Raw genomic sequence first — 50,649 nt, 5'->3', positions numbered from 1 at the left:
CTCGATCCGCAGCCAGCCTGACAGCTTCTCCGCATACGGGTCCAGCTTGCTCGGCCGCTCGGGAACCTTGAACTGCGGCTCTACCGTGTCCGCCCGCAGGTACTTGCGGATCGTGTTGCGCGACAAACCAGTGCGCCGCTCGATCTCCCGGATCGGAACCTGCTGCCGGAAATGCCAGCGCCGGATTACACTCAATAACGCCATGTCGATCACTCCTGAATCCTCCGACCAATCAGCCAGAGGGAAGTCAAAACATGGGTCACTTCTCAGTGGAAACTTATGCCCCTCCCGGGTCAACTCTCAGTGGAAATCAACATGCTGGCAACAGCACCTAATTGCATCATTCCCCTGCCGGATACCCTGAATGACAAAGTCCAGGGCGATCCGGACACACGATATTTTAGCGGTTATTTCGATTTGCAGCCCGGCGAGGCGCTGCGTGTCGACGTCGCCATACCACCCTGCACCTACTGGATGATCCAGACGTTGACGCATTGGCTCGAGATCATACCCGGCGCCAATTATAATGGTGCCACGGCCCTTCTGTCAGGAGATGGAGCAACTTTCTGGATCTCAGCATCTGACCCCGGCCATCCCAATTGGCTGGACACGCGCGGCCGAGCGCGTGGCGCAATTTTCTTCAGAACTCTGGGCGCTACCGCGACCATCCGGCCGACAGCGCAGGTGGTAATGCTCGATCGCGCTGCCTGATCGCGAACGCGGTCGGTCGATAGCGGGGGATGGCGAAAAAAGAGCGGAGAGGAGACTGCAGATGAAACGTCCGACCGAGCACGTGCCGCCCGAACTGATATTTGACTGCCCGGTGGCCGACCGCGCCATTCATTATGACAATATCTTCGAGACGCGAATTCCAGAGGAGCATGGCAAACCTCCTATTTACTGGTGCGCGAATATCTGGGTCGATGGAAGCGGTGGATGGGTCATTCGTAAGGCTGAATATCTGAAAGAAGCGTTCAATGCCGACGACCTGTTCAGTAGCAACGACCTGACAGGTTTTGCATCGCTGATGGGCGAGAGCTGGCAGTTGGTGCCATCTGAGTTGGACGGGGCGATCCATGACGAGGCGCGCCGTTCGCTCAACGCCGAGTTTACGCCCCAGAAGATGTTTGCGCTCAATGAGCGAGTCCGGGAACGCGCACGCACCTTGATACAGCGATTTGCCGACAATGGACGGTGCGACTTCGTCGCTGAATTCGCCGTCCCTTTTCCTGTCACGATTTTTCTCGAGCTTTTCGGACTGCCTGCGGATGATTTTGATTTGTTCACCGGCTGGGGCGCATCCTTGCAGAGCCCCGAGATGGCCGTACGGAACGACGCGACCAGTGCGGTGAAGGACTATCTGATGCAGAAGCTGGCGGAGCGCCGCCGAGCCCCGCGCGATGATCTCATCAGCCATGTCTTTGCTTATCGGTTCAACGGCGCTCCGTGGACCGACGACATGATTTTCGGATATTATTTCAATATGTTCCTCGGGGGCCTCGATACTGTGGCGACCAATTTAGGGCTGCAATATCATCATCTTGCGACGCATGCGAACCATCAGGCGACACTGCGCGCCGATCCGTCCCGGATACCGCTGGCGGTCGAGGAGCTTTTGCGCGCCTATTCGGCGATCACTGTTTATCGCACGGTGACGCGGGACACCGATTTTCACGGCGTCTTTATGCGGGCAGGCGACAAGGTTGCGCTTTCCACAATGCTGGCTGCGCGCGATCCCGAAGCCTGGGATGCACCCAATGAAGTGCGCCTCGACCGAAGGCCGAGCCATCTCGCCTTCGGCAGCGGCATGCACCGTTGCATCGGCATGCATCTCGCCCGCCGCGAACTCGTAATCGCAATGGAAGAGCTGTTGTCTATGCTTCCGCCTTTCACAATCGAGCCAGGCGCCAGCATCCCCATTTTCGCCAGTTCGATCACCTCAATTCGCCAGTTGCCGTTGGTCTGGGGTGCAAGGGCCATTGCTCACCGGGAAGAGCGTCCATGATCGACCATCCCTTCACCTTTCCTATCGAGGCGAAAGCCGTCACGCCTGAGCTTCTGACTGAGGTAATGTCTGGGCGTTATCCAAATGCGGTCATTGATCGCTTCGACGTGGCCAACGCAATGCGCTATGGCGACGGCATGGTATCGACTACCGGCAGGATCGCGGGACGTCTCAATCTGTCGCTCCTGCTTCTTCGAAAACTCGCACCGTACTTGCTGAAACTAAAACGCCGTTCCCTGCGCTGAGCAAGAAACGGCGGTTTTACTTGGTCGGGACGAGAGGATTCGAACCTCCGACCCCCACACCCCCAGTGTGATGCGCTACCAGGCTGCGCTACGTCCCGACCGGAGCCGCGGCACATAGATGCATGTCGTTTAACATGCAAGGGCTTCGATCACCGCTTTTTGCGTTCTGCCCCATTCCCTAATCATATTGCCTCGCCGGTCCCGCTGTGTTAGCCGCCCGCCTTTGATCCGTGGGTGCCGCGCGCCCGCGATTGGACAAGAGAACAAGGCGAAAGTCCCACCCATGCTCATAACTCCAGCCTTTGCCCAGACCGCCGGCGGGCAAGCTTCCGGCGCTTCCATGCTGGTGCAGATGTTGCCGCTGGTCCTGATCTTCGTGGTCTTCTGGTTCCTGCTGATCCGCCCGCAGCAAAAGCGGATGAAGGATCACAAGACCAAGATCGAGGCGGTGAAGAAGGGTGATCAGGTCGTCACCGGCGGCGGCCTTGTCGGCAAGGTCGTCCGGGTCGACGACATCTATGTCGATGTCGAACTCGCGCCGGGCATGAAGGTGAAGGCCGTCAAGGGCACCCTGTCCGATGTCGTCGATCCCATGACCGCCAAGCCCGCGAACGACTGAACCCGCGATGCTGAACTTCTCGCGCTGGGCGGTCGCCGCGATCCTGCTGCCGCTGGTCATCGGCATCCTGTGCGCCGTGCCCAGCTTCCTTCCGGAACAGGCCGTCGAAAAGCTGCCCCGATTCATGCAGACTCGCGTGAATCTGGGCCTCGACCTTTCCGGCGGCAGCCACCTGCTGCTGGAAGCCTCCACCCAGGATGTCGCGAAACAGCGACTCACCAATATGGAGGAGCAGGTCCGCACCGAACTGCGCCGGGGCGATCCGCGCATCGCGGTGGGTGACATCTCCAGCCGCGACGGGAAGCTCAGCTTCATGGTCCGCGACCCCGCGCAGGTCGATGCCGCCGTCGAGCGCATCCGGCCGCTGACGCAGGGCGCGGGTCTCACCGGCCAGCGCGACTTCAATGTCGAGGTGGTGAACAGCTCCACCATCGTCATCACGCCCACCGATGCGGGCATCAACAATGCGGTCAAGAGCGCGATGGAAGTCGCGACCGAGGTCATCCGCAAGCGCATCGATGAAATGGGCACCCGCGAACCCACCATCCAGCAGCAGGGCGACAACCGCATCGTCGTGCAGGTCCCGGGCCTTCAGAACCCCAAGGCGCTGAAAGACCTTCTGGGCCAGACCGCGAAGCTTGAATTCAAGCTGGTCGACGTCACCGCCAATCCCGCCGAAGTGGCGCAGGGCCGCGCGCCCGTAGGCAGCGAAGTCCTGCCCTATCCGGATAATCCATCCCGCATGCCGGTGATCGCGGTCAAGCGGCAGGTGATGGTGTCGGGCGAGGATTTGACCGACGCGACGCAGGGCTATGACCAGAACAATCAGGCGATCGTCAACATCCGCTTCAATGGATCGGGCGGCCGTAAATTCGGGCAGGTGACATCGCAGAACGTCAATCGGCCCTTCGCCATCATCCTCGACGGCAGGGTGCTGTCCGCGCCGAACATCAATGAGCCGATTCTGGGCGGCAGCGCGCAGATCAGCGGTAATTTCACGGTCGAGAGCGCCAACCAGCTCGCCATCGCGCTACGTTCGGGCAAGCTGCCGGTCGCGCTGACGGTGGTCGAGGAACGCACGGTCGGACCGCAGCTTGGCGCCGACTCCATTCGCGCAGGCCTGATCGCCTCGGTCATCGCCGTGGTCGCCGTCGCGGCCTTCATGTTCTTCAGCTACGGACGTTTCGGCGTTTATGCGAATATCGCCGTGACCATCAACGTGCTGGTCATTCTGGGCGTGATGGGCATTCTCGGCGCGACGCTGACCCTGCCGGGCATCGCCGGTTTCGTGCTCACCATCGGCACGGCGGTGGACGCCAACGTCCTTATCTACGAGCGGATTCGCGAAGAGCGGCGACGTGGCCGGGGCGTGGTGCAGGCGATCGAATATGGCTATAAGGAAGCCAGCCGCACCATCTTCGAGGCGAACGTGACTCACGCCATTGCGGGCGGCATCATGTTGGCGCTGGGATCGGGGCCGATCAAGGGTTTTGCCATCGTGCTGCTGATCGGCATTGCTACCAGCGTGTATACGGCCGTGACCTTCACGCGTGTGCTTGCCGCCTGGTGGCTGCGCACCAAGCGCCCGACCGAAATCAACATCTGACGGGGCGGGAGAGACAATATGAAACTGCTTAAGCTCGTCCCCGACAACACCAATATCGGCTTTGTGAAGCTGCGGCACTGGGCGTTCGCGCTCACGGCGCTGCTCACTGTGCTGGCGGTCGGCGCGACGCTTCATCGCGGCCTCAATCTGGGTGTCGATTTCGTCGGCGGCCTGATGATCGAAGCCCGATTCCAGCAACCGCCCCAGCTCGACAAGGTCCGCACGACCGTCGACCGTCTGGGCGTGGGTGACGGATCGCTCCAGCAATTCGGCGATCCCAGGACGGTGCAGATCCGCCTGCCGCTCCCCGAGCAGGGCGGTGCGGGCGCGGCCAACGCCATCGTTGAAAAGGCGCGCAAGGCGATGACGGCGGAGTTCCCCGGCGTCACCTTTTCCCGGTATGACACGGTATCGGGCAAGGTGTCGGGCGAGCTGATCCGGAACGGCGTGCTGGCCGTCATGCTGGCGGTGATCGGCATCGCGATCTTTTCCTGGTTCCGCTATGAATGGCAGTTCGGCATATCGACCTTCGTCGCGATCATGCACGACGTGTTGATGACGCTCGGTTTCTTCGCCATCACCCAGTTGGAATTCGACCTCAATATCGTCGCCGCCGTGCTGACGATCGTGGGCTACTCCATCAACGACAAGATGGTGATCGACGACCGTATCCGCGAGAATATGCGGAAATACCGCAAGATGGACATGAAATCGCTCATCGACCTGTCCGTCAACGAAACGCTGCCCCGCACGGTCATGACGTCGGTCACGATCATGCTGGCGCTGGGTGCGCTGCTGCTGTTCGGCGGCCATGTGTTGCGCGGCTTCACCGCCGCCATGATGCTGGGCATCGTCGTCGGCACTTATTCGTCGGTCTATGTGTCCTCCTCGCTGCTCATCACGCTGGGCCTCACGCCGCAGGCGGGCGAGCGCAAGGAGCGCAAGTCCATCGCTGCCCAGGCTGAACGCGTGGGACCGCGCGACGACGGGGCGCGGCCCTGAACGGCAAGCGCGCCGGGATAGAGCTGCGCCGCGACGATGCGGGGCAGGGGCCGATCGTGACCGGCTTTTCCGGCCGTGGCTTCCGCGTGAAGGACGATGTTTTCCCGACCGGCCTGCTGCTCAGCCCCGTGCGGGCGCTCGCCTGGAACGATGCGCCTGGATCGGAAGCGCTGACGGTCGCGTCACTTGGCGACCTGCTCGATCTCGATCCGCGCCCGGGATTTCTCCTCCTCGGCACCGGCGCCGATCTGCGCCAGCCGCCCCGCAGCTTCGTCCGCGATCTGGAATCCAGCGGTATCGGCGTCGAAGCTATGGACAGCCGCGCCGCTGCCCGGGCATGGGGCGTGCTGCGGGCCGAGGAACGCTGGATTGTCGCGGCGCTGCTGCCTCTCTGATTCCACGCGCCTTGCGCTTTGGCTCGCATCTGCCTAGGTTCGGCATCAAGTACCGGAGCCTCCCGGCCCGGCGTTGATGAAGTGAGATACGGCCATGGTGCAGCACAGCCGCCCATCGCCGCAGAGTTCTGGCCCTGCCGGCCGTTTTTCGGGCAATCGCGCCCGCAGCGGCCCGGACAGTGGGAGCAAGGCTGCGGTCATTCCTCCCCCGTCGAAACGGGGGTCTTCCGCTCATATATCGCAGTACCGCCATGCCTATGCCGCCATTGATCTGGGCACTAACAACTGCCGCCTGCTGATCGCCAAGCCGTCATCGGACGGGTTCATCGTGGTGGACGCCTTTTCGCGGATCGTCCGTCTGGGCGAAGGACTGGCGGCGACCGGCCGCATCAGCGAGGCGGCGATAGACCGCGCCATCGCCGCGCTTTCAGTCTGCGCCGAAAAGCTGCGCCGCCGTCATGTGACGCTTGCCCGGTCGGTGGCGACCGAAGCGTGCCGCCGCGCCGCCAACGGGCAGGAATTCATCCACCGCGTCTATCGTGAAACCGGCATAGCGCTCGACATCATCAGCGCGCAGGAAGAAGCGCGGCTGGCCGTACTGGGTTGCCACGCCCTTCTGGAGCCGGGCAACGGTCCCGCACTGATCTTCGACATTGGCGGCGGATCGACCGAACTGGTGCTGGTGGATGCCAGAGGGCAGGGCGCGCCGCAGATCGTCGATTGGGTCAGCGCTCCCTGGGGCGTCGTCTCGCTGACCGAAAGCGAAGCATTCGATCATGTCGATCCCGGCGAGCGGCTGGCCGCCTATGACCGGATGCGCGCGCGGGTGTCGGAAGCTTTCTCCATCATCGCCCGCCGCCTGCCTCGCGATCAGGAAGGCATCCGGCTGCTCGGCACGTCCGGCACCGTGACCACGCTCGCCAGCCTGCACCTCGACCTGCAACGTTATGACCGGCATGTGATAGACGGCCTCATCGTTCCGTCCACCTCGATGCGCGCCATTTCCGCCCGGCTTTCCGCCATGAACCTGGCGGAGCGGCAGTTGCTGCCCTGTATCGGCACGGAGCGGGCCGATCTGGTGGTGGCGGGCTGCGCGATCCTCGAATCGATCCTCGACATCTGGCCGGCCGAGCGGCTCGGCGTCGCGGACCGGGGCATTCGCGAGGGCATATTACGGAGCCTGATGGAACGCGGCGGAGGCATGATGTGAGGGGCGCGGGCGCAGGCAAGATCCGGGTCAAGTCGGCGAAGGGGCGCACCGCGCAATCGACACGCTGGCTGGAGCGGCATCTGAACGATCCCTATGTTCGCAAGGCCAAGGCCGAAGGATGGCGCAGCCGCGCCGCCTTCAAGCTGATCGAACTGGACGAGAAATTCCATTTCGTGAAGGGATCGCGCGCCGTGGTCGATCTGGGCGTCGCGCCGGGCGGCTGGGCGCAGGTGGTGCGGAAACTCAGCCCCAAGGCGAAGGTGGTGGGCATTGACCTGCTGCCGACCGACCCCATTCCCGGCGTCAGCCTGTTCGAAATGGACTTCATGGACGACAAGGCGCCGGACCTGCTGCGGGAAGCGCTGGGCGAAGCGCCCGACCTTGTGATTTCCGACATGGCGGCGAACACGGTCGGTCATCCGCAGACCGACCATTTGCGGACCATGGCGCTGGTGGAGGCCGCGGCATGGTTCGCGGTCGAAAATCTTCGTAAGGGCGGCACTTTCGTCGCGAAGGTCTTCGCGGGCGGCACCGACGCGGACTTGCTCGCCGTGCTGAAAAAGCATTTCACGACGATCAAACATGCGAAACCCCCTGCGAGCCGCAAGGGCAGCGTCGAATGGTATGTCGTCGCTCAGGGGTTCAAGGGGCGGTCCGAAGAGCAGGGCTGAAACGGCAATCGGAAAAGGGCAGGGGGAGGCTCTTTGGTTTCCACGGTATCGACAGTGGCCTATCTCGGGCTGGAGGCGCGCGGCGTCGAGGTGCAGTGCCAGCTTGTGCCCGGCCTGCCAAATTTCATCGTCGTCGGCCTGCCCGACAAGGCGGTGGCCGAAAGCCGCGAGCGCGTCCGCAACGCCATCGCCGCCATCGGCCTCTCGCTCCCTCCCAAGCGGATCACGGTCAACCTCTCGCCCGCCGACCTGCCGAAGGAAGGATCGCATTTCGACCTGCCCATCGCGCTGGCCCTGCTGGGCGCGATGGGCGTGATCGATGCGGAGACGCTGGCGGGCTATGTGGTGGTCGGTGAACTCAGCCTCGACGGACGGGTTGCGCCGACGCCCGGCGTGCTGCTCGCCGCGCTGCATGCGGGCGAGCGGGACATGGGCCTCGTCTGCCCCGTCGCGCAGGGATCGGAAGCGGCCTGGGCGGGACAGGTCGAAGTCGTCGCCGCACCCGATCTCCTGGGCCTCCTCAATCATTTCAAGGGCACGGCGGCGCTGACGCCGCCGCAACCCGGCGCGGTGGAGCCGCCCGCGCGCGCCGCCGATCTCAAACAGGTGAAGGGACAGGAAACCGCCAAGCGTGCCCTGGAGATCGCAGCGGCGGGCGGACATAACCTGTTGATGACGGGTCCTCCGGGCGCGGGCAAGTCGCTGATGGCCAGTTGCCTGCCCGGCATCCTCCCCGAACTGACGCCGGGCGAAGCGCTCGAAACCTCCATGGTGGCGAGCGTGGCGGGCATGTTGGAGGGCGGCCGGATCAGCCGCGCGCGCCCCTTCCGCGCGCCGCATCACAGCGCTTCCATGGCCGCGCTGGTCGGCGGCGGTCTGCGCGCCCGGCCCGGCGAAGTCAGCATGGCGCATCTGGGCGTATTGTTCCTTGACGAGTTGCCGGAATTTCAGCGCGCGGTGCTCGATTCCCTGCGCCAGCCGCTCGAAACCGGCGAAGTCACCGTGGCGCGTGCCAATGCCCATGTCACCTTTCCGGCGCGGGTACAGCTTATCGCCGCCATGAATCCCTGCCGTTGTGGGCATCTGGGCGATCCCGCGCTTGCCTGCTCGCGGGCGCCGCGCTGCGCGTCGGATTATCAGGCGAAGGTGTCGGGACCGCTGCTCGATCGCATCGACCTGCATGTCGAGGTGCAGGCGGTGACGGCGGCCGATCTGGTCCTCCCGCCCCCCGCCGAAGGCTCCACTGAAGTCGCCGCGCGTGTCGCCGCCGCTCGCGCGGTGCAGACGGGGCGCTATGCCGGAACGCGCACCCGCACCAATGCGGAGGTGGATGGCGAAAAGCTGGAAGAGGTGGCGGGTCCGGATGAGGCGGGGCGGCAATTGCTGGCCCAGGCCGCCGCCGCGATGAAGCTGTCCGCACGCGGCTATACCCGTGTGCTCCGCGTCGCCCGCACCATCGCCGACCTTGCCGGAGCTGATCGGGTAGGCCGCGTGCATGTCGCCGAAGCGCTCAGCTATCGCCGCCGCCCGCCGGTGAACTGAGCGTTGGGAAGCGGAGGAGCGCTGGCGCACACTGTTGGAACTAAGCCTCGCTCCCCTCTCCCGCTTGCAGGGGGTGGAGTGAGTCGGCGCGACATCTGTTCATGGCCGCATTCGGTCAATGACGCGGGTCTATTCCTCAGCTTCGGCCATTGATATCGGCGAAGCGCGCCTTGGCGATCTGCTGGACCTGAAGAACATCCCGCCGCGCCTCCAGGAAACGGCGCGGATTGATGGGCCGATCGTTCAGGCGCACTTCGAAATGCAGATGTGTGCCGGTCGAGCGGCCCGTCGATCCCATCCGCGCGATCGTGTCTCCACGGGCCACGATCTGTCCGACGCGGCTCGAAAAGCCGGAAAGATGGGCATAGCGGGTCATCAGGCCGTTGCCATGTTCGACTTCGACCACATTGCCATAGCCCTGCCGCTGGCCGACATGGACCACCTTGCCTTTCGCCGCCGCCAATATGGGCTGACCATCGCGGCCGGGGAAATCCATTCCCGCATGAAAGGCGGCGTGGCCGTTGAATGGATCCCGGCGATAACCGTAGGAACTGGTTTCCATCGGCGCAGCCGTCGGCTTGCCCGAAGGGATCGCGACGAGGCTGCTTTCCAGAGTCTCCATGCGGGATAGCGCGCTTGCCAGCCGGGCTAGTTCCCTGGGCATGGCCTCGCGTTCGCCGGGCCAGGGTACGAAAGGGCCGCCCTGCGCCCGCGCGGCGCGGCGGTTGAAGGAATCGGGATTGAGGCCGAAGCTGCGGATGGCGTCGGCGGCCTTGTCCGCGCGCCGTTCGACCGCCGTGGCGAGCAGAAGCGCAAACCGCCGTTGCCGCGTATCGATCATTCGCAGCGGAGCCGCTTCCGGGGCCATGCTGATTTTCGCGGTGCTTTCGGAACGCGTATCCTCTTTCGTCGCGGAATCGGAGGTGCCGAGCACGCGATCCGACAGCGATCCTTCTCCGGCGCCGAAATGCGTCCGATAGAGGTCGTCCATGAAATCCTGGCGCGCTTCCAGATCCTGAGCCAGTTCTTCCACGGACTTGCGATAATGGTCTACCTTATTCGCTTCATCGGCCACGGCCTTGCCCTGCCGGGCCAGGAGGGCGCGGTCATGGGCCATGGTGGCCAGCGTGGCGATGAGCGCGCCCAATCCGATCAGCACGGCGAACAATGCCGTCCCAGCGCTCAGTTGCGCGCGCCGGGAAATGCGGACGAACCTGACCTTGCCGCCCGAGCGCAGGAAAATCTCCCGCTCCGGGCAAAAGGCCGCAAGCCGTTCCCGGAGGGAAGTCCTCCCCTTCTTCTTTCGATGCGACAATTGGACCCCACGCGATTCTACTGACGAGGAGGGGTGCGCTAGCAAGAAGAGTCCCGTTTGCGCGAATCCGTCATTGCGGACTCATGACAAGGCGAAAGGCAGGCGGGACGAAAAGAGCAAAGCCGTTCGGTTCCTTCATTGCAGGAAATTCCGTGCTCAGTTCGATGATCGGCTGCGGTCGATTCGCTGCAATTCGGAAATGCGGGACGCGGGAAGCGCTGCGCCGAACAGGAAGCCCTGTCCAAAATGACATCCGCCCGCGCGCAGATAGGCAAGCTGGCTTTCATTTTCGACCCCTTCGGCCACCGTTTGGATACCCAGGCTGTATGCCAGGTTCAGCACGGCGCGCACGATGGCCGCGTCGTCGGGATCGGTTTCGAGATCGCGGATGAAGCAGCGGTCGATTTTGATGATATCGATCGGAAACTGCTTGAGATGGGAGAGGGAGGCATAGCCCGTGCCGAAATCGTCCAGCGCGATGGAAATGCCGGCGGCGCTCAATCGCCGGAGATTATGTTCCACGACTTCGGCGTTGCGGCCCAGGAATACCGATTCCGTCACTTCCAGCTCGATACGCCGGGGTGGTACGCTGTTTTCCGACAATCGGGCCAGAAAGCGGTCCGGAAAGGCCCGGTCATGCAATTCCACGCCGGGAAGGTTGACGGCGACATGACCGAAATCGATGCCTCTTTCTTCCCAGGCGCGACAGTCGGCCAATATGCCTTCCAGCATCTTGTCCGTCAGCAGGCGGCCCAGTTCGGGATGTTCGAATGCCGCCGCGATGTCGCCCGGCATCAGGATGGAGCCGTCGGGCTGCACGCAGCGCAGCAACGCTTCAAAGCCGATCACCTTGCCGTTGGCGAGGTCCACCTTGGGTTGATACCATGGAGTCGGCGGCGTGTGGACCAGCGCATGGCGCGCACGCTCCAGCATCCGCGCTTCCCGTTCCCAGCTTTCCAGCAGACCCGTTTCGAACAGGCAGGCCCGTCCGCGCCCCGCGTTCTTGGCTTCGTAAAGGGCGATGTCGGCATGTTTCATCAGGTCGGCGACATCGTCCGCATGGTCCGGGAACAGGGCGACACCTATGCTCGCGCGACATTCGATCTCTCGTTCTCCATGGCGCAACGGCGCGTGAAGCCGCATGGCCATGCGGGCAAGGATGCTGTCCAGGTCGCGCCGGTCGCCCGTGCGGGTGATGAGCACCGCGAATTCATCGCCTCCCATGCGCGCGACCAGGTCGCCGGGGCGGACCGCGGCGCGCAATCTTCGACCCACGGCGCAAAGCAGCGCATCGCCGGCGTCATGCCCGGAACTGTCGTTGATCCGCTTGAACTCGTCGACGTCGATCAACGCCACCGCCATCCGGCCGCCCGAGCTGCGGGTCGCTTCGCTCGCCTGGGTGAGCGCCGCCATGAAATGAGAGCGATTGGCCAGCCCCGTCAGCGCATCGGTCATCGCCAGTTGCGCCAGATGCCGTTCGGCATTCTTCCGATCGGTGATCTCCACGATGCTGGACAATGTGCAGTCTTCCCCGGCGATCATCACCGGCCGCGAGGAATAGAGGATATCGCGCAAAATGCCTCCGGCGTCCGCTATCCGGCATTCGATGTGATCGGCATGGCCGCCGGCCTGGATATAGTCGAGCAGGCGGATAGAAGGCATATCGTCTTCGATCATCCAGATAGGCCGGAAATCCCCCTCCCTGCCCAATGTGCGCCCAGCGGCCTCATTATGGCGCAGGACAGTGCCGTCGCCGCGCGTGACCAGCAGGGGAACGGGAACCGTCATGAACATGCGCTCCAGCGTTGCGCTGCTGTTCGCCAGCGCGGCGCGGGCGTCCTGCGCCTCCCGCGTGGCGATCCATTGCTGCCGCTGGGCGCGGTTGGAGCGTGCGATTGCGATCCACATGCCGCAATGCAGGATCAGCATTGCCATGATCATCCCCGGCATGGTCGGGGAAAAAGGCGCGGGCGCCAGATATCCGACCAGAAGCGCCGTGCCGCACGCCATCCCCCCGCCCATATTGCCGCGAAAGCTGGTCGGGACCGCGAGGTAGAAAACGGTCGGCAGCATGACCAGAACGAAGATGGCGATGTCGCTGCGGGAAGATACGAGAAACGCGACCCCGATCGCGGTGATCGCCTGCCACAGGAAGCACAAGCGCTCGACCGCCCTGAAACTCGTCATGGAACGCGCCAGGCCCAGGCAAAGCAGGGAACCCAGTATCACGGCGATGCGCGCCGGGACCGCAATTTCGAAATGGGGCGTCCCCGCGAAGCGCCAGTCGCTGGACAGGAACAATGTGTTGAGCAAGACCGAAAAGAGAAAAAGCCGGCGCGCCTGCCGACGCGATTCGGGCAGGCGGCAGGCCTGGAAGGACGCTTCCTGTGCGCGGCTCCTGAATTCGCCGGAAAGGAGGAGAATATCTTTCACATCATGTCCATGACCGGCAGCACCGGCGTTCCGTAACGGCAAGCATGGGCAGGAAAGCTTATCAATTTCCTAAGATGTTGTTCACCATGCCGCTTTTCCTCGGCAGGAAATGGCGGGAACCGCCCGTGGCTTGACCGGCAAGGCGCGCATCGCTATAGGCGCGCCAGCCCAGCGGCCTGCGGCGGGAGGACTCGTCTTTTTTCCACATTCGCCGGGCGAACACAGAGCTGAACATTGCCGGGTGCTCTTGCGGCTCCAGGGGGCGTTGCCCACCGGGGCCTTTGCTGTTTGGAGATTGCTTCTCCCTGCGGCCTGGAACGCGGGAGTGCGCGCGGTAAAGTAACTGAAAAAAGGTGAAGGGCTTCATGCCAACAATCAACCAGCTGGTCCGCAAGGGCCGCGAACCGCAGAAGGCCAAGTCGAAGGTCCCTGCAATGGATGCCAACCCGCAAAAGCGCGGCGTTTGCACCCGCGTCTACACAACGACCCCGAAGAAGCCGAACTCGGCTCTCCGCAAGGTGGCGAAGGTGCGTCTGGTCAATCAGCGCGAAGTCATCACCTACATTCCGGGTGAAGGCCACAACCTTCAGGAGCACAGCGTCGTGCTGATCCGCGGCGGCCGCGTACGCGACCTTCCCGGTGTGCGTTATCACGTGCTGCGCGGCGTTCTGGATACCCAGGGCGTCAAGGACCGTAAGCAGAGCCGTTCGAAGTACGGCGCGAAGCGTCCGAAGTAAGGGAGACCAGAGCATGTCACGTCGTCGTCGCCCCGAAAAGCGCGTCATCCTGCCCGATCCCAAGTTCGGTGATGTCGTCCTTTCGAAATTCATGAACAGCATCATGCAGGACGGCAAGAAGGCCGTCGCCGAGTCCATCGTCTATGGCGCGCTCGACACTGTCGAAGCGAAGGCCAAGAAGGACCCGATCCAGATGTTCCATGACGCCCTCAACAATGTGAAGCCGGGTATCGAGGTCCGCAGCCGCCGCGTCGGCGGTGCGACCTATCAGGTTCCGGTCGAAGTGCGTCCCGAGCGCGCGCAGGCGCTGGCCATCCGCTGGCTCATCACCGCGTCGCGCAACCGCAGCGAAACCACGATGGCCGCGCGCCTGTCGGGTGAGCTGCTGGACGCGGCCAACAACCGCGGCAATGCGGTCAAGAAGCGCGAGGACACGCACCGCATGGCGGAAGCGAACCGCGCCTTCTCGCACTACCGCTGGTAAGCATTTTGGGAACGGGCGCCTTCGGGCGCCCGTTCTTGATCAGAATGCTCCGAATATCCGGTCCGTTCGTCGGGGGTCTACCCATGGCGGACGGATTGGTTTAGGGGCCACGCAAGACTCAAATATCCCCAACCGCCGGCGCACCGGCAACGGAGAAGCATCATGGCCCGCAGCCATCCGCTCGAACGCTATCGCAATTTCGGTATCATGGCGCATATCGACGCCGGCAAGACCACCACGACCGAGCGTATCCTTTACTACACCGGCAAGTCCTACAAGATCGGCGAAGTCCATGACGGCGCCGCCACGATGGACTGGATGGAGCAGGAGCAGGAGCGTGGCATCACCATCACGTCGGCCGCGACCACCTGTTTCTGGAACGACCACCGGCTGAACATCATCGACACGCCCGGCCACGTCGACTTCACCATCGAAGTCGAGCGTTCGCTGCGCGTGCTCGACGGCGCGGTGGCCGCGTTCGACGGCGTTGCGGGCGTTGAGCCGCAGTCGGAAACCGTGTGGCGCCAGGCGGACAAGTATAAAGTTCCGCGGATGTGCTACATCAACAAGCTCGACCGCACCGGCGCCAATTTCTATTTTTGCGTGCAGACGATCATCGACCGTCTCGGCGCGACGCCGGCTGTCCTTTATCTCCCCATCGGTGCGGAATCGGACTTCATCGGCCTCGTCGACCTCGTGCATGACCGTGCGATCATCTGGAAGGATGAAAGCCTGGGCGCCGAGTTCGAATATAAGGAAATCCCGGCCGACCTCGCCGACAAGGCCGCTGAATATCGCGAAAAGCTGATCGAGCTTGCCGTCGAGCAGGACGATGAGGCGATGGAAGCCTATCTGGAAGGCAATCTGCCCGACACGGATACGCTCAAGAAGCTGATCCGCAAGGGCACGCTGGCGCAGGCCTTCGTGCCGGTGCTGTGCGGCTCGTCCTTCAAGAACAAGGGCGTGCAGCCGCTGCTCGACGCTGTCGTCGACTATCTGCCCAGCCCGCTCGACATCGAAGACGTGCAGGGCATCAACCCGGACACCGACGCCCCCGACAGCCGTCCGACCGCGGACGACGCGCCCTTCGCCGGCCTCGCGTTCAAGATCATGAACGACCCGTTCGTCGGCTCGCTGACCTTCCTGCGCGTCTATTCGGGCACCCTGACCAAGGGCAGCTATCTGAACTCGGTCAAGGACAAGAAGGAGAAGATCGGCCGTATGCTTCTGATGCACGCGAATTCGCGTGAGGACGTCGATACGGCATATGCAGGCGACATCGTCGCGCTGGCGGGCCTCAAGGAAACCACCACGGGCGACACGCTGTGCGCCGAGCGTCAGCCGATCATCCTGGAGCGCATGGAGTTCCCCGAGCCGGTCATCGAGCTGTCGGTGGAGCCGAAGACCAAGGCCGATCAGGAAAAGATGGGCATCGCGCTCAACCGCCTGGCCGCCGAGGACCCGTCCTTTCGGGTTTCGACCGATCACGAATCGGGCCAGACCATCATCAAGGGCATGGGCGAACTTCACCTCGAAATCCTGGTCGACCGCATGAAGCGCGAGTTCAAGGTCGAAGCCAATGTCGGCGCGCCGCAGGTCGCCTATCGCGAATATCTCGCGAAGAAGGTCGACATCGACTACACGCACAAGAAGCAGTCGGGCGGTTCGGGCCAGTTCGGCCGCGTCAAGGCGACGGTCATCCCCGGCGAGCGCGGCTCGGGCTTTCAGTTCTTCGACGAGATCAAGGGCGGCAACATCCCGCGCGAATATATCCCGTCGGTGGAGAAGGGTTTCCGTGAGACGGCCGAGACCGGCCAGCTCATCGGCTTCCCGATCATCGACTTCGAAGTCCACCTGACGGATGGCGCCTATCACGACGTCGACTCGTCGGCGCTGGCCTTCGAAATCTGTGCTCGCGGCGCGATGCGCGAAGCGGCGCAGAAGTCGGGCATCAAGCTGCTCGAGCCGATCATGAAGGTCGAAGTCGTGTCTCCGGAAGAATATCTGGGCGACGTCATCGGCGACATGAACAGCCGGCGCGGACAGATCCAGGGCACTGACAGCCGCGGCAACGCGCAGGTCGTCGAGGCGCTGGTGCCGCTGGCCAACATGTTCGGCTATGTGAACCAGCTGCGTTCCTTCACGCAGGGTCGTGCGCAGTACAGCATGCAGTTTTCGCACTATGACGAAGTGCCGCAGAATGTGGCGGACGAAGTCAAGGCGAAGATGGCCTGACGATTTCCCGGCCGGCCCGTGCAGGCGGGTCGGTTTGGGGCTGGTAATCTCGAAATTTGCTGCTATGGACGCGCCTTCGCAAGGCGCGGCCGAGCGGTCAAACCACACAGCGGATTTGATTAGAAGGTAGGATAAAATGGCGAAAGCTAAGTTTGAGCGGACGAAGCCGCACTGCAATATCGGCACCATCGGTCACGTCGACCATGGCAAGACCTCGCTGACCGCGGCAATCACCAAGGTTCTCGCCGAAACCGGCGGCGCGACCTTCGTCGACTATGCCAATATCGACAAGGCGCCCGAAGAGCGCGAGCGCGGCATCACCATTTCGACGGCGCACGTCGAATATGAGACCGAAGCCCGTCACTATGCGCACGTCGACTGCCCCGGCCACGCCGACTATGTGAAGAACATGATCACCGGCGCGGCGCAGATGGACGGCGCGATCCTGGTCGTGTCGGCCACCGACGGCCCGATGCCCCAGACCCGTGAGCACATCCTGCTCGCCCGTCAGGTCGGCGTTCCCCAGCTCGTCGTGTTCATGAACAAGGTCGATCTGGTCGACGATCCGGAAATTCTCGAACTGGTCGAGCTGGAAATCCGCGAGCTGCTGTCGTCCTACGACTTCGACGGCGACAATATTCCGATCATCGCCGGCTCGGCCGTGAAGGCGCTCGACGGTTCCAACGACGAAATCGGTCGTGAAGCCGTTCTGAAGCTGATGGCTGCCGTCGACAGCTGGATTCCGCAGCCGGAGCGTCCGGTCGACAAGCCGTTCCTGATGCCGATCGAAGACGTGTTCTCGATCTCGGGCCGCGGCACCGTCGTCACCGGCCGTGTCGAAACCGGCATCGTCAAGGTTGGCGAGGAAGTCGAGATCGTCGGCATCAAGGACACGCGCAAGACGACCGTCACCGGCGTGGAAATGTTCCGCAAGCTGCTCGACGAGGGCCGTGCGGGCGACAATATCGGTGCGCTGATCCGTGGCGTGGGCCGTGAGGAAGTCGAGCGCGGCCAGGTTCTGGCCAAGCCCGGCACGATCACCCCGCACACCGAGTTCGACGCGGAAGTCTACGTCCTCTCGAAGGAAGAAGGCGGCCGTCACACCCCGTTCTTCGCGAACTATCGTCCGCAGTTCTACTTCCGCACCACGGACGTCACCGGCGAGGTCATTCTCCCCGAGGGCACCGAGATGGTCATGCCCGGCGACAACGTGAAGCTCGGCGTGAAGCTGATCGCTCCGATCGCGATGGACCAGGGTCTGCGCTTCGCGATCCGCGAAGGCGGCCGGACCGTCGGCGCAGGGGTTGTCGGCACGATCTCGAAGTAATATAGGCACCAAGCGGCGCGAATCGTCTGATTCGCGCCGCTTGGAGTTTTCGCCGCCTCGGATCGCCTTTCTCCGGCTCGAAGGAGCTAGAAGGGCAATGTTGAGGCGGTATATTTTTGGTTTGGCGCATTTTCTGAATCGTTAGCTGTTCTAGCTGACTGGAAAATGCTCTGGTTTTTGGCTCTTTCGCATCGGTTAGGGATATGGACAGCAACATCCGCATTCGCCTTAAGGCGTTCGATCATCGCGTGCTCGATCAGGCGACTGGCGACATCGCCGAAACCGCCCGCCGCACGGGCGCCCTCATCCGCGGTCCGATTCCTTTGCCGACGCGCATCGAGAAGTTCACGGTCAACCGTGGCCCGCATATCGACAAGAAGTCGCGCGAGCAGTTCGAGGTCCGCACCTACAAGCGTATGCTTGACATTGTGCAGCCGACGCCGCAGACGGTCGACGCGCTGATGAAGCTGGATCTGGCTGCCGGCGTGAACGTAGAGATCAAGTTGGCCTGAGCCGACAAGTCCCTGCTTTCCGAAAGGAGGGCAGGGTATCGGGCGTTCCGGGGTATCCGGAGGCTCAAACGACACAAGGGATACCGCGCGACTCATGTCGCGGTCCTGGTCCCCCGTCGCTGTTCCCGAGTAGGGGCGGCATCCAACCCGGACGGGGTGATCTACACATTGGGTTGGCCGCGAAGGAGGAATCCGGAGCGGTTTTTTCGTTGGATACGCCCGCTGCTAAGGCGGGCCTCTATGGGAGTAATGGTGATGCGCACTGGCGTTATCGCTAAGAAAGTCGGGATGACCCGTCTGTTCCAAGAGGACGGACGTCATGTTCCGGTTACGGTTCTTGCCCTTGAGGGCAATCAGGTCGTGGCCCGCAAGGAAGTCGATCGTGACGGTTATGTCGCGGTTCAGCTCGGCGCGGGCGTCGCGAAGGTCAAGAATGTCGCCAAGCCGCAGCGCGGCCACTTCGCCAAGGCGCAGGTGGAGCCGAAGGCGCGTCTGGTCGAATTCCGCGTCGCCGAGGATGCTCTCCTCGATGTCGGCGCCGAGATCGCGGCCGATCATTTCATCGCCGGTCAGCTCGTCGACGTTGCCGGTCACACCCAGGGCAAGGGCTTTGCCGGTGCGATGAAGCGCTGGGGTTTCGGCGGTATGCGCGCCACCCACGGCGTGTCCATCAGCCACCGCGCCCATGGTTCGACGGGTAACCGTCAGGATCCGGGCCGTGTCTTCAAGAACAAGAAGATGGCCGGACACATGGGCGACCGCGAGCGGACCCAGCAGAATCTCGAAATCGTCCGCACGGACGTCGAGCGCGGTCTGCTGTTCGTGAAGGGCAGCGTTCCGGGCGCCAAGGGCACCTGGCTGACCGTCAGCGACGCCGTCAAGGTTGCGCGTCCGGCGGATGCGCCTTACCCCGCCAGCCTGAAGAAGGCTGACAACAGTAACGACAGCGCTCCTGCTGATACCCCGGCTGAAGAAGTCGTGGCAGTGGAAGCCACCGAAGGCCAGGAGGGCTAAACCATGAAGGTCAAGGTACAGACCCTCGACGCGCAGGCCGCCGGCGACCTGGAGCTCAACGATGCCGTGTTCGGCCTCGAGCCCCGCGCCGACATCCTGCATCGCGTCGTCACCTGGCAGCTCGAAAAGCGTCGTGGCACCGCCCGTGGCACGCGCGAGCGTAGCGACGTTGCCCGCACCGGCAAGAAGTTCGGCCGCCAGAAGGGTGGCGGCACCGCTCGTCACGGCGATCGCCGCGCTCCGGTGTTCATTGGCGGTGGTAAGGCCCACGGCGCCCGCGTCCGCGACTTCAACCCCTCGCTGAACAAGAAGGTTCGCGCGCTGGGTCTGAAGATGGCGCTGTCGTCGAAGGTCAAGAGCGGTTCGCTCACCATCATCGACACTCTCGACGTCAAGGACGGCAAGACCCGTGAGCTGGTCGCCAGCCTCGCCAAGCTGAACCTCTCCAAGGCGCTGTTCATCGACGGCGACGCGGTCAACATCAGCTTCGCCAAGGCCTCCGCCAACATCGTCGGCGTAAACCTGCTGCCCGCAGTCGGCGCCAATGTTTACGACATCCTGAAGGCCGATTCGCTGGTGCTCACCCGCGCCGCGGTCGAAAAGCTGGAGGCCCGTTTCAATGGCTAAGAAGCAAGCCGCAACGGTCGACAACCGTCACTATGACGTCGTGGTCGCCCCGCACATCACCGAGAAGTCGACCCTTCTCAGCGAAAACAACGCCGTGGTCTTCAAAGTGGCGGGCGATGCGTCCAAGCCGGAAATCAAGGCGGCTGTGGAAGCGCTGTTCGGCGTGACCGTGAAGGCGGTCAACACGCTGGTCCAGAAGGGCAAGACGAAGCGCTGGAAGGGCAAGCCCTACAAGCGTTCGGACGTCAAGAAGGCGATCGTCACGCTGGCCGAAGGCCAGTCCATCGACGTCACCACCGGTATTTGAGGCAGGATAGATGGCACTCAAGCACTATAATCCGACGAGCCCGGCCCAGCGCGGCCTGATTCTCGTCGACAAGTCGAGCCTGCACAAGGGCAAGCCCGTCAAGGCGCTGACCGAAGGCAAGCGCAAGACCGGTGGCCGCAACAACAAGGGCCATGTGACCTCGCGCGGCATTGCGGGCGGTCACAAGCAGCGTTACCGCATCATCGACTTCAAGCGTCGCCTGTGGGATGTCGAGGGCACGGTCGAGCGTCTGGAATATGACCCCAACCGCACCGCCTTCATCGCGCTGGTCAACTATCCCGACGGCACCCAGGCCTATATCCTGGCGCCGCAGCGTCTGGCTCCCGGCGACAAGGTCGTCGCGGGCAAGAAGACCGACGTGAAGCCGGGCAACGCGATGGAACTGGGCCAGATGCCGGTCGGCACCATCATCCACAATATCGAGATGAAGCCCGGCAAGGGCGGTCAGCTCTGCCGTTCGGCGGGCACCTATGCCCAGCTGGTCGGTCGCGATCGCGGCATGGTGATGGTCCGCCTGTCTTCGGGCGAGCAGCGCTATATCCGTTCGGATTGCATGGGCACCGTCGGAGCCGTGTCGAATCCCGACAACGCCAACACCAATCTCGCCAAGGCCGGCCGCAACCGCTGGCTGGGCCGCCGTCCGCTGACGCGCGGCGTGGCGAAGAACCCGGTCGATCACCCGCATGGCGGTGGTGAAGGCCGGACCTCGGGCGGCCGTCATCCGGTGACCCCGTGGGGCAAGCCGACCAAGGGTGCGCGCACCCGCCACAACAAGGCGACGGACAAGTTCATCATCCGTAGCCGCCACGCGAAGAAGAAGAGGTAAGCGAGATGGCTCGTTCCGTCTGGAAAGGTCCTTTCGTGGACCTCAGCCTTCTGAAGAAGGCGGAAGCCGCGCAGGACGCGGGTGGCCGCGCGCCGATCAAGACCTGGTCGCGCCGTTCCACCATCCTGCCGCAGTTCGTCGGCCTGACGTTCAACGTCTATAACGGCCGCAAGCATGTTCCGGTGTCCGTCAACGAGGACATGGTGGGTCACAAGCTGGGCGAATTCGCTCCGACCCGCTACTTCCCCGGCCACGCCGCCGACAAGAAGGGCAAGCGCTAATGAGCAAGGAAAAGGCTCCCCGCCGCGTCGCCGACAATGAGGCGCTGGCTGTCGGCACGCAGATCCGCGGTTCGGCCCAGAAGCTGAACCTGGTCGCCGCGCTGATCCGTGGCCGCAAGGTCGAGGACGCGCTGAACGTGCTGACCTTCTCGAAGAAGGCGATGGCGGTCGATGTGCGCAAGGTACTGGCTTCGGCCATCGCCAATGCGGAAAACAATCACAATCTGGACGTCGACGCGCTGGTCGTCGCGGAAGCATCGGTGGGCAAGAGCTTCACCCTGAAGCGCTTCCACGCCCGCGGCCGTGGCAAGTCGACCCGGATCCTCAAGCCCTTCAGCCGCGTGCGCATCGTCGTGCGTGAAGCTGGCGAAGAAGCGGAGGCGTAAGCACATGGGTCACAAGAGCAATCCGATTGGTCTGCGTCTTCAGATCAACCGCACCTGGGACAGCCGCTGGTTCGCGGAAGGCGCCGACTATGGCCGCCTGCTGATGGAAGATCTCAAGATCCGTCAGTATATCATGAAGAACCTGCCGCAGGCCGCGATCTCCAAGGTGGTGATCGAGCGTCCCGCCAAGCTGTGCCGCGTGTCGATCTACGCCGCCCGTCCCGGTGTCATCATCGGCAAGAAGGGCGCGGATATCGAAAAGCTGCGCAAGAAGCTGGGCAGCCTGACCTCCTCGGACGTCAGCCTGAACATCGTCGAAATCCGCAAGCCGGAAGTCGACAGCAAGCTCGTCGCGCAGGGCATCGCCGATCAGCTCGAACGCCGCGTGGCCTTCCGCCGCGCGATGAAGCGCGCGGTGCAGTCGGCTCTTCGTCTGGGCGCCGAAGGCATCAAGATCACCTGCGGCGGCCGTCTGGGCGGCGCGGAGATCGCGCGCGTCGAATGGTATCGCGAAGGCCGCGTTCCGCTGCACACGCTGCGCGCGAACGTCGATTATGCCGAAGCCGAAGCCCACACCGCTTATGGCGTCTGCGGCATCAAGGTCTGGATCTTCAAGGGTGAGATCCTGGGCCACGATCCGATGGCCACCGACCGGCTGATGCTGGAGGCTCAGACCTCCGGCGTGCGCCCGGCGCGCTAAGAATAAGGTAGGTATAGCGTCATGCTGCAACCGAAGAAGATGAAGTTCCGCAAGGCCTTCAAGGGCCGGATCAAGGGCGATGCCAAGGGCGGCTCGGCTCTGAACTTCGGCTCCTATGGCCTCAAGGCCCTGGAGCCGGAGCGGATCACCGCGCGCCAGATCGAAGCGGCCCGCCGCGCGATCACCCGCCACATCCGCCGTCAGGGCCGTTTGTGGATCCGCGTGTTTCCCGACGTTCCCGTGTCGAAGAAGCCGGCCGAAGTCCGTCAGGGCAAGGGCAAGGGTTCGGTCGAATATTGGGCGGCGCGCGTAAAGCCCGGCCGCATCCTGTTCGAACTGGACGGCGTTCCCGGCCCGCTCGCAGCAGAGGCATTCTCGCGCGCCGCGATGAAGCTGCCCGTCAAGACCAAGGTCGTTGCCCGCCTCGGCGACACCTCGCACCTGGAGGGTTAAGCCGTGGCGAACGTTGCCGACCTCAAGACCAAGACGGACGACGAACTGTCGACCGAACTGAACAACCTGAAGCGCGAGCAGTTCAACCTGCGCTTCCAGGCGGCCACCAACCAGCTGGAAAAGCCCAGCCGGGTGAAGGAAGTCCGCCGGTCGATCGCGCAGATCAAGACGTTGCAGACCGAGCGTTCGCGCTCGGCCGCGAAGTAAGAAGGAAACACACGATGCCCAAGCGCGTGCTGACGGGAACGGTGGTTTCCGACAAGACCGACAAGACGGTGGTGGTTCGCGTGGAGCGCAAGGTAAAACACGCGCTCTACGGCAAGATCATTCGCCGTTCGAAGAAGTATCACGCCCATGACGAGGGCAATGTCTACAAGGAAGGCGAAACGGTCCGCATCGAAGAGACCGCTCCGATTTCCAAGCTCAAGACCTGGAAGGTCATCGAGCGGGTGGACACGCACAAGTCGCCGGAACAGGCGGCCTGAGGCTAGTCACGGACCCGGCGGGTCGAAAAGCGTAACGCGGGGCTGGCCTTTTCCTCCGGAAAGGGCTACAGGCCCGCGCTTCGTGCTTTCGAATCTTCCGGGTCGAGGCAGGAATTCGGAACCGCCGGGGATTGTCCCGGTAGGCCAAATGAGAAGGAACCGGATCCATGATCCAGATGCAATCCAATCTTGACGTCGCCGACAACAGCGGCGCCAAGCGCGTCCAGTGCATCAAGGTGCTGGGCGGGTCGAAGCGGCGCTTCGCCAGCGTGGGCGACATCATCGTCGTCTCCGTCAAGGAAGCCCAGCCGCGCGGCAAGGTGAAGAAGGGTGACGTGCACCGCGCCGTCATCGTTCGCACCGCCAAGGACGTGCGTCGCGCTGACGGCAGCGTGATTCGCTTCGACGGCAATGCCGCTGTGCTTATCAACAAGAACGAGGAGCCGATCGGCACCCGTATCTTCGGCCCGGTCGTTCGCGAACTGCGCGCCAAGAAGCACATGAAGATCATCTCGCTTGCCCCTGAGGTGCTGTAATGAGCGCTGCCAAGATCAAGAAGGGCGACAAGGTCGTCGTCCTGGCTGGCAAGGACAAGGGCCGCACCGGCGCCGTGCTCCAGATGCTTCCGAAGGACGACAAGGTCCTGGTGGAAGGCATCAACGTGCACGCCCGTCACCGCAAGCCCGACCAGTCGAACCCGCAGGGCGGCATCGAGCGCAAGCCCGCGCCGCTCCACATTTCGAACGTGGCGGTCGCCGACAAGGACGGCAAGCCGACCCGCGTCCGTTTCGAGGAACGCGACGGCAAGAAGGTCCGCGTCGCCGTCAAGTCCGGTGAGGTGCTGTAATGGCCGACAAGTACATTCCGCGCTCGAAGGCGCTCTATGACGCCGAGATCATCAAGGCGTTGACCGAGAAGTTCGGTTACAAGAACGTCATGGAAGTGCCCCGGATCGAGAAGATCACGCTCAACATGGGCGTGGGCGAAGCGACCCAGGACAAGAAGAAGGTGACGTCGGCCGCCGAGGAAATGGAACTGATCGCGGGCCAGAAGCCCGTCATCACCAAGGCGAAGAAGTCGATCGCGCAATTCAAGCTGCGTGAAGGCATGCCGATCGGCGCCAAGGTCACGCTGCGCCGCGAGCGCATGTTCGAATTCCTCGACCGCCTGATCAATATCGCGCTGCCCCGCGTGCGCGACTTCCGTGGTCTCAACCCGAAGAGCTTCGACGGCCGTGGCAACTATGCCTTCGGCATCAAGGAGCAGATCATCTTCCCCGAGATCAACTATGACCGCATCGACAAGGTGCGTGGCATGGACATCATCGTGACCACCACGGCGAAGACGGACGAGGAAGCGCGCGAGCTGCTGCGTCTCTTCGGCTTCCCCTTCCCGCAGGAAGAAGAGAAGCAGGCGGCCTGAACAAGGCCCCCGCTTCTCTCCCAACGCATAAGCTAAAGGAAGAGAACTTAAGTCATGGCGAAACTGAGTTCGATCAACAAGAACGAGCGCCGCAAGAAGCTGGTGAAGAAATATGCCGGCCGCTATGCGAAGCTCAAGGCGATCGCGAATGACCAGTCGGCGGACGATTCCGATCGTCTGATCGCGCGTCTGAAGATGGCGGAAATCCCCCGCAACGGCAACCCGACCCGCGTGCGCAACCGCTGCGAGCTGACGGGCCGTCCCCGGGCTTATTACCGCAAATTCCGTCTCTGCCGCGTGCAGCTGCGTGATCTGGCCAACAAGGGCCTGATCCCCGGCGTCACCAAGTCGAGCTGGTAAGGATCATTTGAGATGGCATTGACCGATCCCCTGGGTGATATGCTCACCCGCATCCGCAACGGGCAGCAGGCGAAGAAGGACAGTGTTGTGTCCCCGGCTTCGAAGCTCCGCGCCCGCGTGCTCGACGTGCTCCAGCGCGAAGGTTATATCCGGGGTTATTCCGAGGAAGTCCTCGGCAAGCACCCCGGCCTGCGCATCGAGCTGAAATATTTCGAGGGCCAGCCGGCGATCAAGCATGTCGCCCGCGTGTCCAAGCCTGGCCGCCGCGTCTATTCGGGTTCCAAGGAACTGCCGATCGTGCGCAACGGCCTGGGCATCACCATTGTCTCGACGCCCAAGGGCGTTCTGTCCGACGCGGAAGCGCGCGAACAGAATGTCGGCGGCGAAGTGCTGGCGGAGGTGTTCTGATGAGCCGCACGGGTAAGAAGCCGATCGCTGTCCCCGCAGGTGTGACGGCGTCGATCGAAGGCGGTCAGCTTTCGGTCAAGGGTCCCAAGGGCACCCTGGCGCTGCAATTGCGCGATGAGATCAGCTATGCGATCGAGGACGGCAGCATCCTGGTGAAGCCGGCCAATGAAACCAAGGCAGCGCGCGCCTTCTGGGGCATGCAGAGGACGCTGATCCAGAACCTCGTCACCGGTGTGACGGAGGGCTTTTCCAAGAAGCTGCTCATCACCGGCGTCGGCTACCGCGCCAATGCGCAGGGCAAGACCCTGAAGCTGCAGCTGGGCTACAGCCATGACGTCGATTTCCCGGTGCCCGATGGTATCGAGATCAAGACCCCGGATAACACCACGGTCGAGATCAGCGGTATCGACAAGCAGAAGGTCGGCCAGGTGGCTGCCGAGATCCGTCGCTGGCGTAAGCCCGAACCCTATAAGGGCAAGGGTATCAAATATGACGGCGAGTTCGTCTTCCGCAAGGAAGGGAAGAAGAAGTAAGATGGCAAAGCTTTCCCTCTTCGAGCGGCGTCGCCGCCGCGTTCGCACCGCCCTCAAGGCGGTTTCGGGCGCCAAGCCCCGCCTCAGCGTCCATCGCTCCGGACGGCACATCTATGCGCAGGTCATCGATGACGCGCAGGGCCGCACGGTCGCTGCCGCTTCGACCCTGGAAAAGGATGTGCGCGGCAAGACCGGCGCGACGGCCGAGGCCGCGGCGGAAGTCGGCAAGCGCCTTGCGGCTGCCGCGACCGCCGCTGGCGTCACCAGGGTTGTGTTCGACCGCGGTGGCTTCCTTTTCCATGGCCGCGTCAAGGCGCTGGCCGATGCCGCCCGCGAAGGCGGGCTGGAGTTCTGATCATGGCTGACGAAAACGAAATCCAGGCCCAGCCGGGCGCACCCGCCGCCGTCACAGGTGGTGAGCAGACCGAGGCACGTGGTCCCGGCCGCGGCCGCGGCCGCGGCGGCGACCGCAATCGTGGCGAGCGGGGCGGCCGTGGCCGTCGCGACGACCGTCGCGGCAACCGCGACGAGGAACAGGGCGAAGAACTGATCGAGAAGCTGGTTCACATCAACCGCGTCTCGAAGACCGTGAAGGGCGGCAAGCGCTTCGGTTTCGCGGCTCTGGTCGTCGTCGGCGACGGCAAGGGCCGTGCGGGCTTCGGCCATGGCAAGGCGCGCGAAGTGCCCGAAGCCATCAGCAAGGCGACCGCTTCGGCCAAGAAGGCAATGGTTCGCATTCCGCTCAAGGAAGGCCGCACCCTGCACCATGATGGCCTTGGCCATTTCGGCGCGGGCAAAGTGACGGTCCGTTCGGCACCCGCCGGTACGGGTATCATCGCGGGCGGTCCGATGCGCGCCGTGTTCGAGAGCCTGGGCGTGGCGGACGTCGTTACGAAGTCCAACGGCACGTCGAACCCCTATAACATGATCCGTGCGACCTTCGAGGCGCTGGGCGAACAGACCAGCCCCAAGTCGGTGGCGCAGCGCCGTGGCAAGAAGGTCGCCGATCTTCTGCGTCGCGGCGGCGCCTCGGCCGAAGTCGCGCAGGCCGACGCCGAAGCGATTGCGGAGTAAGACAGCATGGCGAAGATCAAGATCAAGCAGATCGGCTCGCCGATCCGCCGTCCCGCCGACCAGAAGAAGATTCTGATCGGTCTGGGCCTTGGCAAGATGCACCGCGTGGTGGAGCTGGAAGACACGGCGGAAGTCCGCGGTGCGATCAAGAAGCTGCCCCATATGGTGGAGGTGGTCGAAGGCTAAGCCTTCCGATCCGACGGAATAGGACGGGAGAGGGGGAAACCCCTCTTTCGTTTTTTCAGCGGCTGCGTTATCGGCGCGGCCTCATTCGTCCCTTCAGGGACAGCGCGAACATAGCGAAAGCGAGTGCAGGATATGAAGCTTAACGAACTCAGTGATAATGCCGGTAGCCGCAAGGGCCGGATGCGCGTCGGCCGTGGTATCGGCTCGGGCAAGGGCAAGACCGCCGGTCGCGGCCAAAAGGGCGCGAAGGCGCGTTCGGGCGTCAGCATCAACGGCTTCGAAGGCGGCCAGATGCCGCTCCACATGCGTCTGCCGAAGCGCGGCTTCAACAACATCTTCGCCAAGGATTTCGCGATCGTGAACCTGGGCGCGGTGCAGAAGGCGATCGACGCCGGCAAGCTGGACGCCAAGGCCGTCATCGACCATGCGGCGCTCAAGGCCGCGAGCCTCGCCCGTGGCGGCAAGGACGGCATCCGCCTGCTCGGCAAGGGCGAACTGACCGCGAAGGTCAGCTTCCTGGTTGCGGGCGCGTCGAAGGGCGCTGTCGAAGCAGTCGAAAAGGCCGGCGGCAAGGTCGACGTGATCGAAGTCGTGTCGGCCGCCGAAAAGGCGAAGGCCAAGAAGGGCACCGCCAAGGCCGCGAAGAAGGCCTGAGGCGCAGCCAAGACTTGCAAGCGCGGCCCCGCTGCCCGATATGGGTCGGCGGGGCTATGCGTATCGGGGGAAGGCCGTTCGTCGCGGATGGGCAACTCCCCGTTCGACAGGGCGCTTCCCTCCCGTTAAGGGGTTAGCGATTCCGGCCCGATTTTCCGTTTCGGGCAAGAATGATTTGAAGGGCAGCCACGATGGCATCGAGAGCCGACCAGCTCGCATCCAATCTCAGTCTGGCGAAGTTCAGCCAGGCCACCGACCTCAAGAAGCGCCTGTGGTTCACGCTGGGCGCGCTGATCGTCTTCCGTTTCCTGAGCTTCGTGCCGCTGCCGGGGGTCGATCCGACCGCATTGTCGCAGCTCTACAGCCAGACGAGCGGCGGCATCCTCGACATCTTCAACACCTTTTCGGGCGGCAGCCTGTCGCGCATGAGCCTCATCGCGCTGGGCGTCATGCCCTATATCACCGCGTCCATCGTGGTGCAGCTCGCCGCGTCCCTTTCGCCCAAGCTGGCGGCGATCAAGAAAGAGGGCGAAAGCGGCCGCAAGAAGCTCAATCAATATACCCGCTACGGCACCGTCGGCCTGACCGCCGTGCAGGGCTATTTCATCGCCGTCGGCCTTGAAAGCTTCGGCGCGCAGTCGGGCGTGCAGGCGGTAGTTGATCCGGGGATGCTGTTCCGCGTCGCGGCGGTCGTCTCGCTGATCGGCGGCACCATGTTCCTGATGTGGCTGGGCGAGCAGATCACGTCGCGCGGCATCGGTAACGGCGTCAGCCTCATCATCATGGCGGGCATCGTCGCCCAGCTTCCCGTGACGCTCAGCAACCTGTTCAAGTCGGGCCGCGAGGGGTCGATCTCCGGCTTGCTCATCATGCTCATCATCGTGCTGGCGCTCGGCCTGGTCCTGCTGATCTGCTATATGGAGCGTGCCCAGCGCCGCGTCCTCATCCAATATCCCAAGCGCCAGACGCGCCAGGGCATCATGCAGGCCGACCGCAGCCACCTGCCGCTCAAGGTCAACACCGCCGGCGTGATCCCGCCGATCTTCGCGTCCTCGCTGCTGCTGCTGCCGCTCACCATCTCGCAGTTTGCGGGCCAGACGGTGGCGGGCGAAAGCAGGCTGGGCGATTTCGTGCTGACGCTGAACCAGTATCTGTCGCACGGCAGTCCGGTCTATATGGGGCTGTACGGTCTGGGCATCGTGTTCTTCTGCTTCTTCTACACGGCGGTCGTGTTCAACCCCGAGGAGACGGCGGACAACCTCAAGCGCAACGGCGGGTTCATCCCCGGCATCCGCCCGGGCAAGAACACCGAAAATTATCTCGACTATGTGCTGACGCGGATCACGGTGATCGGCGCGGCCTATCTGGCCTTCATCTGCCTGGTGCCGGAGTTCGCGATCGCGCGGGCAGGCATCCCCTTCTATCTGGGCGGCACAAGCCTGCTGATCGTCGTCAATGTGACAGTCGACACGGTTACCCAGATCCAGAGCCATCTGCTTGCCCATCAATATGGCGATCTCATCAAGAAGGCGAAGCTCAAAGGCCGCATGCGCTGAGGGGCGCAGGCACAGGTGTAAGGCGAACTGGCGCAAGACAAGGGGAGATGCGCGCGATGAATATCATTCTGCTTGGCCCTCCGGGCGCGGGCAAGGGCACGCAGGCCAGCCGGTTGGTGGAAGACCGGGGCATGGTCCAGCTTTCGACCGGCGACATGCTGCGCGCCGCCGTCAAGGCGGGCACGCCCATCGGACTCAAGGCGAAGGCGGTGATGGAAGCGGGCGAGCTGGTGTCCGACGAGATCGTGTCGGGCATCATTGGCGAGGCGCTCGACGCGCTGTCGGCGGAAACCGGCGTCATCTTCGACGGCTATCCCCGCACGGAAGCGCAGGCCCAGTCGCTCGACACCATCCTCTCCGACCGCGGTCGCACGCTCGACCATGTGATCGAGCTGGAAGTGGACGAGGATGCGCTGGTCGAACGGATCACCGGCCGCTTCACCTGCGCGACTTGCGGCGAAGGCTATCATGACGTCTTCAAGCAGCCCAAGGTCGAGGGCGAGTGCGACAAGTGCCACGGCCATGAGTTCAAGCGTCGTCCCGACGACAATGAGGAAACCGTCCGCACCCGCATGGCCGAATATCGCGCCAAGACCGCGCCGATCCTGCCGATTTACGAAGCGCGCGGCATCGTCAGCCGCGTCGACGGCATGGCGGACATGACCGACGTGACGGCCGCCATCGCCGCCATCTTGGACGGTAAGACGGGCTGAGCCGTCCTCCCCTCTCCTGATGCGGGGGAGGGGGCTTCATGCATGGATCGCTGATGCCCTCTGGCCTTGCCGCCGGTCGGCGCGGGTTGAAGCGGCGGGCTTCAGCGGCAACGGTTTTACCACCCGAAACAGTGTGGATATCGCGGCGGCCACCGAGCGCTCATGCACTGCCGAGCTATAGCGGCGATTCGGCGAGCCTGTGGATCGCTTCCCATGCTGCTTCCACGGAACGATTCCGGGCCGCGGCGGCAACTGCCGGCGGCTCTTTGGGGAGCGGCCGGCGGGCAACGCGTCAATGGTCCGCCGGACGCTGGCCGAGCGGCCCGCCGCCCGCAAGCAGGCGTCGGAAAGACCCGCGGCGAAGGACCAGCCATCATCCATTGAACGGCCAACGGCAAAGAAGGTTAAAGCCGCCGCGTTAACCTCGATATTAACGGATTCGTTGCTGTTTCATTGCTATGGGCGGACATGGCCCGGTCTTCCTCCCCGCGCACTCGGCTCACGGAGCTGGACGCTCTGCGCGGCGTCGGAGCACTGTGCGTGCTCATTTTCCATTATTCCACGCGGTTCCACGAACTGTTTCCACAGGCGAAGCATGTGCCGTTCAGCTTTCCCGGCGGCAATTATCGCGTGCTGCTGTTCTTCTGCATCTCCGGCTTTGCGATCTTCTTCACGCTGGATCGCATCCGCACGGTGCCGGACTTCGTGGTCAACCGGTTCGCGCGCCTCTATCCGGCCTATCTGGCGGCGATGCTGCTGACATTATCGATCGAATATCTGGCGCAGGCGACGCAGCTTCTGATCGGGCCTGTCGCGATCCTTGCCAACCTCACCATGCTTCAGGGTTTCGCGTTCCTACCCGAGGTGGACGGCGCCTATTGGACATTGACCGTCGAGATCGCCTTCTACTTCTGCATGATCTCGATCTGGAAATGGATCGGCCTCCGACGCCTGGAACCGGTGCTGGCCGTATGGCTGGCGCTGCGCTGGCTGCTCCATGTCTGGCCGGACATGCCTGAACGGATCATCATGCTGCTGGTATTGCGTTACACGCCGTTTTTCATGATCGGGATGCTGGCCTATCGCATCTGGGCGGGGCAGCGGACGTGGAGGCAGCAGGCGCCCTATGCCGTTCTTGCTCTGTTATCGGTAGCGACGATGGAGACATGGGACGTGACCGTGCTGGCGGTCGTCCTTCTCATCGCCTTCAGCGCGCTGATCGTCGGGCGGCTGCGCTTCATTGCGCTGCGCCCGCTCGTCTGGCTGGGGGGGATCAGCTATTCCTTCTATCTCATCCACCAGCATGTCGGCTTTGTCGTGATGCTGCGGATGGCGGACGCGGGCTATAATCCGTGGATCGGATTCGCCATGGCCTTCCTGGTGGCGCTGTTTCTGGGAACGGCGATCAATCGCTTCATCGAGCGGCCCGCCGGGGAAGCGATCCTTGGCTGGTGGCGCCGCCGTTCCCGCGTCGCCATCCCCGAAGCCGCAGCCGGCCAGGCATAGAAAAGACAATGATGTAGCTGAAAACCCGTTCCTGCGATGGTTGTTTCGGCTCAATGTCCGTCATCCCAGTGAAAGCTGAGATCTCATTTAGGTTATTGCGCCCTAAGAAGAGAGAGGCCGGCTTTCGCTGGCATGACGAATAACTATGTCCGCTCACCGCCCAACCCGTCATTCAGCGCGGTTTTGCAAGTTACCGATCTCGATGGAAAAGGGCGCCGCCGATGTCCGGCCGCGCCCCTTTCATGCCATGCGTTTCGCTTATTGCGCCTGCGGAGCCGCCGCCGCCGCGTTTGCGGGCAGGCCGCCGAGCTGAGTCACCAGCTTGGTATAGGCGTCCAGATAGGCGAGCACGATCACCTGGCCGATTTCGGTGTTCTGATAACCGCCGCCGCCGGCCGCCGCGAGGCCGCCCATCCAGCCGATGCCGCCGCCGCCGCCGAAGCTCAGGTCCGACTTGCGGAAATAGCCTTCGGTCATCGCCTCTTCCTCGGTCGTGCGGGCGTTCACGATCGACAGGGTGACGTTGGCTTCCTTCTTCTTCACCGAAATGCCGCCCAGCAGTCCGCCGAACGTGCGCCCGCCCAACATGCCGCCCAGCATGCCGCCAAGGGCATTGCCGCCGCTGTTGCTGTTGGTGGTGACGATATCGGGCTGCAGGAAATAGTCCGCCACCTTCACCTGGCCCTTGCCCAGGTTGGAACCGGCCTGCAATTCTCCCGAATCGGCCATGGCGCGTTCCATGTTGCGGCTCGCCATCGAACGGCCGCGATTGACGAGACCGAAGCAGCCCGACTGCTGCACGAACAGCTTGATGATCGCTTCGGGGCTGCCCAGGCTCAGCTCGCGCCACCATTGGTTGTCCGGCTCGACGATGGCGACTGTGCCCAGCCGTCTGGTGCAGCGGGGGATTTCCATCTGCTTCTTGGCCTGTGCCTGACGGCCTGACGAGCCTTTGTCCGCGGCCATGGCGGGTGAAGCCACCATCGCCAGACCAGCGGCGGCCGCCAGGAATTTGATGAAACGCTGCATTGTAGAAACCCCCGTTAGTTGCTGAATATCCACGCTGATGACGCGCAACCCGATCTTTAATCGGCTTTCTATCACAACCGATAGGACGTTCAAGCGGAGCGATGGATGATATCCATGATTGCCGTCATCCCCAAGACTGGCTGACAGCCCGTCAAACTGCTGCTATCGGCCCGCTCATGACCGACCTTTCGCATATCCGTAATTTCTCGATCATCGCGCATATCGACCATGGCAAGTCGACTTTGGCCGACCGCCTGATCCAGCGCACCGGGGGCCTGACCGATCGCGAAATGAGCGCCCAGGTGCTCGATAATATGGATATCGAGAAGGAGCGCGGCATCACCATCAAGGCGCAGACCGTGCGCCTCGACTACACCGCGCGCAATGGCGAGACCTATGAACTCAACCTCATGGACACGCCGGGCCATGTCGACTTCGCCTATGAGGTGAGCCGGTCGCTGGCCGCCTGCGAAGGCGCGCTGCTGGTCGTGGACGCCGCGCAGGGGGTGGAGGCGCAGACGCTCGCCAATGTCTATCAATCCATCGAACACGACCATGAGATCGTGCCCGTCATCAACAAGATCGACCTGCCGGCCGCCGAGCCGGAGAAGGTGAAGGCGGAGATCGAGGAAGTGATCGGCCTCGACGCGTCGGAAGCCGTGCTGGCCAGCGCCAAGTCCGGCATCGGGATCGACGACATCCTTGAAGCGGTGGTCGCCAAGATTCCGGCGCCCAGGGGCAACCGCGACGCGTCGCTGGAGGCGATGCTGGTCGATTCATGGTACGACCCTTATCTGGGCGTCGTCATTCTCGTCCGCGTCATGAACGGCGTCATCAAAAAGGGCCAGCAGATCAAGTTCATGATCGGCGGCACCGAGCATCTGATCGACCGCGTCGGCTGCTTCCGCCCCAAGATCGAGCAGCTTGCCGAGCTGGGGCCGGGGGAAATCGGCTTCATCACCGCACAGATCAAGGACATCAGCCAGACCCGCGTGGGCGACACCATCACCACGGTCAAGAACCCCGCGAAGGCGCCGCTGCCGGGCTTCAAGGAGGTGCAGCCGGTGGTGTTCTGCGGCCTGTTCCCGGTGGACGCGAACGATTTCGAGAAGCTGCGCGATTCGATCAGCAAGCTGCGCCTCAACGACGCCAGCTTCTCCTTCGAGATGGAAACCAGCGCGGCGCTCGGCTTCGGCTTCCGCTGCGGGTTCCTGGGTCTGCTGCACCTTGAAATCATCCAGGAGCGGCTGACCCGCGAATATGATCTCGACCTCATCACCACCGCGCCGTCGGTGGTCTATGACATCCACATGAACGACGGGGAGCTGCGCCATCTGCACAATCCCGCCGACATGCCCGATGCCAACCATATCGACTATATCGAGGAACCGTGGATCGAGGCGGTGATCTACTGCCCCGACGAATATCTCGGCTCGATCCTCAAGCTCTGCCAGGACCGGCGGGGCATCCAGAAGAACCTCACCTATGTCGGCGGCCGGGCGCAGGTGACATATGAACTGCCGCTCAACGAAGTGGTGTTCGATTTCTATGATCGGCTGAAGTCGATTTCGCGCGGCTATGCGAGCTTCGACTATCACCAGATCGGCACGCGGGAGGGCGACCTCGTCAAGATGCAGATACTCGTCAACAACGAGCCGGTCGACGCGCTTTCCATGATCGTCCATCGCGGCGCTGCCGAGGCGCGCGGCCGTCATATGTGCGAGCGGTTGAAGGATCTGATTCCCCGCCATCTGTTCAAGATCCCGATCCAGGCGGCCATCGGCGGCAAGGTCATCGCCCGCGAAACCATCGCCGCGCTGCGCAAGGACGTGACCGCCAAATGCTATGGCGGCGACATCACCCGCAAGAAGAAGCTGCTGGAGAAGCAGAAGGAGGGCAAGAAGCGGATGCGCGAATATGGCTCCGTCCAGATTCCGCAGGAAGCCTTCATCGCCGCGCTCCGCATGGGCGACGAAAGCTAGCCGTCAGCATGCGGCGCGGGCTTGCGTGTGCGGGACCGGGGCGTTAGCGCACATCCCATGGCCGAGAATAATGGAAAATTCGCCGTCGTCCTGCTTTCGGGAGGACTGGATTCAATGGTCGCCGGCGCTCTTGCCCGCGAGGCGGGTTTTCACCTGCTGGCGCTGACGATCGATTATAATCAGCGGCATCGTGTCGAACTGCGCGCGGCCTCGCGCATCGCGAAGGCGCTGAACGCGATGTCCCACATCGTCCTGCCGCTGGACCTCACTGCTTTTGGCGGATCGGCGCTGACGGCCGACATCGCCGTGCCCAAGGGCGGGGTGGGCGCCGACATTCCGATAACCTATGTTCCGGCCCGCAATACGATATTCCTTTCCCTGACCCTGGGCCTCGCGGAGGCGGCGGGAGCGAACGACATCTTCATCGGCGTGAATGCACTGGACTATTCGGGTTATCCCGATTGCCGCGCGGAGTTCATCGAAGCCTTTGAGAAGATGGCGGCGCTGGCGACCAAGGCCGGGGTGGAGGGCAATCCCATCCGCATCAAGACTCCGCTGCAGCATATGAGCAAGGCCGACATCGTGCGTGAGGCGGATCGGCTGGGCCTGGATGCGGGGATGAGCTGGTCCTGCTATGATCCGACGCCGGACGGCAAGCATTGCGGATTGTGCGACAGTTGCCGATTGCGGGCCAAGGGCTTTGAGGAAGCCGGCCTGCCCGATCCCACCGGCTATGCCACACGGCCCTAAGGCTTGATGCGATGAGCTATGCGGTCAAGGAAATGTTCCTGACCCTCCAGGGAGAGGGGGTGCATGGCGGACGCCGCGCGGTGTTCCTGCGTTTCGCCGGATGCAATCTCTGGACCGGGCGGGAGCGTGACCGCGCCGATGCCGTCTGCCGCTTTTGCGATACCGATTTCGTCGGCACCGATGGAGACGGCGGCGGCAAGTTCGCCACCGCCGCCGCGCTGGCCGATGCCGCGCAGGATTTCTGGGGACCGAACCGGGAATTGCGCTACATCGTCCTGACCGGGGGCGAGCCGATGTTGCAGATCGACGATGCGCTGGTCGATGCCCTGCACGATCGCGGCTTCACCATTGCGATAGAAAGCAACGGAACCCTGTCGGTCCATCCCGGGATCGACTGGGTTTGCATCAGCCCCAAGGCGGGCAGCGACGTCATCCAGCAAAGCGGCAATGAACTAAAGCTCGTATGGCCACAGCCGGGCGCGGGCCATTCCGCTCAGGAGGTCGACGCCATGGAGCGATGGGCGTTCGATCACCTGTTGGTCCAGCCGCTCGACGATGCCGAAGCGGCAGCGAACGTTCAGGCCGCGATCGCCTTTGTCATGGAGCGCCCGCGTTGGCGGCTGACGCTCCAGTCCCACAAATATCTGGGCTTGCGCTGACGCTCTGACGCAGCGCTGGGCGGCTCAGGGCTGGCCGTTGGCCTGCGCTTCCCATTGTTGCTGGCAGGCAGGGGTCAGCTTCCCCTTCTTCCAGCATTTCGCATCGAGCGAGGGCAGCGAAAGCGCATAGTCATGGCCCGGGACGCCGTAATATTGCTCGCCCGCCAGAACCAGGGATTTCTTGATGGCCCCCAGGCCGCTGCGCGCCACTTCGTGCAGCTTGCCGCGATCCGCGAAGATCGCCTGACGTCCGACTTCCCCTGCCGCCTGGCAGAATCCGCGCTGCGCCTGCACCGTCGAATAGCCGGAATAAATGCGGGTGCCATATTGATCGGCCGCCGCCTGGCCCGGCTTGCCCTTGCCCACCGTGCGCTGGAAATAGCCCAGCACCGTCGCCATCGCCGCGTCGAGTTCCGCGTCATGATGGGCGATCATCGCGTTATAGTTGCTGATCGCGAGCAGCGTCGGCTCGAACTGGCATTGCAGGGCGGCGACATTCAGCGCCGCGCGCAGGTTCCACACGAGGCCCGCGCGAATTTCCGCAGCCGTGGCGCCGGGCAGGCCCAGGGCGGCGGCGGCCTGCTCGTCGGTGAGAGGTGGCGTGCTCATATCCGGGGGCGACCAGTAGAATTGGGCGGCGGCAGGCTGCGCCGACATCGCGGTGGCGGCAAGGGCCAGACCGGAAAGCAGGCGGCGTATGGCAAAACGGAACGTCATCTAAAATCCTTCTCCGAAGAAGGGCGGAATATCACCGCGCGATGCTTTGGTCACTAGGGCGGATCGACATTTCAAAGTTATTGGTCGGCGACGACTTCGGCGCTTTCATCCCCCGATTCGCCGGTCTCTTCCTTGCGAGGCCGGGGCTTCGCGGCAGCGCCTGCATTGCTCGCATTGCCGACCGGCATGACGGCGGCGGTCCCCTCGCTCTGGACGCCGTCCAGATCGGTCATGGCGTCGGTCGCGGTGCCATCGACCACTTCCATATCCTTCATCTGCACGACATTGCCGCCCTTGTCCCCGCCGCTGCATCCCATAAGGGTGATACAGCCGCTCAAAAGGGCGGCGCCGATGAGCATCCTTGCCTTGGCTCGCATCCGGGTCTCCTTGGTCAATTGCTAATGCCCGGCAGCCCCCCGCCCGGCGAAACGGCGACCCTAACGGCCCGTTTCGCATTGCTCAACCCCCGCACCGCAACGCCCCAGACGGGCCAGAAAAGCGGGGAAATGCGCCCTTAGCGCTGCATCCAGCTCCGCCATTCGGGCTGTGCAGCCCAGCGCCGCCATGCTTGTGACCGGATATGCGCTGATCCCGCACGGCACGATGCCGCCAAAATGCGACAGGTCGGGATCGACGTTTATGGAAAAGCCGTGCAGCGTGATCCAGCGGCGCACACGGATGCCCAGGGCGCCGATCTTCGCTTCCCGGCCCTGTGCGTCGTCCGTCCAGATGCCGATGCGTCCTTCCGCCCGCCGCGCGGCGATGCCCAGGTCGCCCAGCGCCGCGATCATCCATCCTTCGAGATGATGGACGAAATTGCGCACGTCCCGCCCGCGCTCGCGCAGGTCGATATTGAGATAGCCGATGCGCTGTCCCGGCCCATGATAGGTATAGCGCCCCCCCCGCCCAGCGGCGTGGACGGGAAAGCGCGGATCGAGCAGTTCGGCCGGGTCGGCGCTCGTCCCCGCGGTATAGAGCGGCGGATGCTGGAGCAGCCATACGCGCTCTTTCGCCTCCCCGGCGAAGATCGCGGCGGCGCGCGCCTCCATATCGGCCAGGGCTTCGGGATAATCGACGGGCGCGGATTCGACCCGCCATTCGACCATGTCGGCCGCATCGGATGCGGAGGGGGAAGGGGGCAGGGCGGTCATGGCGTTTCCTTGACTTGCGCGAAGCGAGCGATCAAGTCTCCAGCGCATTTTCGCGCAAGGGATGAAGGCAGAGAGATATGGCGGCATTGTCGATCGGCAAGGCATGGGAGGAAAGCCTTGCCTTCATCAAGCGGGAAGGAAGCCTCCTGTTCCCCGTCGCCCTGCTGTTCCTGTCGGTGCCGATGGCGGTCCTGCAACTGATGATCCCGCCCGACTATATGCAGATGGCGCCAGGGCAGACGCTGGCGTCCCTGCCGCCGCTGCCGGGTACGGTGAAGGTCGCGATGATTGTGGCCGGAATCGTCATGCTGATCGGATCGCTCGCCGTCTATGCGCTGGCGCTGCGGCCGGGGATCAGCGTGGCGGAAGCGATCCGCCTTGCCATCGGACGATTGCCGGTGGTGCTGGGCGCGTCGTTGCTGGTCGGCGTCGCGCTGATGTTCGTCCTGTTCGGCGCGGCGATGATCGGCGGCCTGCTGTCGGTCGTGACGGGCAAGGGGGGTGGAGTGGTCCTTGCCGCCGTGGCGATGCTGGCGGCGATGCTCTATATCAGCGCGCGGATGCTGCCGCTCAGCGCCCTTGTGATCGATCGCCGGCCAGGCGTGGTCGCCGCGCTCAGGGAGACGCTGTCGCTGACGCGGGGGCAGGCCGGGCGGCTGGCCACCTTCATCCTCGTCTCGCTCATCCTGATCCTGGTGGTCCAGATCGCCGTGCAGTCGGTCTTCGGCATCGTCGGCACGCTGCTGCTGGGGCAGGAAGGCGGGCGATCGATCAGCAACATCGCCGTCGCCCTCGCGGCGGGTGCCGTGAACGTTTATCTGATGGTGTTCACCGCGCGCATCTACCGCCAGTTGGAGGCGGCGGCGTAAGTCCGCCTCGCGGTCAATCCAGCAGCGGCACCTGCGGCGCTGCATCGCGCGGCAACACGCCCGCAAGGCGCGGGTCGGCGAAAATCTCCACTTCCCGCGCGACGGGGCGAAAGCCGTGTTTCCGATAGAAGCCCAGGGCGGCCGGGCTGTCGAGTGTGCAGGTGTGAACCCGGAAACGCTCCACATCCTTGCGCCACGCCAGCGCCTTCGCCTGTGCCATCAACCATTGGCCGAAACCCTTGCCGTTGAGATCGGGGATGAGACCGATAAAGGCCAGTTCGCAGTCGGGCGGCGAACGAAAATCCAGCTCCAGCAATCCGACTTCCACGCCGCGCGGGTCCGTCACCGCATAAACGGCGACGGCCGGATCGTGGATGATGGCGGACAGGGCGGCGTCATCCATCACCAGCCGCGAAAACCAGAGCCAGGGCGCGCCGACGCGGCGGAAAAGCGCCCGATAAGCGTCCAGTCCCGGCTCCTTCCACGGTACCAGCCGCAGCGGAGCGGAAGGGATGGGGGCGGGCCTTGGCCGTTCACGCATTTCCAGATGGGTGACGATGGCCGCGACCTGCCCCCTTTCCACCGGTGTCAGGCTCACAGGCTTCAGTTCCAGCTCGCCATGGGCGGCAGGCTCATCAATATGGCATCGATATTGCCCCCGGTCTTCAGCCCGAACAGCGTGCCGCGATCATGGACGAGGTTGAATTCGGCATAGCGCCCCCGCCATTCGAGCATCGTCCGATAATCGTCCTCCGACCAGCTTTCATGCATCCGCCGCCGCACGATGGGCGCGAAAGCCTCCAGAAAAGCCTCTCCCACGGAACGGGTGAAGGCGAAATCCGCATCGAAATCGCCTTCCAGATGGTCGTAGAATATGCCGCCCACACCGCGATGCACACCGCGATGGGGAATGAAGAAATAGTCGTCCGCCCAAGCCTTGAACTTCGGATAATGATCCGGGTCATGTGCGTCGCAGGCGGCCTTGAGCACGGCGTGGAAATGCGCGCTGTCCTCCTCTCTCGGCAAGGGCGGATTGAGGTCCGCGCCGCCGCCGAACCAGCTCTTCGTCGTCACCAGATAGCGCGTGTTCATATGCACGGCGGGCACATGCGGATTGGCCATATGCGCGACCAGGCTGATGCCGGTGGCGAAGAAGGCGGGGTTGTCTTCGGCGCCATGAATCGTGCGGGCGAACTCAGGCGCGAAGGCGCCGCCCACGGTCGACACGTTGACGCCGACCTTCTCGAACACCTTGCCCTTCATCACGCCGCGCACGCCGCCGCCGCCTTCGCCCGCGGGGAGTCCCGGCGCTTCGCGATCCCAGGGCGTGAAGGTGAAGCGGGCGTCGCTTCCCGCCTCCCGCTCGATCGCCTCGAACTGCTGGCAGATCCGCGTGCGGAGCGATTCGAACCAGTCGCGGGCGGATTGCTGTCGGGAATCGAGCATCAAGGTCATTGCGGGAACTTTCCAGTCTGGCGCAGGGCTTCGGCCACCGCGATGCCCGTCGAAACGGCGATGTTCAAGGACCGAAATCCCGGCGCCATCGGAATACGCACGCGAATGTCGGCCATGTCGCGCACGGTGTCCGGCACGCCCGCGCTTTCCGACCCCATCATCAGCACGTCGTCCGGGCGGAACGCCACGTCGGGCAGTCGCTGCGCGGCATGGCTGCTCATCAGGATCAGGCGGCGGCCCTCCGACCGGCGCAGGGCGTCGAAGGCTTCGAAATTCGCGTGACGGGCGACATCCGCCGCCGCGCCATAGTCCATCGCGGCGCGCTTGAGGCGGGAATCGGAAAAGGCGAAGCCGGTCGGCATGATGATGTCCACGGGCACGGAAAAGCAGGCTGCCAGCCGTAAAATGGCCCCGACATTTCCGGCGATCTCTGGTTGATAAAGGGCGATACGCATGGCGCGCGCATAAAGCAGCAGGGCAAATTGTCATAGCCATGTCCAAATTGCTGTTGGCAAAATGCGCTCCCTGGGGTTATCAGGCCCGCGAACCACGCCAGGGGGAAAGCGGGGGCGCATCGCGCATGAGCACCCAAATCCCTTGATAATCAGGGCCGGACACGGCAATGCGGCGGGATCAGGGACGTTCTTGCAAGGGTTAAGGTGCATGGCGAGCGTTGAACATACGAACGGCGAAGATGTGGCCGGCGGAGGCGAAGTGCGCCGTCGCGATTTCATCAACATCGCTGCGGTGAGCTTTGCGGGGGTCGGCGCGGTCGCTGTCGTCCTGCCGCTCATCGATCAGATGAATCCCAGCGCCGACGTGCTCGCGCTGGCATCGACGGAAGTCGATCTTTCGGCGATTCAGCCGGGACAGGCGATCAAGACGACCTTCCGGGCGCAGCCTTTGTTCGTGCGTCATTTGACCGACAAGGAAATCGCCGAGGCCGACAAGGTCGATCCGTCCACCCTGCGCGATCCGCAGACGCTGGAGGAGCGCACCGTCGACGGCAAGAAGCAGTGGCTGATCACCATGGGGGTGTGCACCCATCTGGGCTGCGTGCCGCTGGGCGCGGGCGAGGGCGAGAATCGCGGCGAATATGGCGGTTATTTCTGCCCCTGCCACGGTTCGTCCTATGACACCGCGGCCCGCATCCGTAAGGGCCCCGCGCCCAAGAACCTGGAAGTGCCGAAGTTCAGCTTCACTTCCGACACTGCCATTCTTGTAGGCTGAGGTAAGAAACGATGAGCTTTCCCTGGGCTGAGCATTACACCCCCAAGCATCCCGCGATGCAGTGGATCGACGAGAAGCTGCCGCTTCCGCGCCTCGTCTACAACGCCGTGGGCGCCGGTTATCCGGTTCCGCGCAACCTCAACTATTTCTGGAACTTCGGCGTTCTCGCCGGCCTTGCGCTGGTGATCCAGATCGTCACCGGCGTCGTCATGGCCATGCATTATGGCGCGAACACGCTGGTCGCTTTCAGCACCGTCGAACAGACGATGCGCGACGTGAACGCAGGCTGGCTGATGCGCTATGCCCATGCGAACGGCGCGAGCTTCTTCTTCATCGTGGTCTATCTCCACATCTTCCGCGGCCTCTATTTCGGGTCCTACAAGGCGCCCCGCGAAATGGTGTGGCTGCTCGGCCTCGTCATCTTCCTGCTCATGATGGCGACCGCCTTCATGGGCTATGTGCTTCCCTGGGGGCAGATGAGCTATTGGGGCGCGAAGGTCATCACCGGCCTGTTCGGCGCGATCCCCGTGGTGGGCGAGCCGATCCAGACCTGGCTGCTGGGCGGTTTCGCGCCCGGCAACGCCTCGCTCAACCGCTTTTTCTCGCTGCACTTCCTGCTGCCCTTCGTGATCGCGGCAGTCGTGATCCTGCACATCTGGGCGCTGCACATTCCGGGTTCCTCGAACCCGACCGGCGTGGAAGTGAAGGGGCCGCAGGACACCGTGCCCTTCCATCCCTATTACACGGCGAAGGACGGTTTCGGGGCGGGCGTGTTCCTGATCCTCTTCGCGATCCTGTTGTTCTTCGTGCCCAATTTCCTGGGCCACCCGGACAATTATATCGAAGCGAACCCGCTCTCGACGCCCGCGCATATCGTGCCGGAATGGTATTTCTGGCCCTTCTACGCGATTCTGCGCGCCTTCACGGTGGATTTCTTCTTCGTTCCGGCGAAGCTGCTGGGCGTGCTCGCGATGTTCGCGTCGATCCTGCTGCTGTTCTTCCTGCCCTGGCTGGACACCTCTCCGGTGCGTTCGGGCAACTATCGCCCGACCTTCAAGAAGTTCTTCTGGATCCTCGTCCTCGACGTGGTTGTGCTGGGCTATTGCGGCGGCGCGCCAGCGGAAGAGCCTTATGTGATGATCTCCCAGGTCGCTGCGGCTTATTATTTCGCGCACTTCCTGATCGTTCTTCCGCTGATCTCGCGCTTCGAAAAGCCGTTGCCGCTGCCGAACTCGATCACCGAAGCGGTGCTCAACCGTTACAATATCCAGGGCGAACAGGACGCGCTTCCCGGCATGGGCAGCGATCCGCAGCCGTCGAACGCCGGTTAAGAAGGGGGCTAGAAAAATCATGGTTCGCATCGGCGCATTTCTCGTCGGCCTCTTCTTTGCTGGCTGGCTGTTAATCTCCTTCCTGGTGGGCGCGGTGGCCTATGTCACCGAACCGCCGCAGCCCACCGTGGAGCATGAGTTCCACAAGGCGCCCAGGCATGTGTCCTTCTCGTTCGACGGGCCTCTGGGCAAATATGACCAGGCGCAGCTCCAGCGCGGATTCCAGGTGTTCAAGGAAGTCTGCTCGGCCTGCCACAGCCTGCATTATGTCGCTTTCCGCGATCTGAAGGGCATTGGCTATAACGAGGCGGAGATCAAGGCGATCGCCAAGCAGTGGGCGATCAAGACGCCCGACGTCGATCCCAAGACGGGCGAGATGACGACCCGCGACCCGGTTCCGGCCGATTATTTCCCCAAGCCCTTCGCGAACAACGTTGCGGCCGCGGCGGCGAACAACAACGCGATCCCGCCGGATCTGTCGCTGATGACCAAGGCCCGCCATCATGGCTCCGCCTATGTCTATTCGCTGCTGACGGGCTTCCAGTCGCAGCCGGCCGAACTGCTCAAAAAGTTCCCGGACGCCAAGACGCCGGAGGGGCTGCACTACAACCCCTATTTCGCCAACCTGAACCTTGCCATGGCGCCGCCGCTGACGGCCGACGGTCAGGTAACCTATGGCGACGGCACCAGGTCGAGCGTCGATCAGATGTCAAAGGATGTCGCGGCCTTTCTCACCTGGACGGCTGAGCCGAAGCTGGAGAACCGCCGCCGCGCGGGCCTGGCGACGATCATCTTCCTGCTGATCGCCACCGGCCTTGCCTATATGTCCTATCAGAACATCTGGGCGGACAAGAAGAAGAAGGCGTGATGGCGGGACGCGCAGGCGTTTGAAAGATCGGGGCGCGGTCCATGAGGATCGCGCCCTTTTTCATGCGAGGAGCAGATGAGCATCGACAGCCTGACCGCGCTGGTCCGCACCATCCCCGATTTCCCGAAGCCGGGCATCCAGTTCCGCGACATCACCACCCTGCTGGCGGACGGTGCGGGGCTGCGCGAACTGGTCGATCATATGGCCGCGATCGCGCGGCCGCTCGACCCGGACCTGATCGTCGGGGTGGAGGCGCGGGGCTTCATCCTCGCGGCGGCCCTGGCTCATGCGCTGGGCAAGGGTTTCGTCCCCGTTCGCAAGGCAGGAAAGCTGCCGGGGTGCACGGTCGGCATCGACTATGTGCTGGAATATGGCGCCGACCGGCTGGAACTGCACGAAGGGCAGGTGCCGCAAGGCGCCCGCGTGGTGCTGGTCGACGATCTGATCGCCACGGGCGGGACGGCTCGGGCCGCTGCCCAATTGCTGCGGGAGCAGGGGGCAAGCGTATTGATGGCGCTCTTTGCCGTCGACCTGCCCGACCTGGGCGGCAGGCAGACGCTGGAAGAGGACGGCGTGGCGACCGCCTCCATCATGGCCTTTGCAGGACATTGAAGCGAACTCGTTCAAGGATCGGGCGGATCCACGCGGAGGCGCGGCGTTTCGGGAGGGCGCAGATCCGATCTGACGCGCGCCGCCAGCTTTCCCGGAGTCTGACCTGATCAGCTGGAATCCTGCTCCAGCCTTCGCGTGCGCAGGTTACGCTTCCATCAATCTCCACGCCTTTGCGTCTCCGCGCGGAAAATCCGTCCGTGGAGGCGGTCTGATGCTCCAAGCGCGTCGGGCAGCAAGTCCACGGTGGCGGCGAGGCGTTCATCCAGCAGGGACAGCAACTGCATCCAGTCCGATATGCCTTCCAACTCGCCGGGACCGTCCGAAACGCCGCGCAATCCCATCAGCGGCACGTCGAACCGCTGGCACGCCCGCGCGATGGCGAAGGTTTCCATGTCCACCATGTCCGCGTCGATCGCGGCATATTCCTCCCCGCCCACGATGTTCGCGCCGGTGGAAAGGCGCGCGGTCCGCAAGGGCAGGAGTGTCATCAGCGGCATGTCGACCGGATGATCGAGAAAGGGCGTCACGCCCTTGGGAATGCCGATTCGGGAAGCATCCATGTCCCGCCAGGACACGCTGGCCACCTGATAGATTTCTCCCAGTTCGCAAATGCGCGATCCGGCCGAGCCGAGCGACAGGACCAGGTCGGGCAACCCTCCCTGCCGCTCCAGCGCATGAAGGGCGATCCCCATGGCCATGGCGGCTTCCACCGGGCCGACGCCGGTCATCAGGGGCGTGAAGCGCTGTCGCAGATGCGGACCATATTCCTGTTCCGCCGCCATCACGAAAAGCACGCGCCGATTCGCGATCGTCTCGCAGCCCGCCATCAGCGATTCCCCTTGTCCGACAGCGCGAGCCGTAGCGCAGCCGATTCGGCGGCGAAAAGGAAAATCGCCGGAGAGCCGAGCGCCAAGAGACATTTCCGCGATGCGCCCCTCAAGGTCACCCGCGGCGCCTCAGGGAATCAGCCTCCGCACGATTTCTTCCGCGGCGTCTTCCGCCGTCATGGACGTTGTGTCGATGTGGATTTCGGGGTCCTGGGGCGGCTCATAGGGGCTGTCGATGCCGGTGAAGTTTTTGAGATCACCCGCGCGCGCCTTTCTGTAGAGTCCCTTGACGTCGCGCTTCTCCGCTTCGGCCAAGGGCGTGTCGATGTGCACCTCGAGGAACTCGCCCGGCTGCATCATCTGCCGCACCATGTCGCGCTCGGCGCGGAAGGGGGAGATGAAGGCGGTGATGACGATGAGGCCCGCATCCGTCATCAGCTTCGCGACCTCGCCCACGCGGCGGATATTCTCCACGCGGTCGGCGTCGGTGAAGCCCAGATCCTTGTTGAGGCCATGGCGCACATTGTCGCCGTCGAGGAGGAAGGTGTGGCGGTTCATCCGTGCCAGCTTCTTTTCGACGAGATTGGCGATCGTCGACTTGCCCGCGCCCGACAGGCCGGTCAGCCATAGCACGGCGGGCTTCTGGTTCTTGACCTGCGCATGATGCTCGCGCGTCACGTCGGTCGCCTGCCAATGGACATTGTCCGCGCGGCGCAGCGAGAAATGGATCATGCCCGCCGCCACGGTGGCGTTGGTCATCTTGTCGATCAGAATGAAGCCGCCCAGATCCCGATTCTGCGCATAGGGCTCGAACGGTATCGAGCGATCCGTCGACAGATTGGCGACGCCGATGGCGTTCAAGTCCAGCGTCTTCGCCGCCAGATGCTCCAGCGTGTTGACGTTGACCTGATATTTGGGCTGCTGGACCGTCGCGGTGACGGTCTGCGTCCCGATCTTGAGCCAATAGGGCCGCCCGGGCAGCAGTTCATTTTCGTCCATCCAGACGATGGTCGCCTCGAACTGGTCGGCGGCCTGCACCGGATCGTCGGCGATGGCGATCACGTCTCCGCGCGAGCAGTCGATCTCGTCCGCGAAGCAGAGCGTCACGGACTGGCCCGCTGCCGCTTCGTCCAGATCTCCGTTTAGCGTCACGATGCGGGTGACGGTGCTGGTCCTGCCCGAGGGCAGCACGCGCACGGCGTCGCCCGGCCGGATCGTTCCGGTGGAAATCAGCCCGGAAAAGCCCCGGAAGTCGAGATTGGGCCGATTCACCCACTGCACCGCCATGCGGAAGGGCTTGGCGGTGTCGGCGGTCGCGTCGACCTCCACCGTCTCCAGATGCTCCATCAGCGTGGGGCCGCCATACCAGGGCGTATTGGCGCTGCGAGTGGTGATATTGTCGCCCCGGAAGCCGGAGATCGGCATGGCGACGAAATTGTCGATGCCGATCGACTTCGCGAATTCGGCATAGTCCTTCACGATGGCGTCGAACACGCCCTGGTCGTAATCGACCAGATCCATCTTGTTGACGGCCAGCACGATGTTGCGGATGCCGATCAGATGGGCGAGGTAGCTGTGCCGCCGCGTCTGCACCAGCACGCCCTTGCGCGCGTCGATCAGGATGACGGCAAGGTCGGCGGTGGACGCGCCCGTCACCATGTTGCGCGTATATTGCTCGTGCCCCGGCGTGTCGGCGACGATGAACTTGCGCTTTTCCGTCGCGAAGAAGCGATAGGCGACGTCGATGGTGATGCCCTGCTCCCGCTCGGCGGCGAGGCCGTCGACCAGCAGCGCGAAGTCGATTTCCTGCCCCTGCGTGCCCACGCGCCGGGAATCGGCTTCAAGCGCGGCAAGCTGGTCCTCGAAGATCATCTTCGAATCGTAGAGCAGCCGCCCGATCAGCGTCGACTTGCCGTCGTCCACCGACCCGCAGGTGATGAAGCGCAGCATCGTCTTGTGCTGATGCACCTCCAGATATTTCTCGATATCCTCGGCGATCAGGGCGTCGGTCCGGTAGATCGGATCGTTGGCGAGCCTGTCGGACATTAGAAATACCCCTCCTGCTTCTTCTTCTCCATGCTGGCGTCGCCGCCATCCTTGTCGATGACGCGGCCCTGCCGTTCGCTGGTGGTGGTGAGCAGCATTTCCTGGATCACTTCGGGCAACGTCGCCGCCGCGCTCTCCACCGCGCCGGTCAGCGGATAGCAGCCCAGCGTGCGGAAACGGATGGAGCGCATCACCGGCTGCTCGCCTTCGCGCAGCGGGAAGCGGTCGTCATCCACCATGATGAGAAGGCCGTCGCGTTCCACCGTCGGGCGCGGCGCGGAGAAATAGAGCGGCACGATCTCGATATTCTCGAGATGGATATATTGCCAGATATCCAGCTCGGTCCAGTTGGAGATGGGGAACACCCGCATCGATTCGCCCTTGTTCTTGCGGGCATTGTAGAGGCGCCAGAGTTCAGGCCGCTGCGCCTTGGGATCCCAGCGGTGACTGGCCGTGCGGAAGGAGAAGATGCGCTCCTTGGCACGGCTCTTCTCCTCGTCGCGCCGCGCGCCGCCGAAGGCCGCGTCGAAGCCATAAAGGTCCAGCGCCTGCTTCAACCCCTCCGTCTTCCACATATCGGTATGGAGCGGGCCATGGTCGAAGGGATTGATCCCCCGCTCCTTCGCCTCCGGGTTGTGGTAGACGAGCAGTTCCATGCCCGCATCCCTCGCCGCCTTGTCGCGCAGGTCGTACATCGCCTTGAACTTCCATGTCGTATCGACATGCAGCAGCGGAAAGGGCGGCGGCGAGGGATAGAAAGCCTTCTTGGCCAGGTGCAGCATGACCGCGCTGTCCTTGCCCACAGAATACAGCATCACAGGACGCTCAGCCTCGGCAACCACTTCCCGCATGATGTGGATGCTCTCCGCTTCGAGCCGTTGCAGATGGGTGAGGCGCATGGCGTCCAGTTGTCCGGTCGCGGTCGTCATCGAGGCATCTTTCTTTCATCGTGGGCTGAACGCTTGACATAAACATTCAGCACGCGAACACACCTCCCATATGGGAGCTATGCTATGGTGTTGACGCGGACGGACGAGAACGAACTGCTGACCGCCCTCTATGGCGGTGTGGCGGAAGCGGAGCCGTGGCGGCTGTTCGCATGGCGTCTGCTGGCGCGCACGGAGGCGGATCTGTGCCATGTCTGCCTTCGGCCCTCTGCCGGGATTTCCTGGCAATCCGTCGCGCAGGCGCTGGACCGCGGCGCGCCGTCCGACCTCCTCGCCCCGGCCCCCCCGCGCGAGCCGATGAGGCCGGGCCGGGTCTATTCCGGGACGGAGCTGGGCGAATCGACCCTTTGGGCGCGTCATATGCGGGTGATCGCGGGAGAGGCGGGCGAGCTGTCCCTGTCCCTCTTTCGCGCGCAAGGCGATTTCAGCGCGAGCGATTCCGCCCTGCTCGCCAGTCTTGCGCCCCATCTCGTCATCGCGCTGCGGACGTGGAGCCAGTTGGAACGGGAACGCGCCCGCGCGACGCTGACCGGGCAGGAGCTGGCGGTCTTCGGCGGCGGCTGGCTTCTGCTCGACGCGCAGGCGCGGCTGCTGGATTGCGACGGGGAGAGCGCCGCGCTGGTGGCACGGGGCCGGATCATGGGACGGGCGGCGGACGGGCGCTTGCGCCTCCTCCTCCCCGAAGCCGAAGCCCTGCTTGGGGGCATGATCGCGGAGACAGGGGCGCCGGAGCCGCGCGCCGGATGGCTGTGGCACGACCCGCCGATGCAGATGTTGGTGATGCCGCTGCCCGAACGGCCCGGATGGCTCTTTGCCATGGCCCGCTATCTCATCCGTGTCCGCAGCTTGGCGCGCCCTGCGCCGGCGCGCGCGCACATCCTCTCCGACCTCTATCGCCTGACTCCCAGCGAGGCGAAATTCGCGGCGCGGATGGCGGGGGCCGCGAGCATTGCCGAAGCCGCGAAGGCGCTGGACCTCACCGTCGAAACGGCGCGCAACTATTCCAAGCGCGTTTATGGAAAGACCGGCGCGCATGGGCAGGCCGATCTCGTCCGCCTGTTGTTGGATGGCGTCGGCGGCGCTCTACCGGGGCGAGAGGGAGACCCGTTGTGACCGGGCGGCGTCCTCGGTCCCGAAAGCAGCAGACCGAATTCTGCCAAAATCCAGACAGGGCGCGCTTTTTACAACCGACCGGATAGAATTTTTGAAATATCCAACTTTTCCTGTTGACCGACTCAGATCGCACGCCTAGATGCCACTCCACCGACGCGGTGATGCCTTCCGGTTTTCGCCTCGCTCGGTCGCCACCATGGTTGGACGCCAGTCCCCCGGAACATTTGGATCGGGGTGGATTGGTTGTCTGGTTTAGGTTTGGATGGTTCTTTGACATTGTTAGTATGATGAAGGGACATGTGGGCGACGGCTCCGGGTCTATGCGGCTTCAAGGCGCATGGTGCTCGGTTAAATTTAGGTCGTTCGTATGCATGTCCTTACACACCATGTAAGAATTGTGCAGGAACGGCTCCTTGGAATGAGCGGTTCATGGGTGGGATTATTCCTCTTGCCTGTGGATCGGACATCAAACTTGAGAGTTTGATCCTGGCTCAGAACGAACGCTGGCGGCATGCCTAATACATGCAAGTCGAACGAGATCTTCGGATCTAGTGGCGCACGGGTGCGTAACGCGTGGGAATCTGCCCTTGGGTTCGGAATAACAGTTGGAAACGACTGCTAATACCGGATGATGACGAAAGTCCAAAGATTTATCGCCCAGGGATGAGCCCGCGTAGGATTAGCTAGTTGGTGAGGTAAAGGCTCACCAAGGCGACGATCCTTAGCTGGTCTGAGAGGATGATCAGCCACACTGGGACTGAGACACGGCCCAGACTCCTACGGGAGGCAGCAGTAGGGAATATTGGACAATGGGGGCAACCCTGATCCAGCAATGCCGCGTGAGTGATGAAGGCCTTAGGGTTGTAAAGCTCTTTTACCCGGGATGATAATGACAGTACCGGGAGAATAAGCTCCGGCTAACTCCGTGCCAGCAGCCGCGGTAATACGGAGGGGGCTAGCGTTGTTCGGAATTACTGGGCGTAAAGCGCACGTAGGCGGCGATTTAAGTCAGAGGTGAAAGCCCGGGGCTCAACCCCGGAATAGCCTTTGAGACTGGATTGCTTGAATCCGGGAGAGGTGAGTGGAATTCCGAGTGTAGAGGTGAAATTCGTAGATATTCGGAAGAACACCAGTGGCGAAGGCGGCTCACTGGACCGGCATTGACGCTGAGGTGCGAAAGCGTGGGGAGCAAACAGGATTAGATACCCTGGTA

General features: G+C 63.3%; 60 protein-coding genes, 1 tRNA gene, 1 rRNA gene and 1 pseudogene. 48 read left to right on the top strand and 15 right to left on the bottom strand.

Annotated features, from left to right (window positions below; genetic code table 11):
• Positions 1-204, bottom strand: a pseudogene (locus tag IQ35_RS17565) (IS21 family transposase); the annotation flags it as partial.
• 111 nt (positions 205-315) lie between these two features.
• On the opposite strand from IQ35_RS17565, the gene IQ35_RS17560 reads away from it, so the two are divergent.
• From IQ35_RS17560 to IQ35_RS17550, 3 genes are all read left to right on the top strand, one after another.
• Positions 316-711 carry a hypothetical protein gene (locus tag IQ35_RS17560; RefSeq protein WP_145075351.1) on the top strand — a complete coding sequence of 132 codons (396 nt, stop codon included), beginning with the start codon at positions 316-318 and terminating at the stop codon, positions 709-711.
• Positions 712-772: 61 nt separating this feature from the next.
• Complete coding sequence (locus IQ35_RS17555) at positions 773-2,005, top strand: cytochrome P450 (RefSeq protein ID WP_145075348.1); 1,233 nt, start codon at positions 773-775, stop codon at positions 2,003-2,005.
• Positions 2,002-2,250, top strand: coding sequence for a hypothetical protein (locus IQ35_RS17550; protein WP_021244931.1), 249 nt, complete (start codon positions 2,002-2,004; stop codon positions 2,248-2,250). The genes IQ35_RS17555 and IQ35_RS17550 overlap by 4 nt, the downstream gene beginning before the upstream one ends.
• Before the next feature lie 21 nt (positions 2,251-2,271).
• Here IQ35_RS17550 and IQ35_RS17545 read toward each other — a convergent pair.
• Positions 2,272-2,348, bottom strand: a tRNA-Pro gene (locus IQ35_RS17545).
• 185 nt (positions 2,349-2,533) lie between these two features.
• Here IQ35_RS17545 and yajC point away from each other — a divergent pair.
• From yajC to IQ35_RS17510, 7 genes are all read left to right on the top strand, one after another.
• Entirely contained in the window at positions 2,534-2,869 is a 336-nt protein-coding gene (gene yajC / locus IQ35_RS17540; protein ID WP_021244932.1) for a preprotein translocase subunit YajC, read from the top strand.
• A gap of 7 nt (positions 2,870-2,876) precedes the next feature.
• Positions 2,877-4,475: a protein translocase subunit SecD gene (gene secD / locus IQ35_RS17535; protein WP_145075345.1), complete on the top strand. Its 1,599-nt coding sequence runs from the start codon at positions 2,877-2,879 to the stop codon at positions 4,473-4,475.
• 18 nt (positions 4,476-4,493) lie between these two features.
• Complete coding sequence (gene secF, locus IQ35_RS17530; protein ID WP_021244934.1) at positions 4,494-5,477, top strand: protein translocase subunit SecF; 984 nt, start codon at positions 4,494-4,496, stop codon at positions 5,475-5,477.
• A gap of 56 nt (positions 5,478-5,533) precedes the next feature.
• Entirely contained in the window at positions 5,534-5,872 is a 339-nt protein-coding gene (locus tag IQ35_RS17525) for an Mth938-like domain-containing protein (RefSeq protein ID WP_145075342.1), read from the top strand.
• Positions 5,873-5,966: 94 nt separating this feature from the next.
• Positions 5,967-7,082: a Ppx/GppA phosphatase family protein gene (locus tag IQ35_RS17520; RefSeq protein WP_145075339.1), complete on the top strand. Its 1,116-nt coding sequence runs from the start codon at positions 5,967-5,969 to the stop codon at positions 7,080-7,082.
• Positions 7,079-7,753, top strand: coding sequence for an RlmE family RNA methyltransferase (locus IQ35_RS17515; RefSeq protein WP_021244937.1), 675 nt, complete (start codon positions 7,079-7,081; stop codon positions 7,751-7,753). Before IQ35_RS17520 ends, IQ35_RS17515 begins: the two co-directional genes overlap by 4 nt.
• A gap of 33 nt (positions 7,754-7,786) precedes the next feature.
• On the top strand, positions 7,787-9,295 hold the full coding sequence (locus tag IQ35_RS17510) for a YifB family Mg chelatase-like AAA ATPase (protein ID WP_021244938.1): 1,509 nt from the start codon (positions 7,787-7,789) through the stop codon (positions 9,293-9,295).
• A gap of 136 nt (positions 9,296-9,431) precedes the next feature.
• Here the strand turns inward: IQ35_RS17510 and IQ35_RS17505 are convergent, their stop codons facing one another.
• From IQ35_RS17505 to IQ35_RS17495, 3 genes are all read right to left on the bottom strand, one after another.
• On the bottom strand, positions 9,432-10,610 hold the full coding sequence (locus IQ35_RS17505; RefSeq protein ID WP_145075336.1) for a M23 family metallopeptidase: 1,179 nt from the start codon (positions 10,608-10,610) through the stop codon (positions 9,432-9,434).
• 156 nt (positions 10,611-10,766) lie between these two features.
• Positions 10,767-13,043: a putative bifunctional diguanylate cyclase/phosphodiesterase gene (locus IQ35_RS17500; protein ID WP_145075333.1), complete on the bottom strand. Its 2,277-nt coding sequence runs from the start codon at positions 13,041-13,043 to the stop codon at positions 10,767-10,769.
• Between the two features lie 61 nt (positions 13,044-13,104).
• Positions 13,105-13,410 (bottom strand): hypothetical protein, encoded by a 306-nt coding sequence (locus IQ35_RS17495; RefSeq protein WP_145075330.1) that lies wholly within the window; start codon positions 13,408-13,410, stop codon positions 13,105-13,107.
• Between IQ35_RS17495 and rpsL the strand changes: the two genes are divergently transcribed.
• The 28 genes from rpsL (at position 13,409) to IQ35_RS17355 (ending at position 31,850) form a co-directional block, all read left to right on the top strand.
• The gene (rpsL, locus tag IQ35_RS17490; RefSeq protein ID WP_026002556.1) at positions 13,409-13,780 is read left to right on the top strand and encodes a 30S ribosomal protein S12; all 372 of its coding nucleotides are present in this window, start codon (positions 13,409-13,411) and stop codon (positions 13,778-13,780) included. The genes IQ35_RS17495 and rpsL overlap by 2 nt on opposite strands.
• Positions 13,781-13,793: 13 nt before the next feature.
• Positions 13,794-14,264, top strand: coding sequence for a 30S ribosomal protein S7 (rpsG, locus tag IQ35_RS17485; protein ID WP_021244941.1), 471 nt, complete (start codon positions 13,794-13,796; stop codon positions 14,262-14,264).
• 162 nt (positions 14,265-14,426) lie between these two features.
• Positions 14,427-16,499: an elongation factor G gene (fusA, locus tag IQ35_RS17480; protein WP_021244942.1), complete on the top strand. Its 2,073-nt coding sequence runs from the start codon at positions 14,427-14,429 to the stop codon at positions 16,497-16,499.
• 136 nt (positions 16,500-16,635) lie between these two features.
• Positions 16,636-17,826, top strand: coding sequence for an elongation factor Tu (gene tuf / locus IQ35_RS17475; protein WP_021244943.1), 1,191 nt, complete (start codon positions 16,636-16,638; stop codon positions 17,824-17,826).
• Positions 17,827-18,029: 203 nt separating this feature from the next.
• Positions 18,030-18,338, top strand: a complete 309-nt coding sequence (gene rpsJ, locus IQ35_RS17470) for a 30S ribosomal protein S10 (RefSeq protein WP_004208724.1) — start codon at positions 18,030-18,032, stop codon at positions 18,336-18,338.
• A gap of 255 nt (positions 18,339-18,593) precedes the next feature.
• A complete protein-coding gene (rplC, locus tag IQ35_RS17465; protein ID WP_031291063.1) occupies positions 18,594-19,352 on the top strand; it encodes a 50S ribosomal protein L3 in 759 nt (252 codons plus the stop codon).
• 3 nt (positions 19,353-19,355) lie between these two features.
• Entirely contained in the window at positions 19,356-19,979 is a 624-nt protein-coding gene (gene rplD / locus IQ35_RS17460) for a 50S ribosomal protein L4 (protein ID WP_062061183.1), read from the top strand.
• Positions 19,972-20,286, top strand: a complete 315-nt coding sequence (locus IQ35_RS17455; protein ID WP_021244946.1) for a 50S ribosomal protein L23 — start codon at positions 19,972-19,974, stop codon at positions 20,284-20,286. The genes rplD and IQ35_RS17455 overlap by 8 nt, the downstream gene beginning before the upstream one ends.
• Positions 20,287-20,296: 10 nt before the next feature.
• Complete coding sequence (gene rplB / locus IQ35_RS17450; protein ID WP_021244947.1) at positions 20,297-21,133, top strand: 50S ribosomal protein L2; 837 nt, start codon at positions 20,297-20,299, stop codon at positions 21,131-21,133.
• A 5-nt stretch (positions 21,134-21,138) separates the two neighbouring features.
• The gene (gene rpsS, locus IQ35_RS17445) at positions 21,139-21,414 is read left to right on the top strand and encodes a 30S ribosomal protein S19 (protein WP_021244948.1); all 276 of its coding nucleotides are present in this window, start codon (positions 21,139-21,141) and stop codon (positions 21,412-21,414) included.
• Positions 21,414-21,800 (top strand): 50S ribosomal protein L22, encoded by a 387-nt coding sequence (gene rplV, locus IQ35_RS17440; protein ID WP_021244949.1) that lies wholly within the window; start codon positions 21,414-21,416, stop codon positions 21,798-21,800. Before rpsS ends, rplV begins: the two co-directional genes overlap by 1 nt.
• A gap of 4 nt (positions 21,801-21,804) precedes the next feature.
• The gene (gene rpsC / locus IQ35_RS17435) at positions 21,805-22,500 is read left to right on the top strand and encodes a 30S ribosomal protein S3 (protein ID WP_021244950.1); all 696 of its coding nucleotides are present in this window, start codon (positions 21,805-21,807) and stop codon (positions 22,498-22,500) included.
• Positions 22,501-22,521: 21 nt separating this feature from the next.
• Positions 22,522-22,953 carry a 50S ribosomal protein L16 gene (rplP, locus tag IQ35_RS17430; RefSeq protein WP_021244951.1) on the top strand — a complete coding sequence of 144 codons (432 nt, stop codon included), beginning with the start codon at positions 22,522-22,524 and terminating at the stop codon, positions 22,951-22,953.
• Positions 22,954-22,956: 3 nt separating this feature from the next.
• Positions 22,957-23,160, top strand: coding sequence for a 50S ribosomal protein L29 (rpmC, locus tag IQ35_RS17425; RefSeq protein ID WP_021244952.1), 204 nt, complete (start codon positions 22,957-22,959; stop codon positions 23,158-23,160).
• A gap of 14 nt (positions 23,161-23,174) precedes the next feature.
• Positions 23,175-23,438 carry a 30S ribosomal protein S17 gene (gene rpsQ, locus IQ35_RS17420; protein WP_021244953.1) on the top strand — a complete coding sequence of 88 codons (264 nt, stop codon included), beginning with the start codon at positions 23,175-23,177 and terminating at the stop codon, positions 23,436-23,438.
• Between the two features lie 167 nt (positions 23,439-23,605).
• On the top strand, positions 23,606-23,974 hold the full coding sequence (gene rplN / locus IQ35_RS17415) for a 50S ribosomal protein L14 (RefSeq protein ID WP_021244954.1): 369 nt from the start codon (positions 23,606-23,608) through the stop codon (positions 23,972-23,974).
• Positions 23,974-24,285, top strand: a complete 312-nt coding sequence (gene rplX, locus IQ35_RS17410) for a 50S ribosomal protein L24 (RefSeq protein WP_021244955.1) — start codon at positions 23,974-23,976, stop codon at positions 24,283-24,285. The genes rplN and rplX overlap by 1 nt, the downstream gene beginning before the upstream one ends.
• Entirely contained in the window at positions 24,285-24,860 is a 576-nt protein-coding gene (rplE, locus tag IQ35_RS17405; RefSeq protein WP_145075327.1) for a 50S ribosomal protein L5, read from the top strand. The genes rplX and rplE overlap by 1 nt, the downstream gene beginning before the upstream one ends.
• Positions 24,861-24,914: 54 nt before the next feature.
• Positions 24,915-25,220: a 30S ribosomal protein S14 gene (gene rpsN / locus IQ35_RS17400; RefSeq protein WP_145075324.1), complete on the top strand. Its 306-nt coding sequence runs from the start codon at positions 24,915-24,917 to the stop codon at positions 25,218-25,220.
• Positions 25,221-25,232: 12 nt separating this feature from the next.
• The gene (gene rpsH / locus IQ35_RS17395; protein WP_021244958.1) at positions 25,233-25,628 is read left to right on the top strand and encodes a 30S ribosomal protein S8; all 396 of its coding nucleotides are present in this window, start codon (positions 25,233-25,235) and stop codon (positions 25,626-25,628) included.
• Positions 25,628-26,161, top strand: coding sequence for a 50S ribosomal protein L6 (rplF, locus tag IQ35_RS17390; RefSeq protein WP_021244959.1), 534 nt, complete (start codon positions 25,628-25,630; stop codon positions 26,159-26,161). Before rpsH ends, rplF begins: the two co-directional genes overlap by 1 nt.
• 1 nt (position 26,162) lies before the next feature.
• Entirely contained in the window at positions 26,163-26,516 is a 354-nt protein-coding gene (gene rplR / locus IQ35_RS17385) for a 50S ribosomal protein L18 (protein ID WP_021244960.1), read from the top strand.
• A 2-nt stretch (positions 26,517-26,518) separates the two neighbouring features.
• Positions 26,519-27,235, top strand: a complete 717-nt coding sequence (gene rpsE / locus IQ35_RS17380) for a 30S ribosomal protein S5 (protein WP_021244961.1) — start codon at positions 26,519-26,521, stop codon at positions 27,233-27,235.
• A gap of 6 nt (positions 27,236-27,241) precedes the next feature.
• Positions 27,242-27,421, top strand: coding sequence for a 50S ribosomal protein L30 (gene rpmD / locus IQ35_RS17375; RefSeq protein ID WP_021244962.1), 180 nt, complete (start codon positions 27,242-27,244; stop codon positions 27,419-27,421).
• Between the two features lie 132 nt (positions 27,422-27,553).
• Positions 27,554-28,075 (top strand): 50S ribosomal protein L15, encoded by a 522-nt coding sequence (gene rplO / locus IQ35_RS17370; RefSeq protein ID WP_021244963.1) that lies wholly within the window; start codon positions 27,554-27,556, stop codon positions 28,073-28,075.
• Positions 28,076-28,266: 191 nt separating this feature from the next.
• Complete coding sequence (gene secY / locus IQ35_RS17365; RefSeq protein ID WP_021244964.1) at positions 28,267-29,631, top strand: preprotein translocase subunit SecY; 1,365 nt, start codon at positions 28,267-28,269, stop codon at positions 29,629-29,631.
• 56 nt (positions 29,632-29,687) lie between these two features.
• Positions 29,688-30,344 (top strand): adenylate kinase, encoded by a 657-nt coding sequence (locus tag IQ35_RS17360; protein ID WP_145075322.1) that lies wholly within the window; start codon positions 29,688-29,690, stop codon positions 30,342-30,344.
• A gap of 468 nt (positions 30,345-30,812) precedes the next feature.
• Positions 30,813-31,850 carry an acyltransferase family protein gene (locus IQ35_RS17355; RefSeq protein ID WP_145075319.1) on the top strand — a complete coding sequence of 346 codons (1,038 nt, stop codon included), beginning with the start codon at positions 30,813-30,815 and terminating at the stop codon, positions 31,848-31,850.
• A gap of 258 nt (positions 31,851-32,108) precedes the next feature.
• Here the strand turns inward: IQ35_RS17355 and IQ35_RS17350 are convergent, their stop codons facing one another.
• Positions 32,109-32,879 carry a CsgG/HfaB family protein gene (locus tag IQ35_RS17350; RefSeq protein WP_021244967.1) on the bottom strand — a complete coding sequence of 257 codons (771 nt, stop codon included), beginning with the start codon at positions 32,877-32,879 and terminating at the stop codon, positions 32,109-32,111.
• Between the two features lie 176 nt (positions 32,880-33,055).
• On the opposite strand from IQ35_RS17350, the gene lepA reads away from it, so the two are divergent.
• From lepA to queE, 3 genes are read left to right on the top strand one after another with little or no spacing between them, the layout of a single operon-like run.
• Positions 33,056-34,861 carry a translation elongation factor 4 gene (lepA, locus tag IQ35_RS17345; protein WP_031291068.1) on the top strand — a complete coding sequence of 602 codons (1,806 nt, stop codon included), beginning with the start codon at positions 33,056-33,058 and terminating at the stop codon, positions 34,859-34,861.
• A gap of 57 nt (positions 34,862-34,918) precedes the next feature.
• A complete protein-coding gene (gene queC / locus IQ35_RS17340; RefSeq protein WP_021244969.1) occupies positions 34,919-35,611 on the top strand; it encodes a 7-cyano-7-deazaguanine synthase QueC in 693 nt (230 codons plus the stop codon).
• Between the two features lie 11 nt (positions 35,612-35,622).
• Complete coding sequence (gene queE / locus IQ35_RS17335; protein WP_145075316.1) at positions 35,623-36,270, top strand: 7-carboxy-7-deazaguanine synthase; 648 nt, start codon at positions 35,623-35,625, stop codon at positions 36,268-36,270.
• Positions 36,271-36,294: 24 nt separating this feature from the next.
• Here the strand turns inward: queE and IQ35_RS17330 are convergent, their stop codons facing one another.
• The 3 genes from IQ35_RS17330 to lipB form a co-directional block, all read right to left on the bottom strand.
• Positions 36,295-36,987, bottom strand: coding sequence for a hypothetical protein (locus IQ35_RS17330; protein WP_145075313.1), 693 nt, complete (start codon positions 36,985-36,987; stop codon positions 36,295-36,297).
• Between the two features lie 77 nt (positions 36,988-37,064).
• Entirely contained in the window at positions 37,065-37,364 is a 300-nt protein-coding gene (locus tag IQ35_RS17325) for a hypothetical protein (protein WP_145075310.1), read from the bottom strand.
• Between the two features lie 60 nt (positions 37,365-37,424).
• A complete protein-coding gene (gene lipB, locus IQ35_RS17320) occupies positions 37,425-38,138 on the bottom strand; it encodes a lipoyl(octanoyl) transferase LipB (RefSeq protein WP_260401607.1) in 714 nt (237 codons plus the stop codon).
• A 77-nt stretch (positions 38,139-38,215) separates the two neighbouring features.
• Here lipB and IQ35_RS17315 point away from each other — a divergent pair, with 77 nt between their 5' ends.
• Positions 38,216-39,007: a hypothetical protein gene (locus IQ35_RS17315; RefSeq protein ID WP_145075308.1), complete on the top strand. Its 792-nt coding sequence runs from the start codon at positions 38,216-38,218 to the stop codon at positions 39,005-39,007.
• Positions 39,008-39,020: 13 nt separating this feature from the next.
• On the opposite strand, the gene IQ35_RS17310 is transcribed toward IQ35_RS17315, so the two are convergent.
• Genes IQ35_RS17310 through IQ35_RS17300 form a run of 3 tightly spaced genes read right to left on the bottom strand, consistent with a single transcriptional unit; the run spans position 39,021 to position 40,917 of the window.
• Positions 39,021-39,605, bottom strand: coding sequence for a GNAT family N-acetyltransferase (locus IQ35_RS17310; protein WP_021244975.1), 585 nt, complete (start codon positions 39,603-39,605; stop codon positions 39,021-39,023).
• Positions 39,606-39,610: 5 nt separating this feature from the next.
• Positions 39,611-40,462, bottom strand: coding sequence for an oxygen-dependent coproporphyrinogen oxidase (gene hemF / locus IQ35_RS17305; protein WP_145075303.1), 852 nt, complete (start codon positions 40,460-40,462; stop codon positions 39,611-39,613).
• Complete coding sequence (locus tag IQ35_RS17300; RefSeq protein ID WP_021244977.1) at positions 40,459-40,917, bottom strand: tRNA (cytidine(34)-2'-O)-methyltransferase; 459 nt, start codon at positions 40,915-40,917, stop codon at positions 40,459-40,461. Before IQ35_RS17300 ends, hemF begins: the two co-directional genes overlap by 4 nt.
• A gap of 208 nt (positions 40,918-41,125) precedes the next feature.
• Here IQ35_RS17300 and petA point away from each other — a divergent pair, with 208 nt between their 5' ends.
• The 4 genes from petA to IQ35_RS17280 all read left to right on the top strand — a co-directional run bounded on the left by petA (position 41,126) and on the right by IQ35_RS17280 (position 44,503).
• Entirely contained in the window at positions 41,126-41,692 is a 567-nt protein-coding gene (gene petA, locus IQ35_RS17295) for a ubiquinol-cytochrome c reductase iron-sulfur subunit (RefSeq protein WP_021244978.1), read from the top strand.
• 11 nt (positions 41,693-41,703) lie between these two features.
• Complete coding sequence (locus IQ35_RS17290) at positions 41,704-43,023, top strand: cytochrome b (RefSeq protein WP_145075300.1); 1,320 nt, start codon at positions 41,704-41,706, stop codon at positions 43,021-43,023.
• A gap of 19 nt (positions 43,024-43,042) precedes the next feature.
• On the top strand, positions 43,043-43,891 hold the full coding sequence (locus IQ35_RS17285; protein ID WP_145075297.1) for a cytochrome c1: 849 nt from the start codon (positions 43,043-43,045) through the stop codon (positions 43,889-43,891).
• Between the two features lie 75 nt (positions 43,892-43,966).
• Positions 43,967-44,503 (top strand): adenine phosphoribosyltransferase, encoded by a 537-nt coding sequence (locus IQ35_RS17280; protein WP_145075294.1) that lies wholly within the window; start codon positions 43,967-43,969, stop codon positions 44,501-44,503.
• Positions 44,504-44,658: 155 nt separating this feature from the next.
• Here the strand turns inward: IQ35_RS17280 and IQ35_RS17275 are convergent, their stop codons facing one another.
• From IQ35_RS17275 to cysD, 3 genes are all read right to left on the bottom strand, one after another.
• Complete coding sequence (locus tag IQ35_RS17275) at positions 44,659-45,330, bottom strand: 5'-methylthioadenosine/S-adenosylhomocysteine nucleosidase (protein WP_145075291.1); 672 nt, start codon at positions 45,328-45,330, stop codon at positions 44,659-44,661.
• 129 nt (positions 45,331-45,459) lie between these two features.
• Positions 45,460-47,376, bottom strand: coding sequence for a sulfate adenylyltransferase subunit CysN (cysN, locus tag IQ35_RS17270; RefSeq protein WP_021244983.1), 1,917 nt, complete (start codon positions 47,374-47,376; stop codon positions 45,460-45,462).
• Entirely contained in the window at positions 47,376-48,305 is a 930-nt protein-coding gene (gene cysD, locus IQ35_RS17265) for a sulfate adenylyltransferase subunit CysD (protein ID WP_145075288.1), read from the bottom strand. Before cysD ends, cysN begins: the two co-directional genes overlap by 1 nt.
• Positions 48,306-48,389: 84 nt before the next feature.
• On the opposite strand from cysD, the gene IQ35_RS17260 reads away from it, so the two are divergent.
• A complete protein-coding gene (locus tag IQ35_RS17260; RefSeq protein ID WP_145075285.1) occupies positions 48,390-49,436 on the top strand; it encodes a helix-turn-helix transcriptional regulator in 1,047 nt (348 codons plus the stop codon).
• A 468-nt stretch (positions 49,437-49,904) separates the two neighbouring features.
• Positions 49,905-50,649: ribosomal RNA gene (locus IQ35_RS17255) — 16S ribosomal RNA — on the top strand; the annotation flags it as partial.

Source organism: Sphingobium wenxiniae, from assembly GCF_007830065.1.
Lineage (GTDB): Bacteria > Pseudomonadota > Alphaproteobacteria > Sphingomonadales > Sphingomonadaceae > Sphingobium > Sphingobium wenxiniae.
This window is presented reverse-complemented; position numbering and strand designations above follow the sequence as displayed.

Bases quoted from the DNA above. Each gene is read 5' to 3' on its own strand.
- IQ35_RS17330 (WP_145075313.1), bottom strand. From the start codon at position 36,987: ATGACGTTCCGTTTTGCCATACGCCGCCTGCTTTCCGGTCTGGCCCTT.
- IQ35_RS17355 (WP_145075319.1), top strand. From the start codon at position 30,813: ATGGCCCGGTCTTCCTCCCCGCGCACTCGGCTCACGGAGCTGGACGCT.
- secF (WP_021244934.1), top strand. From the start codon at position 4,494: ATGAAACTGCTTAAGCTCGTCCCCGACAACACCAATATCGGCTTTGTG.
- rplX (WP_021244955.1), top strand. From the start codon at position 23,974: ATGAGCGCTGCCAAGATCAAGAAGGGCGACAAGGTCGTCGTCCTGGCT.
- rplP (WP_021244951.1), top strand. From the start codon at position 22,522: ATGCTGCAACCGAAGAAGATGAAGTTCCGCAAGGCCTTCAAGGGCCGG.
- IQ35_RS17360 (WP_145075322.1), top strand. From the start codon at position 29,688: ATGAATATCATTCTGCTTGGCCCTCCGGGCGCGGGCAAGGGCACGCAG.
- rpsN (WP_145075324.1), top strand. From the start codon at position 24,915: ATGGCGAAACTGAGTTCGATCAACAAGAACGAGCGCCGCAAGAAGCTG.
- rplR (WP_021244960.1), top strand. From the start codon at position 26,163: ATGGCAAAGCTTTCCCTCTTCGAGCGGCGTCGCCGCCGCGTTCGCACC.
- rpsE (WP_021244961.1), top strand. From the start codon at position 26,519: ATGGCTGACGAAAACGAAATCCAGGCCCAGCCGGGCGCACCCGCCGCC.
- IQ35_RS17260 (WP_145075285.1), top strand. From the start codon at position 48,390: ATGGTGTTGACGCGGACGGACGAGAACGAACTGCTGACCGCCCTCTAT.
- rpsH (WP_021244958.1), top strand. From the start codon at position 25,233: ATGGCATTGACCGATCCCCTGGGTGATATGCTCACCCGCATCCGCAAC.
- rpsL (WP_026002556.1), top strand. From the start codon at position 13,409: ATGCCAACAATCAACCAGCTGGTCCGCAAGGGCCGCGAACCGCAGAAG.
- IQ35_RS17325 (WP_145075310.1), bottom strand. From the start codon at position 37,364: ATGCGAGCCAAGGCAAGGATGCTCATCGGCGCCGCCCTTTTGAGCGGC.
- IQ35_RS17495 (WP_145075330.1), bottom strand. From the start codon at position 13,410: ATGAAGCCCTTCACCTTTTTTCAGTTACTTTACCGCGCGCACTCCCGC.
- IQ35_RS17350 (WP_021244967.1), bottom strand. From the start codon at position 32,879: ATGCAGCGTTTCATCAAATTCCTGGCGGCCGCCGCTGGTCTGGCGATG.
- IQ35_RS17550 (WP_021244931.1), top strand. From the start codon at position 2,002: ATGATCGACCATCCCTTCACCTTTCCTATCGAGGCGAAAGCCGTCACG.
- rplV (WP_021244949.1), top strand. From the start codon at position 21,414: ATGAGCAAGGAAAAGGCTCCCCGCCGCGTCGCCGACAATGAGGCGCTG.
- rpsG (WP_021244941.1), top strand. From the start codon at position 13,794: ATGTCACGTCGTCGTCGCCCCGAAAAGCGCGTCATCCTGCCCGATCCC.
- IQ35_RS17520 (WP_145075339.1), top strand. From the start codon at position 5,967: ATGGTGCAGCACAGCCGCCCATCGCCGCAGAGTTCTGGCCCTGCCGGC.
- IQ35_RS17290 (WP_145075300.1), top strand. From the start codon at position 41,704: ATGAGCTTTCCCTGGGCTGAGCATTACACCCCCAAGCATCCCGCGATG.
- tuf (WP_021244943.1), top strand. From the start codon at position 16,636: ATGGCGAAAGCTAAGTTTGAGCGGACGAAGCCGCACTGCAATATCGGC.
- rplB (WP_021244947.1), top strand. From the start codon at position 20,297: ATGGCACTCAAGCACTATAATCCGACGAGCCCGGCCCAGCGCGGCCTG.
- lepA (WP_031291068.1), top strand. From the start codon at position 33,056: ATGACCGACCTTTCGCATATCCGTAATTTCTCGATCATCGCGCATATC.
- rpsQ (WP_021244953.1), top strand. From the start codon at position 23,175: ATGCCCAAGCGCGTGCTGACGGGAACGGTGGTTTCCGACAAGACCGAC.
- rpmD (WP_021244962.1), top strand. From the start codon at position 27,242: ATGGCGAAGATCAAGATCAAGCAGATCGGCTCGCCGATCCGCCGTCCC.
- petA (WP_021244978.1), top strand. From the start codon at position 41,126: ATGGCGAGCGTTGAACATACGAACGGCGAAGATGTGGCCGGCGGAGGC.
- IQ35_RS17285 (WP_145075297.1), top strand. From the start codon at position 43,043: ATGGTTCGCATCGGCGCATTTCTCGTCGGCCTCTTCTTTGCTGGCTGG.
- IQ35_RS17560 (WP_145075351.1), top strand. From the start codon at position 316: ATGCTGGCAACAGCACCTAATTGCATCATTCCCCTGCCGGATACCCTG.
- queE (WP_145075316.1), top strand. From the start codon at position 35,623: ATGAGCTATGCGGTCAAGGAAATGTTCCTGACCCTCCAGGGAGAGGGG.
- IQ35_RS17300 (WP_021244977.1), bottom strand. From the start codon at position 40,917: ATGCGTATCGCCCTTTATCAACCAGAGATCGCCGGAAATGTCGGGGCC.
- cysN (WP_021244983.1), bottom strand. From the start codon at position 47,376: ATGTCCGACAGGCTCGCCAACGATCCGATCTACCGGACCGACGCCCTG.
- rplD (WP_062061183.1), top strand. From the start codon at position 19,356: ATGAAGGTCAAGGTACAGACCCTCGACGCGCAGGCCGCCGGCGACCTG.
- rpsC (WP_021244950.1), top strand. From the start codon at position 21,805: ATGGGTCACAAGAGCAATCCGATTGGTCTGCGTCTTCAGATCAACCGC.
- secD (WP_145075345.1), top strand. From the start codon at position 2,877: ATGCTGAACTTCTCGCGCTGGGCGGTCGCCGCGATCCTGCTGCCGCTG.
- IQ35_RS17315 (WP_145075308.1), top strand. From the start codon at position 38,216: ATGGCGGCATTGTCGATCGGCAAGGCATGGGAGGAAAGCCTTGCCTTC.
- rpsJ (WP_004208724.1), top strand. From the start codon at position 18,030: ATGGACAGCAACATCCGCATTCGCCTTAAGGCGTTCGATCATCGCGTG.
- IQ35_RS17455 (WP_021244946.1), top strand. From the start codon at position 19,972: ATGGCTAAGAAGCAAGCCGCAACGGTCGACAACCGTCACTATGACGTC.
- rpsS (WP_021244948.1), top strand. From the start codon at position 21,139: ATGGCTCGTTCCGTCTGGAAAGGTCCTTTCGTGGACCTCAGCCTTCTG.
- hemF (WP_145075303.1), bottom strand. From the start codon at position 40,462: ATGACCTTGATGCTCGATTCCCGACAGCAATCCGCCCGCGACTGGTTC.
- IQ35_RS17280 (WP_145075294.1), top strand. From the start codon at position 43,967: ATGAGCATCGACAGCCTGACCGCGCTGGTCCGCACCATCCCCGATTTC.
- rplF (WP_021244959.1), top strand. From the start codon at position 25,628: ATGAGCCGCACGGGTAAGAAGCCGATCGCTGTCCCCGCAGGTGTGACG.
- rplO (WP_021244963.1), top strand. From the start codon at position 27,554: ATGAAGCTTAACGAACTCAGTGATAATGCCGGTAGCCGCAAGGGCCGG.
- rplE (WP_145075327.1), top strand. From the start codon at position 24,285: ATGGCCGACAAGTACATTCCGCGCTCGAAGGCGCTCTATGACGCCGAG.
- IQ35_RS17275 (WP_145075291.1), bottom strand. From the start codon at position 45,330: ATGGCGGGCTGCGAGACGATCGCGAATCGGCGCGTGCTTTTCGTGATG.
- yajC (WP_021244932.1), top strand. From the start codon at position 2,534: ATGCTCATAACTCCAGCCTTTGCCCAGACCGCCGGCGGGCAAGCTTCC.
- lipB (WP_260401607.1), bottom strand. From the start codon at position 38,138: ATGACCGCCCTGCCCCCTTCCCCCTCCGCATCCGATGCGGCCGACATG.
- cysD (WP_145075288.1), bottom strand. From the start codon at position 48,305: ATGACGACCGCGACCGGACAACTGGACGCCATGCGCCTCACCCATCTG.
- rplC (WP_031291063.1), top strand. From the start codon at position 18,594: ATGCGCACTGGCGTTATCGCTAAGAAAGTCGGGATGACCCGTCTGTTC.
- secY (WP_021244964.1), top strand. From the start codon at position 28,267: ATGGCATCGAGAGCCGACCAGCTCGCATCCAATCTCAGTCTGGCGAAG.
- fusA (WP_021244942.1), top strand. From the start codon at position 14,427: ATGGCCCGCAGCCATCCGCTCGAACGCTATCGCAATTTCGGTATCATG.
- IQ35_RS17555 (WP_145075348.1), top strand. From the start codon at position 773: ATGAAACGTCCGACCGAGCACGTGCCGCCCGAACTGATATTTGACTGC.
- rplN (WP_021244954.1), top strand. From the start codon at position 23,606: ATGATCCAGATGCAATCCAATCTTGACGTCGCCGACAACAGCGGCGCC.
- queC (WP_021244969.1), top strand. From the start codon at position 34,919: ATGGCCGAGAATAATGGAAAATTCGCCGTCGTCCTGCTTTCGGGAGGA.